Raw genomic sequence first — 56,216 nt, forward strand, 5'->3', positions numbered from 1 at the left:
CGCCCACCCCCTGGAACGCCAGCCCCCAGGACAACTACGGCAACCTCGGCCCCTACGAGGACGCCGTGCAGGGCCAGCCGATCTTCGAGGAGAACGACCCGGACGACTTCAAGGGCGTCGACATCATGCGCACCGTCCGCAGCTTCGACCCCTGCCTCCCCTGCGGCGTCCACATGTACCTCGGCAAGGGCAGGGAGCTGCAGCAGACGCACTCCCCGATGTTCGGCGCGGGAGCCGGGACGGGAGCGGGACATGGGTGACGCTCCACGGCTGACCGACGCCGACGTCGAACAGCGCCTGGCCCGCCTCGACGAACTCCTCGCCCGTGTCGAGGGCTTGGCCGGACCGTCCGCCGACGCGGCACTGGAGGCCGTACGCGGGCTGACGGAGCTGTACGGCGAAGCGCTGGCGCGGGTCCGGGATCTGGCCGGCCCCGAACTGACCGCCCGGCTGACCGACGACCAGCTCGTGGGCCATCTGCTGGTGCTGCACGAACTGCACCCCGAGCCGGCCGAGCGCCGCGTCGCGGCCGCCGTCGACCGCATCGCGAAGGTGCTGCGCGAGCGCGGCGCCGCCGTCGAACTCGTGGGCGTCGACGGGTCGGTGGCCTCCGTGCGGCTCACCACCACGGGCTGCGGCTGCTCCGCTTCCGGCATCGAGGAAGCCGTACGCGAGGCGGTGCTGGCCGCCGCGCCCGAACTCTCCGACGTACGCCGGGTACCGGACGAACCGGCCGCCGCGTTCATCCCGCTGGAGTCGCTGCTGCCCGCCGCCGCTGCTCCTGCGGCGCCCAGCTGCGCACCGACCGCGGGGACGGCATGACCTCCGGCGCCCTCGCCCGCGTCATCCGCCAGGCCGCCGACCAGCCCGGTGGCCGGGGCGAGGACGCGGAACGCTGCGACCTGTGCGCGGCCCCCGTCCCCGCCGACCAGCACCGGCACCTGCTCGACACCGCAGCGGACCAGGTGCTGTGCGCCTGCCAACCGTGCTCGCTGCTGTTCGCGCGGGACGCCGCCAGCGAGGGGCACTACCGGCTGATTCCGCGCCGGCGCCTGCGCCTGGCCCCGGTGCCGACCGCGCCGCTGGGCGTTCCGGTCGGGCTCGCCTTCTTCGTGCCGCGCGCCGACGGCGGTGTACGCGCCCACTACCCCAGTCCGGCCGGGCCGACCCGGTGGGAGCCCGACCCCGAAGCGTGGCGCGAGACCGTGGCGCACTGCCCCGAACTGGCCACCTTGGCGGCGGACGTCGAAGCGCTGCTCGTCAACACCGTCCAGGGCCGCGAACAGCACTGGATCGTCCCGGTCGACGACTGCTTCCGCATGGTCGCCGTCGTACGCCGGGAGTGGCGGGGCCTCTCCGGCGGCAGCCGGGTATGGCCCGAGGTCGACCGGTTCTTCGCCGGACTGACCGAACGCCGGGACTGAGACGGAGGCCGAGGCAACAACGCGGCACCGTGGAGAACGAGGAGCGCGAGGAGGCGCCATGGGCAGCATCCGCGTCGGGAAACCCCACGTGAAACCGGACACCCCCACCCATGTGCGAGGCATGCACCAGGGCAACAAGGGTCTCTACAACCGCCAGCCGGGCCACCACAAGGACGGCACAGCAGATGCCCGGCGTTCGACCGGCATCCACTGGAAGAAGCACAACTCCCTCATGAAGATCATGCCTAGCATCCCGCCCGGCTGAGGGGCCCGGAAAGGAAGAAGCGAGGATCTCAGGAACCGAGGAGCGGCACATGAAGCAGCGACGGCACACCGGCCCCTGCACGGCCAAGCGCATCCTGACGGGCCAGATCGCGGCGATCGGCGTACTGGTCCTGGCGATGTTCCTCCGCGAACTCCCGGGCCTCGCCCGCGAGATCCGGATCTGGCGCATGATCGGCTTCCGCACGGGCTCCCGCCACCCCCGCTGAGGCGCTGCGGGCCGGTACGGGCAGGCTGACGCGCCCCGAAGGGGCGCGGGCTGTATTCATGTGCGGCTCCACCGCGATGGGGGTCCCCCCTGTTCGAGCGAAGCCGAGAACTTGGGGGAGTGCCCAGCCACGACGACACCCGCCGCCCGCACACTGCCACAGCCCGCGGCGCTCTGGGAGGGGATCCGCGCGCTGAAGCCCGCCGCGCGGGCCACCGTCGTCGGGCAGGCGGCACCCGGCGTCGACGGTCTGCCGCTGGCGCATCCGCAGCGCTGGGAGATCGATCTGGTCACGGCTTTCCGGCACACGCACGCCTTCCCCACGTCGCTGGACCTGGCGGCCACGGGCCAGGTAGACCTCGACGGGATCCTCACCGGCCGCTTCTCGCTGTCCGATACGGCCGACGCGCTACAGGCCCCGGCGAAGGACCCGGCCCACCTCAAGGTGGTGGTCCGGCCCTCGGCGGGGTGAGTACGCCGACCGCCCTCACGTCCCCGTCCACCGCGGTGCCCGCTTCCCGGCGAAGGCGCGCGGGCCCTCCCGGGCGTCGGCCGAGGCCAGCATGGTGCGGTACCGGGGCAGGCCGGTGCCGCGCATCAGGGCGTAGGCGTCCTCGACGGGGAGGTGCTCCGTCGCACGGAGCACCTCCTTCACGGCGGCCACCGCCAGGGGTGCGCCCTCGCGGAGGGTGTGTGCCAGGCGGAGGGCCCGCTCCACGGCGGTGCCGGGCTGCTCGGCGACCTGGTTGACCAGACCCCACCGGGCCGCCTCGGCCGCGTCCAGCCGCCGGCCGGTGAGCAGCAGCTCCGTCGCCACGGCGCGCGGCAGTCTGCGGGGCAGCCGCAGCACACCGCCCGAGTCGGCGATCATGCCGACCTTCACCTCGGGCAGGGCGAACTCCGCGTGCGCTTCGGCGACGATCAGGTCGGCGGCGAGGGCGAGTTCGAAGCCGCCGCCCAGTGCGAGCCCGTTCACCGCGGCGATCACCGGCTTGTCCAGGTCGAACAGCTCGGTCAGCCCCGCGAATCCGCCGGGGCCGTGGTCCGCGTCGATGGCCTCGCCTTCGGCTGCCGCCTTCAGGTCCCAGCCAGCGGAGAAGAACCGCTCCCCGGCACCGGTGACCACGGCGGCGCGCAGGGTGCCGTCGGTTCGCAGCCGGTCGAAGGCCGCGTACAGGGCGTGGCTCGTCGCGGCGTCGATGGCGTTGGCCTTCGGCCGGTCCAGCGTGATCAGCAGTACGCCGCTGTCCACGTCCAGCCGTACGGGGTCCATGGTGTTCCATACCTTTCTTCTCCGTCATTCCGGTGCGTCCGGGCGGTCCGCCCGCTGGGGGGCCAGGCGGCTGATCAGTACGTCCGCGGCGATCGCGCCCTGCCCTTCGGGCAGTACGAGCAGCGGGTTGACGTCCAGTTCGGTGACCTCGGGGTGATCCCGTACGTAGCCGGCGACGGACTGGACGGCGGCGACCGCGGCGGGTACGTCGCCGGCCGGGCGGCCCCGGAAGCCGCGCAGCAGCGGCCCGGCGCGCAGCGTGGCGAGAGCGGCTGCGATCTCCTCGTCGGTGGCGGGAAGCAGCAGTGTGGCGGTGTCCCGCACCAGTTCGACCAGTACGCCGCCCGCTCCCAGGGTCAGCGCCGGGCCGAAGGCCGGGTCGTGGTGCACGCCGACCAAGAGTTCGGCGACCGCGTCCGGCACCATCCGTTCGATCAGGAAGCTGTCGGCGAGCCCGGCCATGGCCGAGACGGCTTCCTCCACCGCTGTCTGGTCGGTCAGCCCCAGGTGCACGCCGCCCGCCTCGCTCTTGTGCGCCAGGTCGGCGGCGAGGGCCTTGGCCGCGACGGGGAAGCCGAGAGTCCGGGCGACCCGCGCGGCCTCGCGGGGTGCCGCAACGGCGCTGTCCGGTACGGGCAGGCCATATCCGGCCAGCTCCTGCTTTCCGGCGTACTCGTCCAGCAACTCGACGCGTCCGGTGCGCGGTTGCCGCACCGGCCCTGCCGGCGGCAGTGCCTGGTCCACCGTACGCCGAGCCGCGCCTATCCGGTGGGCCGCGGCGATGGCCCGTACGCCGTCGGCCAGCCCCTGGAGCGGGGCGATGCCCTGCGACAGCAGCTGCTGGGCGACAGGTTCGGGCACCCCTTCGGGCAGGGAGCCGACGACGCAGGCCGGGGCGCCGGTGCGGCGCTGTGCCGCCGCGTAGGCGTCCAGCGTGGTGGTCCAGGCGTCGGCTTCGCACCGGTCGGCGCGCGGCATGTCGAGCAGCAGGACGTTCAGGTCGCAGCCGGCGCCGAGGAGAGCGGTGAAGCACTCGCGCTGTGCGGCGAAGTCGCCCCAGATGTAGGTGTGGTAGTCGAGCGGGTTGCGGATGTGCACCTGGTCGCCCAGCACCTCGCGCAGCCGCGCCGCCGACCGCTGTGGGAGCGGCGGGAGTTCGAGCCCGTGCCGCTGCGCCGTGTCGGCCAGCAGGGCCGCCTCGCCGCCCGAGCAACTGGCCGAGGTGATCCGGGCACGTCCCGCCGGGTCCTGGCCGCCGGTCAGTGGTCCGTGGACGTGCAGCAGCTTCAGTGTCTCCACAAAGGTGCCGATCTCCGGCACCCGGGCGACTCCGGTGCGGCGGAACAGCGCTTCGCACAGCTCGTCCGGCCCGGCGAGGGAGCTGGTGTGGCTCATGGCCGTCTGCGCGCCCAGCGTCGAGGTGCCGGTCTTCAGCGCCACCACGGGCACTCCGCGCCGCAGTGCGGACAGTGCGGCGCGGGCGAGCGCGGCGGGGTCCGCGATCCCTTCGAGGTGCAGTCCGATGGCGGTCACCCGCGGGTCCTCCAGCAGCGCCTCGATCAGCTGCGGGGTGTCGGTGACCGCGCTGTTCCCGGCGGTGATCAGGTAGGCGAGCGGGAGGGCGCGGCGCTGCATGGTGAGGTTCTGGCCGATGTTGCCGCTCTGGGTGATGACGGCGACGCCGCTGTCCGTACGGGCGCCGCCGTGCTGGTCGGCCCAGAGTGCGGTGCCGTCCAGGTAGTTGAGGACGCCGAGGCAGTTGGGGCCGATCACCGGCATGTCACCGGCGGCGGTGCGCAGCGCGTCCTCCAGCGCGGCGCCGCCCGGGCCGTCCTCGGCGAAACCGGACGCGTGGCACACCGCCCCTCCCGCCCCGCGCCGGGCGAGTGCGGCGAGGACGTCCACCGTGGCCCGGGCGGGTACGGCGAGGAACGCGGCGTCCGGCGCCGCGGGGAGCTCGCCCGTGCTGAGGTGGCACGGCAGCCCTTCGATGTGGTCGCGGCGCGGGTGGACTGGCCACAGTTCGCCCTCGTAGCCGACGGCCCGGCACTGGCGTACGACGCGGGCAGCTGTCGCGCCGCCGTACACGGCGATATGGCGGGGCGCCAGCAGGCGCTTCAGTGGGTGGGCGCCTGCCGTCATCAGGCGCCCAGGGGACGCAGCAGGGAGCGGGAGATGATGTGCCGCTGGATCTCGCTGGTGCCGTCCCAGATGCGCTCGACGCGGGCGTCGCGCCAGTAGCGTTCGATGGGCAGTTCGGCCATCAGTCCCATGCCGCCGAAGGTCTGGAGCGCCTGGTCGGTGATGCGGCCCAGGGCTTCGGAGGCGTACAGCTTGGCCATGGCCGCGTCGCGGTCGGTCATGGTGCCCCCGTCCTGCTTCCAGGCGGCGCGCAGGGTCAGCAGCTCGGCGGCCTCCAGTTCGGTGGCCAGGTCCGCGAGCGGGAAGCTCACGCCCTGGAACCGGCCGACGGGCTGCCCGAACTGCTCGCGTTCGGCGGCCCAGTCGAGGGTGAGATCCAGGACGCGGCGGGCGCGGCCGACGCTGGTCGCGGCGACCTGGAGCCGGCTGGCACCAAGCCACTCCCCCATGAGCGCGAACCCGCGGCCCTCCTCGCCCAGCCGCTGCCCGGCCGGGAGCCTGACGTCGGTGAAGGTCAGCTCGCACTGGTGGTAGCCGCGGTGCGAGACGCAGCCCGAGCCGCGCCGCACCTCGACGCCGGGTGCGTCGAGGTCCACCAGGAACGCGGTGATGAGGTTCTTGGTGCCGCGCGCCGTCTCCTCGGTGCCGGTAGCGGCGAACACGATGGCGAAGTCGGCCATGTCGGCGTGTGAGATGAAGTGCTTGCTGCCGTTGAGCACGTAGCAGTCGCTGCCGCAGGCGCCGCCGTCGCCGCCGCTTTCGCGTACGGCCCGTGTCCGCATGGAGCGCACGTCGGAGCCGGCGCCCGGCTCGGTCATGGCGAGACAGTCGTGCCGCTCGCCGCGGACCGCGGGCAGCAGGTAGCGGGTGCGCTGTTCGCCCTCGCACGCCTGAAGGATGTTGCTGGGGCGGGCGACGAGCATCTGGAGGGCGAAGCTGGTCTTTCCCAGCTCCCGCTCGACGAGGGTCATGCTGACGGCGTCGAGTCCGCCACCGCCGATCTCCTCGGGCATGTTCGCCGCGTACAGGCCGGCACCGAGCGCCTTCTCGCGGATGGTGCGGGCCAGTTCCGGCGGTACGTCGTCCAGCCGCTCGACCTCGTCGGCGTGCGGGTCCAGTTCGGTCCGCACGAACTTGCCGACGGTCTCCGCGATCATGCGCTGCTCGTCGGTGAGCTCGAAGTCCATGGTTTCCCTCTCCCTCACCTGGTGGTCGGCCGGCGGACCGCCCGGCTGCGGTCGCCGGGTATGCCCATCGGCCTGCCGACCGTCTCGGGCACGGGCAGTGCGTCGTGCGCGGTCTGGATCGCGCCGAGCCGGCGCAGGAGTTCACCCGGGAGCGGGCAGGCGCGGGCCTGCCCCGTGTCGACGTGCAGCAGCATCTGTTCGGCCGTGGCGAGCAGGGTGCCGTCGGCGCCGTGCCGCGTCTCGTGGAAGAGGTGCACACGCTTGGTGTCGTGGTCGAGCAGCTGCAGCGTGAGCCTGAGCGGTTCCCCCTCAGCGGCCTCGCGCTTGTTGTGCAGATGCGTCTCGACCGTGTAGAGCGACCCGCCGTTCGCCCGGTACTCCTCGTCGATGCCGAGGTAGCGGAAGAACGCGTCGGAGTTGTCGCCGAAGACGCGCAGATAGCACGACTCGCTCATGTGCCCGTTGTAGTCCACCCATTCCGGCCGTACCGGAGTGCTGTGCAGCGCCAGCGGCGCCGGCACGGGCGCCGCGTCGTCCCACGGCCGGTGGCCCGTCCCCTCGTACGGGGTGACCACTCGTGCTGGATTCTCTGCCATCTGCCCACCCGGAGATCGCCGTCGTTGGTCGGCTGCCGCCCTGCACGGGGTAGCATAATGTGCGGTGGCGGCTCGTATTACGCGACGCTACGGGTGGCGTTTCGGGCGCGTCAAGGGGACAGCGGGCGTCCACGAGAGCCCCGCGCGGTGCGCGTAACGGCCCCCCTGCGGTGCGGGACTACGCTTCGCGGAGCGGACGGAAGAGAGCGGAGGCACGGAGATGAACGCGGCGCACGCGCCGGACGCGCTGGAAGCCCCGGACGGGCAGGACACCCCTGACGGGCAGGGCGGCGCACGGCAGGGCGGGGGCCGGGTGCAGGCCCTGGAGCGGGCCATCGCGCTGCTCAACGCCGTCTCGGCGAGCGCGCCCGAGGGCCGTCCCGTCGCCGAACTCGCCGCGGAGTGCGGACTGAACCGGGCCACGGCCTGGCGGCTGCTGGCCACCCTGGAACATCACGCGATGGTGGAGCGCGACCCGGCCGGCAACCGGTACACCATCGGATCCGCGATCAGCCGGCTGGCCTCGACCGCGGGCGTGGAGGGGCTGATCCGCCGCTCCCACGATGTGCTGGAGCGACTGTGCCGGGAAACCGGCGAGACCGCGAACCTCGCGGTGGCCCGGCGGCTGGGACTCACCTACGTCGACGAGGTGGTACCGCCCGCGGTGCTCAGCGCCCGCTGGCTCGGCCGGCAGGTGCCGATCCACGCCACCTCCGCGGGCAAGGCGCTGCTGGCCTGGCAGACGCCCGGGGAGGTCGAGGCCCTGCTCTCCGGTCCGCTGGCCGAGTACACCGAGACGACCCGCACCGACCGGGAGGCCCTGCACGCCGAACTCGCCAAGGTGCGCGCGCAGGGCTACAGCGTCAGCGTCGGCGAACTCGAACCGCAGCTGTACGGGGTCGCCGCTCCGGTACTGGACAGGGGCGACCATCCCGTCGCCGTCGTCAGCGTGTGGGGGCCACGGGACCGCGTCCCCGAATCCCGCTTCGCCGAACTGGGCGCCCGGGCCCGGCAGGCGGCCCAGGAAATCCGCGAACGCCTCACGCCCGGGGCGTGAGGCCCGGGTTACGCCCGGGGCGTGAGGCCCGGGTTACGCCTGGGGCGTGGACGCCCGGGGGTCGCGCTGTCCGTCACCGCCCCCGCTTCGGCAGCAGCTCCTCCGCGGTCGCGGTGATGGTCTCCAGGGCGCGCGTGAGGGTGGGTATCCCGCGGGCGCCGCGCCGAGTGACGGACATGATGCGACGGGCCGGGGCCGGTTCGCCGTGCAACGGGAGGCGCGCCACCGGCGCGTCCCCGCGCAGCTGGGCCAGCCGCGGTACGAGGATCACCCCGAAACCGTGGGCGACGAGCGCGGTACCGGTGTCCCACTCGTCCGCGTAATGGGCAATGTGCGGGGTGAAGCCCGCGCTCATGCAGGCGGCCAGCACCAACTGGTGGTAGGTCGTGCCGGGGTTGCCGAGGATCCACGGCTCCCGCGCAGCGTCGGCCAGCGTCACCCGCTGCTGCCGGGTGAGGGGGTGGTCACACGGAACGACCAGATCCAGCGGGTCGTCCAGCAGCGGTTGCTGGTCGAAGCGGTTGTCGGTCATGGGCGGTGAATCCGCGGTGACCACCAGCATCGCGAGATCGGCCTCATCGGAGAGCAGCAGGTCGAAGCAGCGGTCGGGTTCGGCTTCGATGATCCGGACCGTCAGCTGCGGGTGGGCGTCGCGGAGTCCGGCCGCGGCGGGTGGCAAGAGCCGGCTGGCCGCGGTGGAGAACCCGCACAGCGTGAGCCTGCCGGTGGGCTCGGTTCCCACGGCCGCCAACTCGCCCCGGGCGAGCTCCCACTGCTCCTGTAGGCGCTCCGCGTGCTGCAGCAGTACGCGGGCCGCGTTCGTCAGCCGGATGCCGCGGCCCTGCTGGACCACCAGTTCCGCGCCCACCTCGGCGGCCAGCTGGCGCAATTGGTAGGAGACGGCGGAGGGCGTGTAGTGCAGCACCCGCGCCGCGGCCGTCACGGTGCCGTGTTCGGCGACCATCTGCAGGATCCGGAGCCGAGGGTCGATCATGCAATCAGCTTGCACGGTCCGCTGCGGGATCGAGCTGAGCCGGCGTCGGCCTGGGGGTTGCCGCACTGGCGGCCACCTGCCTGCTCAGGCATCGATGACCAGATCTTCCAGGGGAGTTGAGCAGCACAGGAGGATCTTGTGCTGCGCGGCGTCCCGGGGGCTGATGCCGCCGTTGTGCCGCATGTCGACCGATCCCTTCTCCAGGGTGGTCACGCACGAGCCGCACATGCCCTGACCGCAGGCGGAAGGAAGGGTGATACCCGCGCGTGCCGCGGCCTCCAACACCGGTGTGCCGACGTCGCACTCGATAGTCGTCCCGCTGCGCGAGAGTTGCACCGCGAACTTCCCCGCCCCGCCCGAGTCCGCCGACGAGTCGGCCGAGGTAGGGGCGGGGTGCGGGGCCTCGAAGGTCTCCTGGTGGTGGCGGTCCTGCGGGTGCCCTGCCGTGCACAGCAGCCGACGAACGGCCTGCATATAGCCCGGCGGCCCGCAGCTGAACACTTCCCGGCGGCGCAGGTCGGGGGCAATCTGCCGCAGCAAGCCGAGGGTGAGACGGCCGCGGTAACCGCGCCACCGCTCCGTTTCCCCGTCGTCCTCGCAGATATGAGTGACCCGGAGACTCGGCGCGGTCGCCGCGATCAGCTCCAGCTCCTGCCGGTAGGGGATGTCGTCGGGGGTGCGGGCGCTGTGAACGAAGACCACGTCCGCCGGGGACGCCAGGTCGTACAGGGTCCTGGTCATGGACATCAGGGGCGTGATCCCGCTGCCGCCGGAGAGGAAGAGGTAGCCGGGCGACGGGTGCCGGGTCAGCGAGAACCGGCCGAACGGACCTCGGGCGCGAACCGTCCGGCCCGGAGCCAGCCGGTCGTGCAGCCAGTTCGAGACCCGCCCCCCGGGGACGCGTTTCACGGTGATCGCGGCGACGTGCGGGCGGGTCGGCGGGGAGGAGAGGGTGTAGCAGCGGCTGAGCTGCCGGCCGTCGATCTCGAAGGTGAACACGAGGTGCTGGCCCGGCTCATGGCGGAAGAGAGCGGGCTCGGCCGGTTCGAAGACGAAGGTCTTCATAGCGCGGGTGACGCTGTGGACGCTCGTGCAGACCAGCGTGTGGTCCGTCGCACCGTCCTGTTCGCGGAGCGCGGTCAGCAGCCGCAGCGCTTCAGGGGCCACCGGAAGGGTGCGCACGCCGGTCATCGCTGCAGTTCCTCGCGCAGTCGGGCGATGTACCAGGCGCAGAACGCCTCGACCTGGTATTCCGTCGGCGCGTACGGACCCGGCTCGTACGCCGGACTGGAGACGCCCTGCTGGGCGCGGGCGACGAGCCGGGCGTCCTGCTCGTTCGTCGCCGTCCAGACCCTCAGCAGCGTGTCCGGGTCGTAGTCCACGCCCTCGGTGGCGTCCTGGTGCACGAGCCAGGTGGTGCGCAGCAATGTCTTGTCCGGGGCGAGAGGGAGGACCCCGAAGGTGATCGCGTGGTCCCCGAGGACGTGGAACCAGGAGTTGGGCTGCATGTGCAGAGCCAGATGTCCGAGCCGTGGCGTGGCCAGGTCGCCGAGCAGGCGGCAGCAAGCGGCTGCGCCGTCGGGGGTGAAGGACTCCCCGGCCAGGTCGAGGGCGTCGCGCTGGATGCGGAACCCGGTGGGGCGGATGTGCAGCTCCTCGATGAGCGCGTACGGCAGATCCAGCCTCTCGTACGTCTCGCGCATCTCCGCGTCGGCCCGCAGATAGCGTTCGTGCGCCGGACGCAGCTGTGCGGGCACGTTGTCCTCGGTGTAGCCGTAGGTGGGGAAGAACGTGCGCAGCAGCTCGGGGTGCCCGTCGCAGTGGTAGCACTCCCGGTTGTTCTCCATCACGAGTTTCCAGTTGCCGTCCTCGACCAGGTCGGTGCGGGCCGCCACCTTGGCCCGGCGCAGCTGGTGCGGACGCAGGTAGGGCTCGATACGGGCGGCGACCTCGGCGAAGTCGGCCGGGGGTTCCTCGGCGAGACAGACGAACACCAGGCCGCCGACGCTGCGGACGTGTACGGTCCTGAGGCCGAAGCAGCCGGGGTCAAAGTCCGCGGGCTGCGAGGGGGCGTGCAGGAGTGTGCCGTCCGTTCCGTACGTCCACTTGTGGTAGCCGCAGACCAGGTTGCCCGTCGAACCGCCTCCCGGGTCCAGGATGCGGGCGCCTCGGTGCCGGCAGACGTTGTGGAACGCCCGGAGGGTGTCGTCGTCGCGCAGGACGATGACCGAGTAAGGCCCGATCTCCACCGTGGTGCAGTCGCCCGGCTCGGGCAGCTCGGCGTCCACGGCGACGAAGAGCCATTGGCGGGCGAAGACCGCCTCGATGTCGACGTCGAAGAACTCCCGGTCGGTGTAGAAGGGGCCTTCCAGGCTGCGTCCGGTGGCCCGTCGCGCCACCGCGTCCCGTACCCGGGCTCGGGCCTGGGGCGGTATGGCGCTTCCCAGTGGTGTCACGTTCGTCTCCTCTCGGGCTTGCTCGCGATCACATCGGCGGACACGGTCACATCGGCAAGCACAGCCGCAGCGCTTCGAGCACCGCGGCGTGGATGTTGCGGCTGGTGACGGCGTCGCCGAGCCTGAACAGCTGGTAACGGCCCCGCGGGTTGCCGGCGTCCGGCTGTGGTTCCCCGGCCAGCAGCGCGCGGTGGTCCAGCCGGCCGAGGTTGCCGGACCCGGGCAGCAGTTCCCAGTAGAGATCGGCGTTGGGCAGCGTTCCGTGCTCGACCACGACGTGATCCACGAGGCGTTCCGTCTCCTTGGCCGCGTACTCGCTGCGCAGAGTCGCGCTCAGTTGCCCGTCCTTCCTGCGGCGTACGGACAGCAGCCGGTGCGCCGGCGTGGTGCCGACCTCGTGCTCGGCGAAGATCTTCAGATAGGCGGGCGCGTTCATGCTGCCAACGTCGGGCGCGAGCGTGCGCTCCGGCGTCACGTACTCGATCACGACGCCGCCCCGGCCCGCGTTCTGACGGGCCAGCACCTCCACGGCGTCCAGGGCCGGGCAGCCACCGTTGTCGTCGTAGACCAGCACCCGTCCGCGTGGCCGCAGAGCCCCGCTGAGCACATCCCAGGTGTCGGCCACGAGGTCGGCGCCCTGCGCGAGAAAGGAGGGGTCGGGCAGTCCACCCGTGGCGACGAGGACGACGTCGGGGCGCTCCGCGAGCACGTCCTCCGCCTCGGCGAACACCCCGCACCGCAGATCGACACCGAGCACCTCGCACTCGTGGACACGCCAGTCGACGATGCCCAGGAGATCCCGTCTGCGGCTGTTCGAGGCGGCCATGCGGATCTGCCCGCCGGGCAGGTCCGCTGCCTCGTACAGCACGACGTCGTGTCCGCGTTCGCCCAGCACCCGGGCCGCTTCGAGCCCCGCGGGCCCGGCGCCGACGACCACGGCCTTCTTCCGCTCGGGCGCTCGCTCGACGGTGTGGGGCAGGCGCAGCTCTCGCCCTGTGGCGGCGTTGTGGATGCACTTGGTGTCACCGGAGTCGTAGATCGCGTCCAGGCAGTAACTGGCTCCGACACATGGCCGGATGCGGTCCTCGTCTCCGGCGGCGACTTTCGCCACGAGATGCGGATCGGCGATCTGGGCCCTGGTCATGCCAACCAGGTCGAGCATCCCTTCCCGTACGGCATGCCGCGCGGTCGCGACATCGGCGATGCGGCCGGCGTGCATCACTGGCACGTCCAGCCGGCGTCTGACCTCCGCCGTGAACTCCAGGAACGGTGCCGAGGGCGTACCCATGGACGGAATCGCCCGCGCCAGGGATGCGTCACTCTCGATCGATCCCTTGATGGTGCTGACGAAATCGATGCCGTCCTCGATATAGCACCGGGCTGCCACCAGCGCCTCGTCGAAGGTCAGTCCGTCCGGCCGGTCCTCGTCCATCATCATGCGGATACCGACCACGAATTCGGACCCGGCGGCGGACCGGATCGCGCGGATCACCCGGCGCGGAAAGGCCATACGGTTCGCGAGGGTGCCGCCGAATGCGTCGGTCCGGCGGTTTGTCGTCGGAGAGAGGAAGCTGTCGAAGAAGTGCCCGTAGGACTGGATCTCTATGCCGTCGAGACCGCCTTCCTCGCAGCGTGCGGCGGCGTCGGCGTAATCCCGCACGATGCGGTCCAGATCCCACGGCTCGGCCGCCTTGGGAAAGGCCCGGTGGGCGGGTTCCCGCAACGGGGAGGCCGACAGGACGGGCAGCCAGTCGCCCGCGTAGTTGCTGGTGCGCCGTCCCAGGTGGGTGATCTGGCACATGACCGCGGCCCCGGCAGCGTGCACATCGTCGGCCAGCCGGCGGAGCCAGGGCACCACGTCGTCGCGGTAGAGCAGCAGATTACCGAAGGACGGCGGGCTGTCGGGTGACACGACCGCCGAACCGCCGATCATCGTCAGTCCGACCCCGCCGCGAGCCTTTTCCAGGTGGTACATCCGATAGCGGTCACGGGGCAGACCTTTTTCCCCGAAAGCCGGTTCGTGTGAGGTACTGACCACCCTGTTGCGCAGGGTGAGGCTCTTTATCGAAAAGGGCTGGAGCAAGGGATCCGTCACTCGGGCAGGCATGGCGCTCCTCAGGATCCGTCGGGACAGGCAGAGGGGAATTCCGGCGCAACGGGGGGGAACACGAACTCACCCCGAGCGGTACACCCCAGCGTGGAGTCCCCCGGTCCCGCGCACAATCAAGCGAATTCGCAGGGAACCGTACGAACCGCCTGCACGATCGACAGGCGCCGCCCCACTTCCCCGCACGGCCGCCGTCTGCTAGGGCTCGCCCGGCGGGGCCTGCCTGCCCGGCATGGCTGCCGCGCTTGGAGGGGGCAACGTGCGCGGCAACGCGCGGGTGCGGGCCGCCAGCAGTGGGGCCAAGGCGTCAGCAGGCTCCGGTCTCCCTCAGCACCGCCCTGATCACGTGCCGGGCGTTGCGCGCCATCGACGGGTTGGTTCCTCGGTGGTACGGCAGCGCGATCAGGGCCTGCGAGAGGGTGCGTGCCCGGCCGCGGGCCCACGTCGCGTCGTCCACGTCGAGTGCCCGGCGGAAGGCTTCTCTCGCCTCGGGCGGCAGCAGATTCCAGGCGGGGAACAGATCGCAGGCCGGATCGCCCGTTCCCAGGCACCCGAAGTCGATCACCGAGGTCAGCCTGCCGCCCTCCACCAGCAGATTGCCCGGCATCAGGTCGGCGTGCAGCCAGACCGGCGGCGCGTCCTGGCCCGGGGCCCGCAGTGCGTCCTCCCATACGGCGGTCGCGGCATCGCAGTCGACGTCTTCCTGCGGGACACCCCGCAGTTCCTCGATCGCGGCGCGCGTCTCGGCGTTGAGCGAGGCGAGGGGTCCGCCGCGGTGGGCCACCGGCGCCCCCGGCAGGGTGATGCTCCGCATCGCCGTCACGAACCCGGCGAGATCCCGGGCCAGCAGTACAGGTTCGCGCAACGCCCCCGCCTCGGGGTTCTCCCCCGGCAGCCACCGGTACACCGACCACGGCCACGGGTACCCCTCGGCGGGTGCCCCGGCCCCGAGCAGTTCGGGGACTGCGGTGGGCAGTTGAGGGGCGAGCCGGGGCAGCCACTCCTGCTCCCTCGAGACATCCTCGGCCCCGCCCTTCGCCAACGGCAGCCGTACGGTCATGTCGTCGCCCAGCCGGTATATGGCGTTGACCGTCCCGCCGGACGGAACCCGCCGCACCGCCAGTCCGACCCACTGCGGGAACTGCCCGGCGACCAGGCGCCGCACGAGACCGTCGCCGGTGCGGTGCCGGCCGGGGTGCGGCTGCTCTGTGCTCATGAGCGCCATCCGACCGCCGTACGCAGGGCAGCGTCAAACACTTTTGCGGCCCGCCGGTCGGCGGCCGTCCTGGTCGACCCGTGTGTGCGGGGCCCTCGGGGGACTACATGACCAGGTAACCCCTCAAGTCGTCGAGGACCTTGTCGGCGGCGGTCACGCCGAGACCCAGATACCAGGTCTCGTCCTTCACGTCCTTCGCCTGCCCCTTCTTGACGGCCCGCAGGTTCTTCCACAGGGGGCTGTCCTGCGCCTTGGCCCGGTCGGTCGCCTTCGGGTCGCCGTAGGCGCCGGTGAAGATCCAGTCCGCGTCGGCCTCGTCTATCCGCTCGGAGCTGATTTCGGTTGCGAGGTCGTTGACTTGCTGGTTCTTCGGCCGGGGCAGGCCCACGTCGTGGAGGATGGTGCCGATGAACGACGCCTTCGCGTACAGCCGGATCATGCCGGGCATGTAGCGGACCATCGAGACGGTGGGCTTGTCGTCCCCGAGGTCGTCGCCGAGCTTCTCGGCCTTTTTCTCGTACGCGCCGAGCTCGGCCTTCGCCTGCTTCGTACGGTCGAGAGCCGCGGCGTTCAGCAGGAAGTTCTCCTTCCAGGTGAAGCCGGGCCTGATGGAGAAGACCGTCGGTGCGATGGCCGAGAGCTGTTTGTACTTGTCGGCGGCGCGGAGCTGGCTGCCGAGAATCAGATCGGGCTTGAGCTCGGCGATGGCCTCGAGGTTGAGATTGTTGATGGTGCCGACGCTCTTCGGGTGGCCCGCCTGCTTCTTGAGGTAGCTGGGGATGGCGTTGTCGCCCTCGGTGGGCGCGAGGCCGACCGGCTTGACCCCGAGGGAGACGGCGTTGTCGAACTCCCCGACGTCCAGCACGACCACGCGCCGGGGCGGCTTCTTGATCTGCGTCTTGCCCATGGCGTGGGTGATGGTGCGCGGGAACTGCCCCGGCTCGGCGTCCGTACCGAACGCGGCTGTCTTCTTGGCCGCGCCGGCGAAGTCCTCTCCGCCCTGCGCCACCTTCTCCTTCGACTTGCCCTTGCCGCCGGACGAGCCGCCGGAGCCGTCGGACGCGCCGCAGGCGGACAGTGCGAGCGCGAGCGCGAGGGCGACAGGGAGGGCGACGGCTGCGGCAGTGCGCTGTCTGCGGCGGCCAGGGCGTATCGACATGCGGTGCTCCGGAACTCGGGGGCTACTACTTAGGTGAACCTTACTTCGTCTCCCGGTCACTGCGGCACACGCGCTCTTCGCTGCCCCGGTCGTCACGACCACCGCCGGCCTCAGGACCGGGCCAGTGGGCTGCTGAGCCGCTGCCCTCGTTAGGGTGCGGCCGTATGACCGATCCCGCGCTGGAAGTGCTGCGCACCCGCCCGGAGCTGGCGGAACTGGCCGCGTTCCCCTTCGGCTTCGACCTGAGCCGGGCGTATCACCTCGAAGAGGTGCACCTGGCCTCGGGTGCGTCGCTGGAGCCGATCGCCGGTGACGACACGGGCGGCACGTACTTCCTGTGCGGCGGAACGGCCGTGCTGCACGCGTCCTGCGACGGGTACGCCTCGCTGGTCGCGGACAGCGTCGGTGAGGCGCTGGAGATGCTCATCAGGCTGCCATGGTGGTGCGAGGACGTCTCCGCGGAGATGAGCGAGGAGGAACTGATGGCCGCTGTCCGCGCGGCGGACGACGGGATACGGGAGGAACTGGCCCCCGAACTGGACGAGCTGGAGGCGCAGCGGACGGCGTTGCTCAGCGGTCTGGGTCTGCCGGACCGGCCCCTTGCCGAGCTCGCGGCCATGTCGGATGCCGCCACCCGGCGTACCGAACCGGACCATGTGCTGCTCAACTCCCGGGAGTTGCTGGCGTACCGGCTGGAGGAGCCCTTCCGGCAGCCGCTGCACGAGATCGTCCTCGGGCCGGGCCGGGAGGTGCTGGAGCGGATGCGCTCGGGCGATTCCGATGCTCGGTCCGGGGCCGGCGCATGGGCGGAGTCGGCCGACGACCCGGTGCTGCGCGCGGGGGTGCTGCGGGCGGCGCAGTTCGACCGCCGGGCAGGCGACCTGCCGCTGCTGCGCTTTCTGCTGGAACGCGAGTGCGCCCAGCGGACGGAGTGGTACGAGGAGCGGCGGCTGGCCGCGATGCTGGTGGCCCTGCACGGGCAGGAGCGGGACGTGCCGCTGCTGCGGTCGGCCACCGCAGGGCAGGTCACCGACAGCGCATCGGCCGTGCGTTGGGCCCACGCCCAGGAGGGGAAGCGGCACGGGCGCGAGGTGGCCGCGGAGAGCGAGTTCACCTGGATCGAACTGGCCCGCCGACAGGGGCGCGTCGAGCACGCACGGGTCGCCCTCATCCGCATGCTGGACGACACGGGCCCGGACGCGGAGCGGCTCCGCGAGCTGAGCCGGGCGCTGGAGCGTATCGGCGACCACGCCCAGGCGGCCCGCGCCCAGTCCCACCTCCTCTCGCTCCAGGACACAGCATGGGAGCGGGCCTCGGAGGCGTACGCACTGGCCAGGCTGGAGCGCGGCAAGGGCGACCTGACAGCAGCGGCGCGGGCGCTGGAGGCGGCGCGAGCCGCGGTCGGAGCCGGTGGCACCGATGGCACAGCGGGATCCGTGCCGGACGAGACGGTCTCCGAGTGGCACCGCCGGGGGCTCGGCAGGCTGATCACCGAGCAGCATCTGGAGCTGACGCTGGCCGCTGCCGGGGCAGGCGACAGTGAGCTGGCCCGGACCACGATGACGCACGCGAGGCTGCTGCTCGACACGATCGGCAAGGAGTCGGCGAAGGCGCTCAGCAAGCTGTCCACACGGGCGAAATGGGCGGTGGCCGCCCTCCCACGGGCCGGCCGCTGACGCCGCTGGACTACCCCCTCCGCCGACGCTGCCCCGCGTAGAACGTCGCCGCGGCGATCAGCGCGGTGAGACCAGTCGTGACCCCGAGAGTGATCTCCGTGGTGTTCCGCTGGTCGGGGCCGTCGGGCAGCCGCGGGTCGAGCAGACCGAGCGGATCTTTGCGGATCTCGACGCGGTCGCCCTTCTCGGCCTGCCCGAAGCAGTTCTCCTGCTGCGACACCTCGTACGTCTCGTGGTCGCCGCCCGTCTCCTCGACGGTGCAGAACATGTCCGGGCCGCGGCGGTTGTGCTGGTCGGTCACCTCGGTCACCACGGCAGCGACCGGATCGCCCACGGTCTTCATATAGACCTCGTACACCGCGGGGCCGGCGAAGAGCATCAGCGCGAAGCCGGCGAACGCCACGAGCGTCGCGGCACCCGCGCGGTGCCAGAGACCGCCGATCAGACACGCGGCGGACGCGACCACCGCCAGCATGAGCACCACGCCGAGCCAGAGCAGCCACTGGCCGATCCCCGCGCCCAGGATCATCGAGGCGGGGAGGACCACGGCCCACAGCAGCGAGCTGAGGGACTTCCGTGCCCCCGATACCGGTGGCTGCTGCCGAGACTCGAGAGCTGTGGCCATGCCGCCTGCCACTGTCGTCCTGTCCCCGCCCATGTTTTCTCTCCTGTTGCAGCCCGCCGAGGGATCGCCGCGGATACGGTAGCCACCGCCCTCACGCCGCTGCCCCACACCCCCGCTTTTCCCGCTGTTCCCGGGGCGCCGCCCACCACTGTGGTGCCGTCGGCCTGCCGGCTGCGGGGCGGTGACTGTTCGCCAGACGCCGGGATGGATCATGCAGTTCGGATGTCAGCAGCACGCCGGACAGCTTTCCGGGGCGTCCGGTGCATGGAGAGGGGCGGCAACGTATGAGGCTCTGCTTCCTGGTGGAGGAGCAATACCGCTACGACGGTATGCCCAGGGAAGTGATTCACCGGCTCAGAGCCTGGGGGCATGGTGTGGACGTGCTCCGGCCCGGCAGCTCGCTGATACGGGTCTCCGAGGACATCCGGGCGGGCAGTCACGACGCCTGGGTGCTCAAGACGGTCTCCGGCGGCCCTGGTCTGACGCTGCTGGAGGCGGCGGCCTCTGCGGGGCTGGTCACGGTCAACGACGCGCGCTCGATCCGCGGCGTCCGGGACAAGGCGCTCGCCTCGGCCGTCGGCCGGAGCCGCGGCCTGCCCGTTCCCGTCACCTACGCTGCGCCGCGGCCGGATCTGTTCGCTGAGCTGCCGGGCGCGGCGTTCCCGCTGGTCGTCAAGCCGGCCGAGGGGAGCGCGGGCAGGGGCGTGCGGCTGGTGTCGTCGCCGGAGCTGCTGCCGCAGCTGAGCGGCGAACTGGCCGGGGAGGGGGTGCTGATAGCCCAGCCGTACGTGCCCAACTCCGGCCTGGATCTGAAGGTCTACAGCGTCGGCGGTGAACTGTTCGCCACCCAGCGGTGTTCCCCGCTGCACCCCGAGCTGTCGGCCCCCGAGGAGCGTGTGCCGCTGAGCGCCGAGATCGCCGATCTGGTGGCCGAGACGGGAGACGTCTACGGGCTCGACCTGTACGGCGTGGACGTGCTGCTCGGGCCGGACGGCCCTGTGGTCGTCGACGTGAACGACTTCCCGAGCTTCCGGCAGGTGCCCGACGCGGTGACGCGGGTGGCGCACACGATCCTCGACCTGGCGCATTCCGGGCCCACCGAACCGCCTCCGCCGCCGGCTGCCGCTCCCCGGCCCGCGTCCGCCGGCTCGGCGCAGGCCGCCAGGGTTCCGGTGCAGGCCACCGCGGCGGCCGGTGACGTCCGGTGAGGGTCGCACTGATCACCTCCCGGCCCGGCCATCCGCTCCTGTCCGCCACCACCGCGCTGCTGAGTCCGCACCACCAGGTGGAGGTGATCGATCCGGAGGCCTCGGACGGCCCGGCCCCGTACGCCGAAGTGCCCGGCGGCCCGCTTGCCGACGTCCACCTGCTGAAAGCCCGCACGCCGCGCGCGATCGCGCTGGCCCGCGCTCTGGAGCACCGGGGCGGGGTGGTGCTCAACTCGGCCGCCGCGACCGAACTGTGCCAGGACCGTACGGAGATGGCCGCGCTGGCGCGCCGGGCCGGGCTGCCGTTCGCACGGACCCGCACCGTGGGCGCGCTGCGGCAACTCGCCGGGACGCGGCTTGCCCGCCCGGTCGTCGTCAAGAGCCGGCACAGCCGGCGCGGAGACCTGGTCGCCCGCGTCGACGGCGCGGAGGACCTGCGAGCTCTGTGTGCCGTGTGGGCTGCCGAGCCGGTGGTGGTCCAGCCGTTCACGGCGAACGACGGCTGGGACCGGAAGGTCTGGGTCATTGCGGGGCAGCTCTTCGCAGCGCTGCGCCGCTCGGAGCTGGCCGGCGCCGAGCGCGGTCCGGCCGTGCCGCTCGGCCCCGACGACGTTCCCGAGGGGTGGTACGAGCTGGCCCGGAAGGTCGGGTCGGTCTTCCGTCTGGACGTGTACGGCCTCGACCTCATCGAAACCGCCGACGGACCACTGATCGTGGACATCAACGCGTTTCCGGGAGCACGGGGGCAGGCGGGAGCGCCTCAGGCCCTCGCCGAACTCGTTCTGCGCAAAGGCGCCGCCGTCCAAGCCCTAGCCCAAGCCCAAGCCGCCCAAGGCGCCGCCGGCCAAGCCGCAGCCGGGCACGCCGCAGCCCCGCCAGCCACGGCCCCGTAAGCCCCTCTCACTCGCGTTTCCGGGCCGCTTCCCCCGTCCGTACGGCACCCGCGCTGGCGGCCACCACCAGGGCGATCGCGAGGCACTGCGGGAGGGAGAGCGTCTGGCCGAGGACCAGGAAGCCGGCCAGCGCAGCGATGGCCGGGGCCAGGCTCATCAGCACCGCGAAGGTGGGCGCCGGCAGCCGGCGCAGGGCCAGCAGTTCCAGGGAGTAGGGCACTCCAGAGGACAGCAGGGCCACGGCCAGCCCGAGCCCCAGCACGCCCGGCTGGAGCAGCGTCGTGCCCGCGGAGCCGATCCCGAGCGGCAGGCTCATCAGCGCGGCCACGCTCATCGCCACGGCCAGCCCTTCGAGCCGGGGAAAGCGGGCCCCGGCGCGCGCGTTGCAGACGATGTACGCGGCCCACATCGCTCCGGCCCCCAGCGCGAACCCGGCACCGGCCAGGCTGAGTTCGCCGAAGCCGCTCTGTCCGAGCAGGAAGACGCCCACGAGCGCGAGCCCGGCCCACACCAGACTCAGCGCGCGACGCGCCACGACGACGGACAGCAGCAGCGGGCCGAGGACTTCCAGGGTCACCGCGGGGCCCAGCGGAATCCGGTCTATCGCTTGGTAGAAGAGGATGTTCATGCCGCCGAGCGCGACCCCGAAGGCGACAGCGACGGCCCAGTCCGTACGGCTGTGGCCGCGCAGCCGGGGACGGGAGACGATCAGCAGCAGCACCGCCGCGATCGCCACGCGCAGAGCCACCACGCCGAGCGCGCCGGCGCGGGGGAAGAGCAGTGCGGCCACGGCGGAGCCGAACTGCACCGAGAGGGAGCCGGCCAGCACCAGTCCGATGCCGCCGAGGCTGCCGGGTCCTGCGGGTGCGGTCACCGTACGGAGCGGGGAGCGGCCGGCCGCCGCGGTGCCGGGCACTGGTGCGGACTGCGCGCCCGGCGTCGGTGTCTGTGAGGACGGGTTCGTCATGTGCCTCACGCTATGAAGTCCGCCGCGCGGCGTGAAATGCCTATTGAAGCGCGATTATGCTTCGTAGGCATGACCATGGAGCTCCGTCACCTGCGGGCCTTCCTCGCCATCGCCGAGGAGGGCACCATCACGCGCGCCGCGGCCCGGCTGCACATCGGTCAGCCCGCCCTCTCCCGTACGCTGCGCCAGCTGGAGGGCCATCTCGGCGTCCGCCTGGTCGACCGCTCCACACACCATTTGGAGCTCACCGCCGCCGGCCGCCGCTTCGGCGACAAGGCCGCCGCCGCGCTGGCCGCTGTGGAGACGGCCTTCGACCCGAACTCACTGGCGGCCCTGCCGCTGCGGCTCGGGCACCCCTGGGCCGCGCTCGGAGACCTGACCGTCCCGCTGCTGCGCCGCTGGGACGCGGAGTACCCCGAGGTGCCGCTGGAGCTGCGCCGGGTGGACGACCGTACGGCCGGGCTCACCCGGGGCAAGGTCGACGCCGCGCTGCTGCGCGGCGAGGTGACGGCACCCGGCCTGGTCACGGAGTTGCTGCTGGAGGAGGAGCGAGTGGCGGTGGTACCCGCCGACAGCAGCCTCGCGGAGCGCGGTTCCCTCACGCTCGCGGACCTCACCGAGTGGCCGATCGCGCTGAACACCGTCGCGGGCACCACGACGCTCGACCTGTGGCCCGCGGCTGTGCGTCCGACGACGACCATCGAGGTCGTCAACACGGACGAGTGGCTGACGGCCATCGCCGTGGGCCGCGCCGTGGGGATCTCGACGACGGCCACGCCCCGCCTGCACACCCACCCCACGATCGCCTACCGTCCGCTGACCGACGCCCCGCCGGTGCCGCTGTTCCTGGCCTGGCGCCGCGGCACCCCGGCCCACCCGGCGCTCCCTCAACTGCTCCGGCTGGCCCGCGAGGTGGCGACCGCGCCGAGCCCTTGATGGGGCGCCGGCCCCTTGAGGAGGGGACCGGCCGCTTCGAGGAGAGGGAACCGCCCCCGTCGGCCACTCATGATCTCTATGCTGAGGGACATGGTGGACATACCTCTTTCGGCACTGGAAGTCGCGGTCGTCCAAGCGGGCGCCCAAGTCGCGGACACCTTGCGGGACACCGCGGCGTTCGCACAGGAGATGGAACGGCTGGGCTACCACCGGATCTGGTACGCCGAGCACCACCACTCGCCCGCGATCGGCGCCTTCCCTCCCGTCGTACTGATCGCCCACGCCGCCGCTTCGACCTCGGCGATCCGCCTCGGCTCCGGCGGAGTGCTGGCCCCCAACCACGCGCCGCTGATGCTGGCGGAGCAGTTCGGCACGCTGGCCGCCCTGCACCCCGACCGCGTCGACCTGGGCATCGGCCGCGGCCCCGGCACCTTCGACGAGACCATCGCGCGGGCACTGCGCCGCGGAGCCGGTCCTACGACGGACGCGGAGTACCGGGACGACGTGTCCGCCGCCCTGTCGTTCCTGGTGGACGAGGTCGCGCTGGGCCCGCTGCCGGAGCCGTGGCTGCTGGCCTCCTCCACCGCGGGGGCCACGCTCGCCGCCGAGCTCGGCCTGCCGGTCGCCGTCGCCCATCACATCCGGCCGGACAACACCCACGCGGTCCTCGAGAGATACCGGGCGGCGTTCAGCCCGTCCCGCTGGTGCGAGCAGCCACGGGTGCTGGTGTGCGTGGAGACGGTGTGCGCCGAGACGGAGGAAGAGGCCGCCTGGCTGGCCGGGCCGATGGACGTCGTCAAGGCCGGACTCCTCAAGGGAGCCAGCGAGGTCCCCTTCCCCACGCCCGAGCAGGCGGCAGCTCACCCCTTCACCGCCGAGGAGCGGCAGGCCCTTGCGGGCTTCCGCGCCCAGCAGGCCACCGGGAGGCCGGAGACCGTCGTGCACCGGCTGGCTCAACTCGCCGACGAGACCGGGGCGGACGAGCTGATGCTGACCACGCCCGTCTACGGCCTCGGCGAGCGCGTTCGCTCCTATGAGCTCGTCAAGAAGTATGCGGAGGCCGCCGCCGCGGGCTAGAGCGGGTTCGGCGGGGCGTCTCTCCGGTGGCGGATGGATGGTTGACGACCTTCGTTCACAACTCTAATCTCCGTCTCCATACATAGACGTCATCCATATGGGGAGACGATGACCCCGACACCGAGACCGACTCCGACGCCGGCCGCGGCGTCCGGACCGCGCCGGACGCCGCGGGCCGGCTCGCTCGTCATCAGCGAGGTGCGGCTCACCCCGATCCTGGTGGCCGACCCTCCGCTGCTGAACACCCAGGGCGTGCACCAGCCGTACACCCCGCGCCTGATCATCGAGGTGGTCACTGCGGACGGCGTGACCGGAGTCGGCGAGACGTACGGGGACACCAAATACCTGGAGCTCGCGCAGCCGCTGGCGGGCAAGCTGGCCGGACACAGGATCACGGAGCTGAACGGACTCTCCGCGCTGGCCGAGGAGGTCGCGGTCAACGCGGCGCGGGTCGAGAACTCGGTGGACGTCGGCGGGCTGCGCGGCGTGCAGACGGCGGACAAGCTGCGGCTCTCGGTGGTCTCCGGCTTCGAGGTGGCCTGCCTGGACGCCTGGGGCAAGACGGCGGGTCTGCCGGTGCACGCGCTGCTGGGCGGCAAAGTGCGCGACCGCGTGGAGTACAGCGCCTATCTCTTCTACCGCTGGAAGGAGCACCCCCGCGCGGCGGGCGGCCAGGCGGACGACTGGGGCGCTGCGGCCGACCCGGCGGGCGTGGTGGCCCAGGCCGAACGCTTCGCCGAGACCTACGGCTTCACCTCTTTCAAGCTCAAGGGCGGCGTCTTCGAGCCCGACCAGGAGATCGCCGCGATCCGCGCCCTGGCCGAGCGGTTCCCGGGCCGGCCGCTGCGGCTGGACCCCAACGGCGCCTGGTCCGTGCCCACCTCGCTGCATGTGGCCACGGAGCTGCGGGGCGTTCTGGAGTATCTGGAGGACCCCACCAGCGGTACGGCCCGGATGGCCGAGGTCGCCGCGGAGGCCGGTGTTCCGCTGGCCACCAACATGTGTGTGACCACCTTCGGCGAGATCCGCGAGGCGTTCACCAAGGACGCCGTGCAGGTCGTCCTCTCCGACCACCACTACTGGGGCGGGCTGCGCAACACCCGTGAACTCGCCGCCGTCTGCCGTGCGTTCGGCGTCGGCCTGTCCATGCACTCCAACACCCACCTGGGCATCAGCCTCGCCGCGATGACCCACGTCGCGGCCACCGTGCCGAACCTCGACTACGCCTGCGACAGCCACTACCCCTGGCAGACCGAGGACGTCATCACCGAGCGGCTCGCCTTCCGCGACGGCTGCCTCGACGTCACCGACACCCCCGGGCTCGGAGTCGAGCTCGACCCCGCCAAGCTCGCGCCGCTGCACCAGCGGTGGCTGGACGACGACGGGACGATGCGGGACCGGGACGACGCCGCCGCGATGCGCGTGGCCGACCCCGGCTGGACCACGCCCCGCACCCCGCGCTGGTAGCCCCTGCCACCCCACACCCGCGCTCCGTCCCCTCCCCGGCCGTCAGCAGCCCTCGGCTGCCTTGTGGTTGCTCGAGGGGCGGCCGGGCGGCGACCGGCGCTGGTGGACCAGCAGGCTGCCCAGTTCGGTACGCCGGTGCAGTACGGCCCGTCCGGCGCGGGCCGTACTGATCAGGCCCGCGCCGCGCAGTGCGGCGGTGTGCGCCGAAGCGGTGGCGTTGCTGACGCCCAGCCGCCGGGCGAGTCCGCTGGTGGTGTGCTCGTCCGCGAGAAGAAGCAGCGCCTCCAGGCGGGTCCGGCCGAGCACTTCGGCCAGCGCGCCGTCCGAGCGGCCTGCCGCCGACACCGGAAGCGGCAGGCCGGGACCCGCCGGATATGTCACATGCAGCGGACCGCCGGGCAGGTCGGCGACGACGGGATGGCGGGTCAGGTGGAAGGTTGGCAGCAGGACCACTCCCCGCCCGCCGAGTGCGATGTCGTGCGCGCCGGGCGCTTCGAGGTGCCAGACGCCGTCCGTCAGACGGCTTCCGGGAACGAGCGCGGCGAGGGCGGCGCCGATGCCGCGTTCGGCAACGGTCGCGGCGTAACGGACGAACTCCTGGTGGTGCAGGTCCTGTACCAAGGGCCACACGGGGCGCAGCACCGTCTCGAAGGCGGTGTGCTGGGCGCGGCTCAGCAGCTGCCAAGCGTCGGCGTCGCCCCGGTGGAGGCGGTGGATCCATCTCGGGGGCGGTGACGGGTGCTTGGCGTGGACGCGCTCCAGTTCGGAACGGACCAGCTCGGGGCGGGAGGCCCGGACGGACTCCAGGCCGTCCTTCAGGTCATCGCTGAATATGTCGATGAACGCGGGAGCTTCCCCCGCCGGCACGAGGTCGGCGAACGGCGCGGCGGCCGGCGGCAGGGCATGGAAGAGCCGCCGTCTCCAGCGCCCGAGGAGCACGGCGTGGTCCCGGCCGCACAGAGTGCTCATGGCCGCGTTGAGTTCCTGGAGCGGGGCCGGACGGGACGCGAACCGGACGCGGGCGAGGTCTTCAGCGGTGAAACAGATCCGGGTCACTACTCTCCCCCACGGTGCCGCGCCATCGTTTCGGCGAGGGCCTGAACCATGGCTGCCCTCCGTGCCGGACGCCAGCATTCAGGGCATGTTCTCGTCTTCCGCTTCTTCCCGCCCCTCGTCCTTCACTGTAGACCGGCGGTCGCTCGCGGACCGGCGGCCCCTCACGGACCGGCGGTCCCTCGCCAAGTCCGCGATGGTGGGCGCAGCCGCTCTGCTGCTGCCCACCGGGGGCGGTGTGGCCCGCGCCGCTGACAGCGGCGGCTTCGCCCTCCGCCTGCCCGCACCGACCGGCCCGCACCGCCTCGGCGTCACCGTGCTGCACCTGACCGACCGCTCGCGGCGCGACCCTTGGCAGCCGGACAGCGCCCGGGAGGTGATGGTCTCGGTGCTCCACCCGGCCCACGACGTCGGCGGCTCTCCCGTCGCACCGCAGATGACGGCAGGCGCCGCCAAGAGCTTCCAGCAACTCGCTCCCCTCCTCCACCCGGGGCTGCCGCAGAGCGGGGTGGACTGGGCGGCCACCATGACCCACGCACACCCGGGCGCACCCGCGCAGCCCGTACGGCGGCCGGTGCTGCTCTACACGCCCGGTGGCGGCGATCCGCGCACCCTGGGCACCTCGGTCGCCGAGGAGTTGGCGAGCCACGGCTGGGTCGTGGTGACCGTCGACCACCCCGGCGACGCCACCGAGGTGGAGTTCCCCGACGGCTCCATCCGGCAGACCGTCTTCCGCGGAAACCCCCGGGAGGACCCGGCCCTCTTCCGCACCGTGATCGAGACCCGGGTCGCCGACACCCGGTTCGTGCTGGACCAGCTGGAAGCTCTGGCCGCCGGACGCACCGGGCTCGGGCGGACGCTGGACCTGCGACGGGTAGGCGTCTACGGCCACTCGGCAGGCGGAACGACCGCGGCCGAGGCGATGTACGAGGACCGCCGCATCCGGGCGGCGGTCAATATGGAGGGCTTCTTGGACCACCCGGACGGCGAGCTGTTCCCGGTCGCCCGGCAGCAACTCGACCGGCCACTGCTCCTGCTGGGCAGCGACGGCTTCACGGAACGGAGGGAGCTGGAGCGCTCCTGGTCGGTCGTACGGGGCGCCCACCGGCGGCAGCTCCGCGATGCCGCGCACTGGGTGTTCACGGATTACGCGTCGCTGGCACCGCAGTTGCAGAAAGCCGGACTCATGTCGGCCCAGGCGCGCACCAGTCTGGTCGGGGGCATCGCTCCCGAGCTGTCGGTGCCCACGGTGCGCGGCTGGCTGCACGCCTTCTTCGCCCGGCATCTGCGGACACCCCGGCCGGCACGGAGCTGACGGCTCCGGCACGGGGGTCACCGGGCAGGGACCTGCTCGGGTAGCTCCGCGGGGACTTGGGCCGGGGCCGGGAGGTCCTGCTCGGCCCAGATGAGTTTGCCTCCCTCCGTGTAGCGGGTGCCCCATCGGCGGCTGAGCTGGGCGACCAGGAAGAGACCACGTCCTCCCTCGTCGGTGGTCCGCGGGTGGCGCAGCCGCGGAGAGGTGCTGCTGGCGTCGGCCACCTCGCAGATGAGGACCGAGTGCCGGATCAGGCGCAGTCTGATCGGTCCGGCACCGTGCCGGATGGCGTTCGTCACCAGTTCGCTGACCATCAGCTCCGTCGTCAGCACCAGCTCCTCCAGCCCCCACTCGGCCAGCTGGCGGGCGGCCATGGACCGGGCCTTGCCGACGATGGCCGGCTCGCTGGGCAGATCCCAGGAGACGACGCGGCTCGAGGTCAGGGCGTGCGTACGGGCGATGAGCAGGGCCACGTCGTCCGACGGCGGGCTGGACAACAGGTTGTCGAGCACGGCCGTGCTCAGGCTCTCCAGCGGGAGGTCGGGCTGTGCCAGTACGGTCCGCAGGCAGCTCAGTCCCACGTCGATGTCCGCGTCGCACGCGCTCATCAGCCCGTCGGTGTACAGGGCGAGGAGGCTGCCTTCGGGCAGCTCCAGCTCGGCGGACTCGAAGGGCAGGCCCCCCAGTCCCAGCGGGGGTCCGGCGGGCAGATCGGGGAAGGTGACGGTGCCGTCCGGGTACACCACGGCGGGCGGCGGATGGCCGGCCCGCGCCATCGTGCAGCGCTGGGCCACCGGGTCGTACACCGCGTACAGGCAGGTGGCGCCCAGCACGGTGATCGCGCTCGCCTCCGGCCGGTACTCCTCCTCCGTGAGGCGCATGACGAGGTCGTCGAGGTGGGCGAGCAGTTCGTCGGGCGGCAGCTCCATGTCGGCGAGCGTGTGCACCGCGGTACGGAGCCTGCCCATGGTGGCCGCCGCGTTGATGCCGTGGCCCACCACGTCACCGACGATGAGGGCGACTCTTGCCCCGGAGAGCGGAATCACGTCGAACCAGTCGCCGCCGACGCCGTCGTGCGCGCCGGAGGGGAGATAGCGGGACGCCACCTCGATGGCCGTCCCGCCCCGGAGGGCGTGCGGGAGCAGGCTGCGCTGGAGGGTGAGCGCCGCGGTGTGCTCGCGGGTGTAGCGGCGGGCGTTGTCCACGCACAGCGCCGCCCTGGAGACCAGGTCCTCGGCCAGCAGCAGATCGTCTTCCTCGAACGAGGTCGGATACCGCCAGCGAACGAACGACGCGACGCCCATGATGGTGCCGCGCGCCCGCACCGGGACGGCGATCAGGGAGTGCATGCCGAACTGGCGGATCTTCTCGACTCTGGCGGGGTCGTCCTCCAGCCAGCGGCTGCTGCGATCGCCCAACTTCCGGTCCAGCAGCGCCTCCCCGGTCCGGAACGCGCGGACGAAGGGCGCGTACTTGTCGAAGGTGACCTGCTCCCCCCGCTGCACGACGGACTCCGGGGTACCCTCGCTGACCGACCGCAGCCCCGAGCGCCGGAAGACGGGAAGGGCGCCGACCGGACCCGGCACGGGCTCCTCGCCGCGCACCACCGATTCCACCAGGTCGACCGTGACGAAGTCGGCGAAGCCCGGTACGGCGACATCGGCCAGTTCCTGCGCGGTGTGTTCCACATCGAGTGTGCTGCCGATACGGGTACCGGCTTCGTTGATCAGCGTGAGGCGTTCGCGTGCCCGCCACCTCTCGGTGACGTCCATGACCATGTAGCACAGCCCCATGACGTTGTCGTCCGCATCGTCCAGGCGGAAGAAAGAGGTGGAGTAGGCGTGCTCGCGCTGCGGGTCGGCCAGCGTCCATCCCCGGTACTCGTAGTCGATCACCGGGTTGCCCGTCGCCAGCACCTGCCGCATCTGCGCCTCGAGCGCGTCGGTGTCCAGGCCGGGGAGGGTGTCCGCCAGCCGGCGCCCCAGCCGCTCCTCGCGCGGGACGCCGCCGCGGCGCTCGAGCGCGTCGTTGATCCACACATACCGCAGGTCCGGACTGAGGACGGCCATGGCCAGCGGCGACCGGGTCAGAAACGCTTCGAGCACCGAGCCGCCCAGCACCCACGAGGGTGCCTTCCCCAGGTCGACTGCGGTCACCAGCCAGGAGTCCCGGCCGTGTTCGTCGGAGAGCGGGCAGGCGCGCAGACCCACCTCGACCGGTCGGCCGCTGCGGTGCCGCAGCGTCGCCAGCCCCGACCAGCCGCCCTGCGCGCGGCTCTGCTCCCCCACAGTCGCCGCCCGGGACACGTCCTCGGGCGACGTCAGCAGATCCTCGGCGGACCGGCCCACCACCTCGGCCGCGCGGTAACCGACGAGAGTCTCGGCAGCCGGGGTCCACGCCGTAATAGTGCCCCGGGCATCGAGCACCGCCATACCCGGGTCTGCCTCGTCCAGCGGCCGGAGAGGTTCGCTGGGAATCCCTTCGGAAGAAACCATGAACCGCCGCCCTTCTGGCGGGTTTCTTTCCCTTCTTCAGTCTACGTGCCACCCCATTCCCGCGCCGTGCGCTTCCCCGGCCACCGGAACGACCAGCTCTTCGATTGCCGAGCGCGACTTTGCGACCACATTTCGTGAGGGAATCATCCGGAGCGGGGCATGCTGAACGCATTCGTCGCCGGTCGCCGCAGCGGTGATTACGAAATGCTGTGAATCGCGGCGGAGAGTGGGCGAAGTCCCCCGGTTGCGCCGGTGTCCCGAGCCGTTTTACTGAGAACAGGCGCACTGAGCCGAGCGCGCAAGCGCACAGGCCCGCACGCCCATGCGTGCCGCTGGTGTCTGCGCCGGGGGGCGAACAGGCCGTAAGAACCGAGAGGATTTCCATGGCTACGTTCACGAGAATCTCGATTCCCCTTGCCGCCGCGGTACTGCTCGGCGGGACAGCCGCCGGGACCGCCGGGGCAGGGACAACCGTTTCCGCGCCCGAATCGGTGCAGTCCGAGCAGAGCAAGTCCGGGGCAACGGCGGACACGGTGAAGGTCAAGAAAGGGAAGTACGGAAAGATACTGGTGGACGGAAAGGGCAGGACGCTCTACCTGTTCAAGAAGGACAAGAAGAACAAGAGCAACTGCCACGGTGGCTGCGCCAGCGCATGGCCGCCCATGACCGTGGACAAAAAGGCGCAGGCAGGCAAGGGGGTCAAGAAGTCCGAACTGTCCACGACGGACAGAGGAAACGGCAAGAAGCAGGTCACCTACCACGGTCACCCGCTCTACCGGTTCGCGCAGGACGAGAAACCCGGGCAGACCGAGGGCGAGGGCCTCAACCAGTTCGGCGCCAAATGGTACGTCGTCGACACCAAGGGCAAGGCCGTGGTGCACAAGCCGAAGCACGGTGGCTCACCGAAGCCGAAGGACAGCCACGGAGGCTACTGAGGGCCCGGCCCCGAAGTGACATGAAAGCCCTGCCCGGGGCCGCCAACCGCGGCGCCCGGGCAGGGCCGTAACGTTGCCGCCATGATGGGGTGGGAGGGCGTACTGATCGCCGCCGCCGGCGTGTGGGCCGGCGCGATCAACACAGTGGTCGGTTCCGGCACTCTGGTGACCTTTCCGGTGCTCGTCGCGCTCGGCTACCCGCCGGTGACCGCGACGACATCGAATGCCATCGGGCTGATCACCGGCTCGGTCACCGGCGCGTACGGATACCGGCACGAGCTGGTGGGCCAGCGCAACCGGCTGCTCGGCTACGCGGTGGCATCGTTCCTCGGCGCCATCTGCGGCACCGTGCTGCTGCTGTCGCTGCCGCAGGACGCTTTCGAGGTCATCGTGCCGTGGCTGGTCGGCTTCTCGGTCCTCCTGGTCGCACTCCAGCCACTGGCCGCCAAGCGGCTCCGTGACCGGGACGGCGAGAACCGTTCGGGCCCACTGCTGTACGTCCTCGTCTTCCTCATCGGCGTATACGGCGGCTACTTCACCGCAGCGCAGGGCATCATGCTGGTCGGCGTCATGGGACTGCTGCTCGTTGATCCGCTGCAGCGGATCAACGCGTTCAAGAACACCCTGGCCGCCGTCGTGAACGTCGTGGCGGGCGTCATCTACGCCTTCGTCGCCCCGATCAGCTGGCCGGTCGTGGGCATCCTCGCCGCGAGTTCCACGGTGGGCGGGCTGCTCGGTGCGAAGGTCGGCCGCAGGCTTCCCGCGGCCGTGTTGCGGGGCACCGTGGTGGTCATCGGGGTTGCGGCGGTTGTCCGGTTGCTGATGTAGGGCTGGTCCTGCATCCTTTCCCCGCTGCGCTCGGGCAGTCTCCGCCAGGGGGCGGGATGGGCAGGCGCAGTCAGGAACGCTCCGCGTTCTTCTCCCTCTCCTGCAGCCGCTTCTGCTTCAGGCGCGCTGCTTCCCTGCGCACCTCGGCCTGCGTGGCCCGCTCCTTGAGCAGCCACTCCGGGGCGGCGCTCTTCAGCTCCTCGATCTGCTGAGTGGTGAGCGGCTCGGTGATTCCGCCGCGCGCCAGGCCCGAATTGGAGACTCCCAGCTTCGCCGCGACCACCGGACGGGGATGCGGGCCGTCGCGGCGCAGCTCCCGCAGCCACTCGGGCGGGTCGGCCTGCAGCGCCTTCAATTCGTCGCGCGAGACGACGCCCTCCCGGAACTCCGCGGGCGTGGCATCGAGGTACACACCCAGTTTCTTCGCCGCGGTCGCGGGCTTCATCGTCTGGGTGTTCTGGTGCGACGTCATGGTGTCAAGCATATCGAGCGTGTGTGCCGGTCCCGACCACGCCCGGTAGCCTGGCCACGTGACAGGCTCCGAAGCACCCCCCACGTTCCGGCTCGCGTACGTCCCGGGCGTGATCCCCACCAAGTGGGTGCGGATCTGGGAGGAGCGACTGCCCGATATCCCTCTGCATCTGGTGGCGGTCTCCGTCGCCGAGGCACCCGATCTGCTGCGCGGCGGCGGCGCCGACGCGGGGTTCGTACGGCTGCCGGTCGGCGGTACGGATCTGAGCGCCATCCCGCTCTACACCGAGACGACGGTGGTCGTGGTCCCGAAGGACCACATCGTGGCGGCGGTGGACGAGGTGACCACCGAGGACCTGGCCGACGAGATCGTGCTCCACCCCCTCGACGAGGTGCTGGACTGGGAGCGGCGTCCGGGGGTGCCCGCCAAGGAGCGGCCCGCCACGACGGCGGACGCCATCCAGCTGGTGGCGGCAGGGGTGGGACTGCTCGTCGTTCCGCAGTCGCTGGCCCGCCTGCACCACCGCAGGGACCTCACCTACCGGCCGGTCACGGACGCCCCCCAGTCGCGGGTCGCGCTGTCGTGGCCCGAGGAGAAGACCACCGACATGGTGGAGGACTTCATCGGGATCGTCCGCGGGCGGACGGTCAACAGCTCACGCGGCCGCCGCCCCGCCCCGGCCCAGCCGAAGGAGAAGCGGGCCGACGCAGGGAACGCCCGGCGGAAGTCCACAGCCCACAAGCCGGCCGGCAGAGGCAGGCGGACAGATTCCGGCGGTGGCAGGGGCGGCAAGCGCGGCAAGCCGCGCCGGAAGTCGTAGCGCGGAGCGGGCGCGCTCGCGGGGGTCGCGGCCGGAGGGCCGCTCCGGCCGCGAGCGTCTGCGCCGGACGGCTACACCACGGCGCCCGAGCCCTCCCTTCCGCGTTGCCGGGCCGTCGGCTCGCGGCGTGGTGCGGGCCGCCACTGCTCCAGTGCGACGGCCAGCGGGGTGGCCGTCAGCACGGTCGAGGCCATGCCGAACACCACCCCGGCCAGCAGCGCCACCGAGAAGTCGGTCAGCGAGTCGCCGCCCAGCAGCGCGAGGGCGACGAGGATGAACAGCGCGCCCATACCGGTGTTGACGGTGCGCGGCAGGGTGCGGAGGACCGCGGCGTCGGCCAGGTCGGGAAGCGGCGTCGTACGGTCCGAGCGGCGCATGCCCCGGAGCCGGTCGAGGACGACCACGGTGTCGTTGACCGAGTAGCCGACGACCGTGAGCAGCGCCGCGAGGAACACCCCGTCCACCGGCTTGCCGAGCCAGGCGAACAGCCCCACCACCAGCAGTACGTCCTGCACCATCGCGGCCACAGCTGCCGCCGCCAGGGTCCAGCGGAACCTGACGCTCAGATACAGCAGTTGGGCTCCCACAGCGATACTCAGCGCGAGCAGCGCCTTGTCCCGCAGCTCGCTGCCGAGGCTGGGCCCCACCAGTTCGTCCTGCTCGACGGAGACTTCGCCCCCGGCTGGCTCCAAAGCCTCCCGGATGTGCTCCCGTTCCGTGTCGGTGAGCTTTTCGGTGCGTACGGAGATCCCGCCGTCGCCCGCCTCCTGCACCACCGCGCGCGGGAAGCCCGCGTCCGCCACGGCGCTGCGTGCTGTGTCGGCGTCGACGGACCGGCTGGTGCTGTACTCCACCAGCCGGCCGCCGGTGAACTCCACGCCCAGCTCCAGCCCTCGGAGCCCGATCCCGGCCAGCGCCACCAGTACCAGTCCGGCCATGACGCTCAGCCACAGGCGGGGACGGCGCGCGAAGCGCGGCTTGCGCGCGGTCAGCCATGCCCGCAGCCGGGCGTCACCGGCCAAACCGGTGAGCGCGGGCCGACGCCGCACCCACGGGCGCCGTACCGCCCAGTCGGCGAGCACCCGCGTGATCACCATGGCGGAGATCATCGAGGCGAGGACACCCAGCGACAGCGTCACCCCGAAGCCCTTGACCGGCCCCGTGGCGAAGAAGAACAGCAGCCCGGCAGCCAGCAGGGTGGTGACGTTCGAGTCGATGACGGCGCTGTACGCCTGCTGGAACCCGGCGCGCAGCGCCCGCCGCAGATCCGGTCCGCGACCCCGTTCTCGTCCCCGTTCCCGTTCTTGCGCCCGCTCGTGCTCCCGCCCCCGTGCGCGCTCGGATTCCCGCTCCCGCCGCGGCTTGTCCGGCCGTGGGCGCGGGCGGTTGTACTCCTCGCGGGCCCGCTCGAAGACGAGGACGTTGGCGTCCACCGCCATCCCCACGGCGAGCACGAAACCGGCGAGCCCCGGCAGCGTCAGTGTCGCGCCGAGCGCGACCAGCGACGCGTACGAGATCAGTCCGTACAAGCCGAGGGCGAGCGTGGCGAGCGCCCCCAGCAGCCGGTAGACGACGGTGATGAACACCGCCGTGCACACCAGTCCGATGACGGCGGCCTGAGCACTCGCCCGGATGGCGTCCGCGCCCAGCGTGGGGCCGACCGTCTGCTGCTCGACCACGTCCACCGGCACCGGCAGCGCGCCGCCTTTGACGAGAGCCGCCAGGTCCTTGGCCTCCTCGGCGCTGAAGTTGCCGGTGATCTGGGTCGACCCGCCGGTGATGCCGGTGCGGCAGGCCACGCTGTCCTGGATACGGGGCGCGGAGACGATCCGGTCGTCCAGGACGATCGCCACCCGGCGCTGGGGAGCGTCGGCGGGTTGGCAGGCGGCCCGACCGGTCAGTGCGGCCCACTGACCGGCGGCTGAGTCCCGGAAGTCGACGGTCACGCTCCAGCCGTTGCCCTGCGCGGTGTCCAGCTGCGGCTCGGCGTCCTTCACCCCCTCACCGGTGAGGGCGGTAGGCCCCAGCCGCAGATACAGGCCCTTGGCGTCCGGATCGGGCAGGGTCCTGCCGCGCCCCTTGCCCTCTTTGCCTGCCTTGTCTTCCGTTCCTTCCTTGCCCGCCTTCCGCTGGGCGTCCTTCGCTGGTCGGCTTCCGGTCTCCTCCGCCACCGGGTGGAAGGTCAGTTGGGCGGTACGGCCGATCACCTCGGCGGCCTCCCGGGGGTCCTGCACCCCGGGCAGTTCGACGACGATGCGGTTCTCCCCCGCGCGGGAGAGCGACGGTTCGGCCACGCCGAGGGCGTCCACGCGCTGGCGGAGCACCTCCAGGGCACGATCGGTGGCGGCGCGGTCGGCGCGGACGCCGGGGCCGTCGCGGGTCTCGAGAACGATGTGGGTTCCGCCCTTGAGGTCCAGCCCCAGCCGGGCCGGGGTCGTCAGGGCGAAGAAGAGTGAGATTCCGACGACAACGAGTGCGAGCAGCGCACGCCACAGGGGCGCACGGGAACGGTGCGGGGCACCAGCGGTACGAGTACGGCGAGGCGTACGGGACAAGTCCACTCCAGGCTGAAAGGGCACCGCGCGACACACGCGGCACACATGGCAGCCGACCGCTCACTTCCGCCGCAGCCACGCATCGTGACAGCGCTGCGGAGGTACTTATGAAGCCCTTGCCCGGCACCGCCGCAGGCGCCGTACAGCGGCAACAGCTGAGAACAGCAGACCGCACAGCGGTACGACGCACGGCCCGTACAGCCCGGACAGCAGGGCGGCTCGTACGGACGGCGTGGAAAGGAGTCGGCCGACTCGGTCAGACGTCGAGCGGCGCGCTGGGCGGGCCCCGGCTGGTGCGTGGGTCGTAGGCGGAGCGCGGCGGCGCGCGCTCCTGCGGCGGGCCGTCGGCGAACCGGCCTACGAGCGGTTCGGAGGCTGTCCCCGGCGCGGCAGTCGGCACGGCCGGAGGGTGAACGGGATGGCCGGGCAGCAGTGCCTCATGCGGCGCCGTCGCGGTGGCGCCGTGTACGGCGGTCTTCCGCCGTACGTCGGGCCGGGAGCCGGTGAGGCGGGCCTCCCCGCTGTGGTGTGCTCCCCGGTCCGCCGTCACAATGACGGACGAAGGCGCGCTCGCCTGCACCGGAGCAGCTGCCGCACCGATGCCTGCCACAAGCAGCAGAGCGCCCCAGAGGAAAGTGAGGAACGCGGACGCGGAACGGCGCGAGGGCACACCCACCGAGCGCGGCTGCATGCTCCCTCCCTTCCCCGTCGAAACGCCAGGCCAGTGCGCGCCAGTCTACGCAGACGCCCCTCGCACACCAGCCGTGCAGTTCCCCGCGCCCCTTCGGGGCGGGGTGCTCGTCACCAGGGGGCGTAGTAGTGCCCCGTGGTGGCGCGCCACAGTGCGGAGAAGGCGGCCTTGGGCCGGTCGTTGTAGTCGTCGTCCGGGAGGTTGCCGAGCAGGTCCAGCACGGCGCTGAGGTGCCCGCAGTCGGCGGCCTGCGCGATGAGCTCTTCGGTTGGCCTCTCGCGTTTGGCGCGTGGCGTCCTGAGCAGCTCGGCGTGGGCCGCGGCCAGGGCTGCGACGTCTTCGTCGGTCGGTGTCGGCGGCAGCGGCCTCCGCGGTGCGCCGTCGGCGATCGCCTGGGCCCGTTCGTAGCTCTCGTCGGGTATGTACCACGAGTCGGAGAGCCACGAGCGGAGCAGATCGGGTCTGCCGAGCTCGACCAGCGCCTGGATCATGCCCGACGGCCGGTTCCTGGGCGGGACGCACGCTTCCATGAACTCTTCGGCCAGGTCGAGCCGGCCGGTGCTCAGCAGATGGAGCAACCAGGGCTCGCAGCGGAGGCTGTGGGGACCGTTGATCCGGCGGTCCTCCTCGGGCAGCGTCCACAGCGACCGCGCTTCGTCCACGCGCCCGCACTCGGTGAGTGCCCAGATGACCGCGAGGCGGTTCTGCCAGGCGTTGGTCTCCGGCTCGATCGCCTCCCGTGCGCGGGTGAACCACGTGTCGGCGGCGGCCGTGTCTCCGAGGGCGTGGTGTGCCCCCGCCACCGCGGAGGCGACGCGGGCGACGTTATGAGCGTTGAGCACCGCCTCGACGTCCGATTCGGCGAAGTCGAAAGCCGTGCGGGCCTGGCGGGTGAGTCCCGCGCCGGCCAGGACCATGGCGACCTCGGCGGACGCCGCGACGCGCTCGTCGGCGTCGCGGATCGCCTCCAGCAGTTCCGCCGCCCCCTCCGGCTCACCTCGCCGGGCCCGCAGCCGTGCCGCGTGCCGGAGGCTCTCGTCCACGGCGAAGTTCCAGCCGCTGCCCAGCGAGGAGACGGAGTCCTTTGCCGCCGAGAACAGGTCGTCCAGCGTCGCGGTGTCGGGCGGTGGCCACGCCCCTTCCTCCAGGGCCTCGGCATTCCCCTTCGCGGCGTGCTCGGCGCCGGCGGCCGCGCTCCTCTCGACATACCTTCGGACGAAAAAGCCCAGGCCGTCCTCCCCCAGCCGTTCGGCGGCGGTCCGCGCGTCCGGTACGACATCGAGCCCGCCCCACCGCACCGGCCAGGCGAAACGCCGGTCGACCGACCAGGTCAGCACCGCCTCCAGCGCCTCCCTGCGGTCCGGCGGCGCGATGACGACGCCTTCCTCGAACGCCGCACACCACGTCTCCGCATCGAGCGCGAAATCGACGTTCCCCTCCTCGCATGCGTAGTCGTCCTCGAAGATGCGAGGGCCTGGCGGTTCGAGAAGGAAGGTGAACTCGGACAGCACTTCCCCGGTGTCGGGCCGCTGGAAAGTCACCCCGGTCGGGCCGACGGAAATGCGCACTCCGCCCGACTCGTCGGCCACTTGGGCTGCGTCCCCGATAGCGGCCTCCGGCTCGTCGTCCTCCGGCTCCTCATCCTCCGTCGCCCAGCTGACGTGTCTGCTGAGCAGGTCGACGACCAGGTTCCGTCGGTGCCGGTGGTCGTACACATACAGCCGGCTGCCGTCTTGCGACCAGTCGGCCCCGCTCTCCAGCCACAGCTCGTCGCCCTTCTCCCAGAAGTCCTCCGGGAACGTCTCGCCCAGCAGATACGGGTGCGAGGGCGAGGCGTAGCCGGGCAGCCAGAACAGACTGCCCGCCTCCAGCGGAACGACGCAGCCCTGGATGGCTCCCGAGCACCCGGTACCGATGAACGCGCTCCGGCCGTCAGGTGCCAGCGCCCATTCGGGCGGCCGGTTGCCGCCGTCCGTCACCGACGCGCTGGCCAGCGGACGGGTGTACGTGGCGCCGCCGAAGGGATCGAAAACGCCTACCTCGTTGGTGTTGTAGGCGAGTCCTACGCGGGTGCTGTCGGCCGACCACTGGATGACGTCATCGTGGCCGGGCCAGCCGACGCCGCCCTGGATATGGTCCAGGACGTTGACGCAGCGGCCGGTGGGAACCTCCCAGATCTGCAACGCCCCACCACGGTGGTAGTCGTCGCCGACCCAGCTTCCGGTGGCCAGATAGCGCCCGCACGGGCTCAGAGCGTACGACTCGATCTCCGTGATGTGGCCGTACGGATGCTGCAGCCGGGTGCCGTCCAGGGCGCGGATCCGGTCGGTGGCGAAGCGGTGGGCCTCGGTGACCCCGTGCGTGCGCTCGAGCTCCAACAGCCGGTCCCGGAGTGGCAGCAGGTCCCGCCCGGTCACGAAGGCGGACCAGTCGGCCTGCTGGAGAAGGCCGAGCAGCGTCTCCGGGCCGGTGGCCGAGGCAAGCGACGCGTGATCCGCGAAGGGCGCTGTCCCGGCGGTGGACTCGTCCGCGTCCGAGTGCTGGGTGGCGCCCTTCAGCACCGCGCGCAGCGTGTTCGTGTCGTAGACCGGGATGCCGAGCATGCTCGCCTTGCCGACCTTGGGCCCCCGCGCGTCGGGCGCGGCGAAGACCACGTCCGTCCTTCCTGAGACCGCACTCGACACCCGTGCGCCCCGCGCCTCGAGTCCGGCCTTGGCGGTCGCGCGCGACAGGCCCGGGAACCGACCCATCAACACCGCTGTCTTCCCCCGTAGTTCCATGGCCGCGATCGTAGGGCCGCCCACTGACACTCCGGCCGGTCCGGCGAGGGGTACCAGGTTGCTCCGGGCGGCCTTCTGCGGTGGAGCGTGCTGCCTCATAGTCGGAGCATGAGCGTCTCTCCGGATCATCCTCCCCGCCCGCACGACGGGACCGCCACCGCCCCACCCCGCGTCCGCTTCGGCGTCCGCGAGGCGACGGCCGCGGTGTTGACCGCCACGGTCGCCCTGTACATCGCACTGGTCGCGTTCGGGAACATCACGGACTTCGACACCAACAGACAGTTTGTACGCCACGTACTGGCGATGGACACCACCTTCCAGGACGACGATCTGATGTGGCGGGCCATCACCTCGCACGTCTGGCAGGACGCCGCCTATGTCGCGATCATCTGCTGGGAGACCCTGGCGGCGCTGGTCCTGCTGACCGCGACGTGGATGTGGCTGCGGCGCCGCAACCTGCGCCGGGCCCGGGTCCTGTCAACTGCCGGTCTGCTGATGCTGCTTCTGCTGTTCGGAGCGGGCTTCATCGCCATCGGCGGGGAGTGGTTCTCCATGTGGCAGTCCGAGAAGTGGAACGGACTCGAGGCCGCCACCCGCGTCGTCCTGCTGAGCGGACTCGCCCTGCTGACGGTGCAGTTGACGAGCGACCGCCCGGGCGAGACGGATTCCGCCTGAAACCGGCGACTGGGGAACAGCCGGCGTCGGCCGCCTCCTGACCACCGAATACCGCCGGCCGAATACCGCCGACCACTGTGCCCCGGCTGTGGCCGGGGCACAGCGCTGCCCGGCGCGCAGCGCCCGGACCAGCCGTGCGCGCCCCCTTGCGGAACTGGCGTACCGCGCTACCGTCCGTGGGAGCGCTTCCATTTGAGTAGGCCAAGTGCCGCGTCGGCTCTATGGGAGCGGTTCCATACCACCACGGGGGTTTCACGGGAGCCCGCGCGAACCCCGGGCCCTGAAGGGCGCCAAGGGTCCGCGGGACATCCCGCACCACAGCAAACCGTTGGAGGGAACAACACCCCATGAGACAGCTCGCTGAACGACCCCGGAGCGGCCGCAGCCGCGGCCGCAGCGCGGGACGGCTCGCCGGTACCGTCGCCGCGGCCCTCGCGCTCACCGTCGGCCCGCTCGGCGCGGCCGGCTTCGCACAGGAGACCGGCTCGGACGTCCAGGCCAAAGTCGACAACCCCTACGAGGGCGCGCAGTTATACGTGAACCCGGACTGGTCGGCGAAGGCCGCCGCCGAACCGGGTGGCGACGCCGTCGCGAACGAGAGCACCGGCGTGTGGCTCGACCACATCGCGGCGATCGAGGGCACATCGGACGCCATGGGCCTGCGGAAACATCTGGACACCGCGCTGCAACAGGCCGACGGCAAACCCATCGTTGTTCCGCTGGTCATCTACGACCTGCCCGGCCGGGACTGCGCGGCCCTCGCCTCCAACGGCGAACTGGGGCCGGAGGAGATCGGGCGGTACAAGAACGACTACATCGACCCGATCCGCGACATCCTGCAGGAGTACTCGTCCCGCACCAATCTGCGGGTCGTGACGACGATCGAGCCGGACTCGCTGCCGAACCTCGTCACCAACACCAGCGGGCAGCCCGGGGGCACCCCCGAGTGCGACACGATGAAGCAGAACGGCAACTACGTCGAGGGCGTCGGTTACGCCCTCGCACAGCTCGGCGCGGTCGGCAACGTCTACAACTACGTGGACGCGGGGCACCACGGCTGGCTCGGCTGGGACAGCAACCTCCAGCCGTCGGCCAATGTCATGTTCGAGGCCGCCAACGCGAGTGGAGCCACCCCCGCCGACGTGCACGGCTTCATCGTCAACACCGCCAACTACAGCGCGCTGAAGGAAGAGAACTTCTCCGTCACCGACACGGTCAACGGCCAGACAGTACGGCAGTCGGAGTGGGTGGACTGGAACCAGTACGTCGACGAGCTCGGCTTCGCGCAGGGCTTCCGCCAGGCCGCGGTCTCGGCCGGCTTCTCCTCCGACATCGGCATGCTGATCGACACTTCCCGCAACGGCTGGGGCGGCTCGGAGCGGCCCACCGGCCCCGGGCCCAACACCTCGGTCGACGCGTATGTGGACGGCGGGCGCTACGACCGGCGTATCCACGTGGGCAACTGGTGCAACCAGGCGGGCGCCGGTCTGGGCGAGCGGCCGCAAGCCTCGCCGGCCGCCGGTATCGACGCGTATGTGTGGATGAAGCCGCCGGGCGAGTCCGACGGGTCCAGCACCGAGATCCCGAACGACGAGGGCAAGGGCTTCGACCGCATGTGTGACCCCACATACCAGGGGAACGCGCGCAACGGCTACAACCCCTCCGGAGCGCTGCCGGACGCGCCGCTGTCCGGCAAGTGGTTCCCGGCCCAGTTCCAGCAGCTACTGAAGAACGCCTCCCCACCGGTTTCCTGAACCGGACGACTGCTCCGACGCCCAGCGCGCGATCACGACGGCCGGGCCCGCACTCGCGGGCCCGGCCCCTCCGTGTCGGCCGGACCGCTTCTGTGCTCGCCGGAGGGCTCCGGTGTCGGCCGGAGCGGTCCGCTCCGCTCCGGCCCGGCCGCCGCTCGGCCTGCTGTTACGCAAGATTCACGCCGATGTATTGACGGCCATTCACTCGACCCCCAGCATGAATACACCCATACAGAACCGTGGGGTGCGAGAAAGAAGGTGCAACAGATGGCCGGAGTGGTGGAGCGGCGCTCGATCGACGTCGTCCCGGACGGGGAACGGCACGGCAAGGCGTTCAGTCAGTTCACTCTCTGGCTGGGCGCCAACCTCCAGATCACCGCCGTCGTGACGGGTGCCCTCGCCGTCGTCTTCGGCGTGCAGCCGTTCTGGGCGGTGCTCGGCCTGCTGATCGGCAACCTGCTCGGCGGCGCCGTCATGGCGCTGCACTCGGCGCAGGGGCCCCGGCTCGGACTGCCGCAGATGATCTCCAGCCGGGCGCAGTTCGGGGTACGGGGCGCAGTGGTGCCGCTGGCGCTGGTCATCGTGATGTACATCGGGTTCTTCGCCAGCGGCAGCGTGCTGGCGGGCCAGGCGGTCGGTGAGCTGACCCACCTCGGCGAGACCCCCGGCATCGTGCTGTTCGCGCTCGTCACGGCGGTGGCCGCCGCTGTCGGCTACCGGGTCATCCACGCGCTGGGCAGGGTGGCGAGCCTGGTGTGCGCGCTCGCGTTCGTCTATCTGGGCTTCCGGCTGCTGGAGCGCGCGGACCTGTCCGAGCTGCTGGCCGACCGCGCCTTCTCCTTCCCGCTGTTCCTGCTGGCTGTCTCGCTGTCCGCCTCCTGGCAGCTGGCCTTCGGCCCGTACGTCGCCGACTACTCGCGCTATCTGCCGCGCTCCACCTCGGCCCGCGCCACCTTCTGGTGGACGCTGAGCGGTTCGGCGCTGGGCTCGCAGTGGTCCATGACGTTCGGTGCGCTTGCCGCGGCAGCGGCCGGGCCCGCGTTCGTGGGGCACGAGGTGAGCTATGTCGTGGGGCTGGGCGGCGCCGGGCTCATGGCGTCGTTCCTCTACTTCGTCATCGCCCTGGGCAAGCTGACCATCAACGTCCTCAACACCTACGGCGGCTTCATGTCGATGGTGACCGGGGTCAGCGGTTTCCGCGGGCAGCGGGAGCTGGGGCCGCGGGCGCGCGCCGGCTACATCGCCGCCATCATGGTCGCCGGTACGGCGGTGGCGCTGGCGGGCAAGGACAGCTTCCTGACCTCGTTCAAGGACTTCCTGCTCTTCCTGCTCACCGCGTTCACGCCCTGGTCGGCCATCAACCTGGTCGACTACTACCTCGTCGCGAAGGAACGCTACGACCTGCCGGCGCTCAGCGATCCGCAGGGGCGGTACGGCGCCTGGCGGTGGAAGGCCCTCGCCGTCTACGCCGTGGGTCTTCTCGCGCAGTTCCCCTTCCTGGCGACCCACTTCTACACCGGCCCGCTGGTGAACCCGCTGGGCGGGGCCGACATCTCCTGGCTGGTGGGACTGGCCGTCCCCGCCGCGCTCTACTGGCTGCTGGCCCGCGGCGACACAGCGCACATCCCGGAGCACACGATTCTCAGCGCACCCGCCCCGAGGGAGGCCCCGGCCACGCGGGTTCCCTCGTGACCGGGGTCGGGGTGCTCCGCGGCGCCGCTACCGGCGTTGTACGAGGCTCACCACGTGCGCGGCGAGGGTGTCCAGGACGGCGGCCGCGTCCTGGCCGTCGCCGAGGACGAGGTAGTTGAGGGTGAGGCCGTCGATCACGGAGGCCAGATAGCGCACCAGCGTCTCGGCCGGGACCAGCAGTGTGAGGCCGAGGTCCGTGCACAGCTGCTCGATGAGCGCGCGGTTGGCGGCGGCGTACTGCTCGTACTGGCGCCTGGCGAGGTACTCGAAGCCGGGCCGGCGCAGGGCGTACTGGGTGAGTTCGTAGGTGAGCATGTGCTCGTCGGGATGGGCGAGCACATGCTCCCAGTAGGTCCGGAGCGCGGCGCGGATGCTGTCGCGTACATCGGCCGTGGGCTGGATCCGTTCGGCGACCGGGGTCACCGAGTGGGCGGTGATCGTCTCCATGACGTCCTCGATCAGCGCCTGCTTCGACTCGAAGCAGTAGTGGAAGACGCTGAGCGAGACCTTGGCCTCGGCGCAGATGGAGCGCGTGGTGGCCTTCGCGACGCCGTCGCGGGTCATCACGCGGATCGCCGCCTCGACCAGCTGTCTGCGCCGTTCCGTCGACGGCAGCCGTTCCATGGTTCCTCCTTGGCTCCGGGTCACCCTATGGCGTGTCCGACGGAGGGGCCGCAGGTGCCCGTGCCCCTTCAGCGCGTCTCCGAATCCGCTACAGGTCAAGTGTCCGGGACGATTGACCTGATGACGTGGCGCCTGCATGCTGTGCCGGTCATGGGACGCGGGGCCCGCCGTACAGCGACCGCCTGAAGGAGCGCCAGATGCGAAAACGTTGGACCGGCCTCGTCACGGCAGCCTGTCTGGTGGTGACCGCGGCTCCCTCGCTCTCGGTCGCCGCCCCCGCCGCACGCGCCCCGCAGGAGCGTCCCGCCGCCGCGTCCGGCGAGGTGACCGACTACTGCCGGGGCCAGTGCCACGACGTACTGCCGCCCGGCGAGAACGGCTCGGCCACCGCCGCGCAGATCATCCTCAACAAACTCACCGGCGCCAAGCCCGGGCACAGCGACGACCAGCTGGGCAAGTACGCCGATCTGGTGGACAGTTACGCGGGCCTGACCAACGACAAGCTCAGCACCTTCTTCAACGACTCCTCCTTCGGCGTCCCGGACGGCCAGGTCGAGAGCAGAAAGCAGCCGGGTGGCCGCGACGACGTCACGATCACCCGGGACAAGTCCGGAATCCCGCACATCAAGGGCACGACCCGGTCCGGCACCGAGTACGGCGCCGGGTATGCGGCGGGCCAGGACCGGCTGTGGATGATGGACGTCTTCCGGCACATCGGGCGCGGCGAGCTCACCTCCTTCGCGGGCGGCGCTGAAGCCAACCGGCAGCTCGAGCAGCAGTTCTATCTGGGCGGCGCCTACAAGGAGAGCGAGCTGAAGGCCCAGGTGGAGCGGGTGCGCGACTCAGGGCCGCGCGGCCGGAAGGCGTACCAGGACGTCACCGCCTATCTGCAGGGGCTCAACCGGTACATAGCCGACGCCAAGAAGGGGCTGTACTTCCCCGGCGAGTACGACCTGACCGGCAACGCCGACGTGTTCACCGGCGAGGGCATCGAGCCGTTCAGGCCCACCGACCTGGTGGCCATCGGTACCGTCATCAGCGCGCTGTTCGGCTCCGGCGGCGGTAAACAGGTCGCCGCCGCGCTGGTCAAGCAGGCGGCGGAGCACAAGTACGGCAAGAAGCAGGGTGAGCAGGTCTACCAGGCGTTCCGGATGCAGAACGACCCGGAGGCCGACCTGACCCTGCACGACGGCCAGCGGTTCGACTACGCGGCGAGCCCGGAGCACCCGCGCGGGGTGGCCATGCCCGACCCGGGGTCGGTGAGCGAGCAGCAGGTCGTCTACGACCCGACCGGCTCGGCCGCCGACGGCGGGGACGGCGGACAAACGGCGAAGCGGGCGGACGGCAAGGGCGCGGGCACCGGCAGCGTCGGCGAGTCGGCGCGGGACAGGTCCGCCACCTCCGACGCCAACCTCCGGCACAAGCCCAAGTTTGCCAAGGCCAGGGGCGCGCTGTCCGGCGGCGTGCTGCCGAAGGATCTCTTCGCGCGCAAGCACGGGATGTCGAACGCGCTCGTGGTGTCAGGCAAGCACACCGACACCGGCAACCCGGTGGCCGTCTTCGGCCCGCAGACCGGCTACTTCGCGCCGCAGCTGCTGATGCTCCAGGAGATCCAGGGCCCAGGGCTGAGCGCCCGCGGCGCCGCCTTCGCCGGGCTCAACATGTATGTGCAGCTGGGCCGCGGGCAGGACTACGCCTGGAGCGCCACCTCGGCGAACCAGAACATGACCGACACCTACGCCGTCGACCTGTGCAACACCGACGGCAGCCCGGCGACGAAGGACTCCACGGCGTACATGTTCCACGGCGCCTGCACGCCGATGGAGAAGCTCGTCCGCAAGAACGCCTGGAGCCCGTCCATCGCCGACGGCACCAAGGCCGGCTCGTACAAGCTGGTCGCGCACCGCACCAATTACGGAGTCGTGCGCTATCGCGCCACCATCGACGGAAAGCCCGTCGCCTACACCACGCTGCGCTCCACCTACCACCACGAGGTCGACACGCTGCTCGGCTTCCAGATGTTCAACGACCCGGCCGCTGTGACCGGCCCCAAGAGCTTCCAGAAGGCGGCCTCCCGGATCGGCTACACCTTCAACTGGTTCTACGCCGACGCACGGCACACGGCCTACTACAACTCCGGCCTGAACCCGACGCGCAGCCCGGACGTGGACCCGAACCTGCCCATCCGGGCGAGCGAGAAGACCGAGTGGCGGGACTGGGACCCGAAGACCAACACCGTTCCCAACACGCCGTACGCGGCGCACCCGAACGACATCGACCAGGACTACTACGAATCCTGGAACAACAAGATCGCCAAGGGGTACACCGTGGCCGGCTTCGGCGACGGTCCCGTCTACCGCAGCAATCTGCTGAACGACCGGATCAAGTCCCTGATCAGCGGCGGGAAGAAGGTCTCGCGCGCCTCCCTCACCCGCGCCATGGAGGACGCCGCCGTCACCGATCTGCGCGGCGAGTCCGTGCTGCCGCTGCTGCTGAAGGTCATCGACACCGAAAAGGTCACCGATCCCGGGCAGAAGGCAGCGGTCGACAGCCTCCGCACCTGGCTGGACGACGGCGCGAAGCGCAAGGAGACCGGTCCGGGCAGCAGGTCCTACGCGCACGCCGACGCGATCCGCGTCATGGACGCCTGGTGGCCGCTGCTGGTCGAGGCCGAGTTCCGGCCCGGCCTCGGCGCCGGCCTCTACGGCGCCCTGACGCACGCGCTGCAGCTCGACGAGACCCCCTCAACCCCCGGCGACGGGGTGGCCCACAAGGGCTCGTCCTTCCAGCACGGGTGGTGGTCCTACGTACACAAGGACCTGCGCAAGGCGCTCGGCGGGAAGGTGCCGGGCTCGGCACCCCGCACCTTCTGCGGCGCCGAAGATCTCGCCCAGTGCCGTCAGACCCTGCTCAGCACGCTGGAGAAGGCCGCGCAGACCCCGGCCGGGAAGACGTACCCGGGCGACGACGTGTGCAAGGCCGGCGACCAGTGGTGCGCCGATGCCATCCAGCAGCGTCCGCTGGGCGGCATCACCCACGAACTGACCAACTGGCAGAACCGGCCGACCTATCAGCAGGTGGTGCAGTTCCCGGCACACCGCTGAGGTGACGTCCGGAATCGAGCCAACGAGGCAGGAGGGGAGCCGGGCCAGGTCCGATCGGACCTGGCCCGGCGGCTGTCTGCGCGGGCTCAACGCATGAGGCATCATTCATATGGCCCTGGGTATCATTTTCATCTATGCCAAGCCGATTGAGGGGGTGAACTGCCGTGGGTGGCCGGACGACCCGGCAACGGCGTGCGGTCCTGCGGGGGCTCGCGGACTGTCAGGACTTCGTGTCGGCGCAGGAGCTGCACACTCTGCTGGTCAGGGGCGAGGACTCGATAGGACTGACGACCGTCTATCGTGCACTGCGTGGGCTGGAGGCGGACGGCGGTGTGGATGTCGTTCGCGACGAGACCGGCGGGCGGCTCTACCGCCTGCGGCCGTCGGACGGCCACCGGCACTATCTGATCTGCCGCTGTTGCGGCCGCAGCCGGCCGGTGGACGCGGAGGTCGTCGAGCGGTGGGCCGCAAGCGTCACCGCCCAGACCGGTTACTCCGCGGTGGAGCACACCGTCGAACTCACCGGCCTGTGCGCCGACTGCGCTCCGGCCGCCGACGACCATGGAAGGGAACCCGAGCCGCCCTGCCGCTGGAAGCCCGAACACCGCACCGACGCGGACCGCCGGAGCCGAGCGTCCCTCACGCCGGGTTCCCGGTGCGCCCTTCTCACCGCCGACCAGGAGCCAGAAGCCACGTGACCGCCCCCGAAACTCGCGCCGGACGCCTCACCGGCGCCGCCCTGTGAACCGGTTGGGCTCCCGGACCGGGATCCGGGCCGCCGACCGGCCGTGCACCCTCGTGGTGTGCCGGGGCTGCTGCTGCGGCAACCCGGGCAAATACCCGCAGGCGGACCACGCCTGGCAGCTCGACCGGCTGCGCGCTGAGGCCGCCGGCTCCGGCGGGCGGTTCACCGTCCGTACGACGGACTGCCTCGGCCCCTGCGGTCAGGCCAATGTCGTCGTCGTCCAGCCCTCCACCGCCGGCCGCCTGGCCGGGGGCCGGGCAACCTGGATCGGCTTCGCGATGGGCGACGACTGCACGGACGACCTGGTGCGCTGGGCCACCGAGGGAGGGCCAGGAGTCGCCCAGCCGCCGGTGACGCTGGAACTGCAGTTCATCCCCCCACCACGGGAAGCACGCGCCCGCGCCCGGCGGTGACGCGTCTGCCTGCCCCAACTCTCTGACCGGCTTCCCCGCAAGCCCGGCAGCCCAGAGGGCGGCAGTCCGCCGAGCGGCGGCCTCCCGGCCGGCCATCCGTCCGCCCGTATCTGCCCGTTCGCACAGAAGGCTTGACGCTGGTCCAGACCTTCGGCACGGTGCTTGCCGTGAAAGCGCTCACCAACCCCCCACTTACAAGGAGCGCATCGCCATGGCTCGTACTGGCAGGACATACCGCCGACGCCGTCCGGCGCTGGTGATCGCGGCACTGACGGCCGTCGGCGCACTGGCGCTGCCCACCGCGCAGGCCGACGAGGCGCCGCCGCAGCTGCGCACACAGGAAACCGGCAAAGCCCAGGTCACCCAGGAGGTGTGGCGCGCCGACTTCGACGGTGCCGCCGGCTCGCTGCCGTCCGGGGACGACTGGATCATCGACACCGGCCACGGCTACCCCGGTGGCCCGCCCAACTGGGGCACAGGCGAGGTCCGGACGTACACCGACAAGCCGGAGAACGTGCAGCTCGACGGGGACGGGCATCTGAAGATCACCGCCCTCAAGTCGGGCGACTCGTGGACCTCGGCCCGCATCGAGACCCGGCGTACGGACTTCGCGGCGCCCGAAGGGGGCAAGCTGCGTATTTCCGGAAGCCTCAAGCTGCCCGAGGTCTCCGGGGATGGAGCGCTCGGCTATTGGCCGGCCTTCTGGACGCTGGGCGCCGACTACCGGGGCAACTACCAGAACTGGCCCGGCGTCGGCGAGTTCGACATCATGGAGAACGTGAACGGCCAGGGTGCCGCGCACGGTGTTCTGCACTGCGGGGTCAACCCAGGCGGCCCCTGCAACGAGACCCAGGGCCTCGGCAGCAGCGCCGAGTGCGGTGGCAGCTGCCAGGGCGGCTTCCACGAATTCGCCCTCGAACTCGACCGCACCGGCGCCACCGAGGAGCTTCGCTGGTATCAGGACGGTCAGCTCTTCCACACCGTACGGGAGTCCGACATGGACGCCGCCACCTGGAAGAACGCCACCGACCACGGCCACTTCATCCTGCTGAACCTGGCCATGGGAGGCGCGTTCCCGGACGGCGTCGCCGGGCACCCGACGCCCACCGGTGCCACCACGTCCGGCGGCTCACTGCTCGTCGACCACGTGGCCGTGGACGTCACCGCACCGGCTGCCCGTTAGCCTGCTGGGACGACGACCGATGCAAGGAGTCCGCATGTCCTTTCACGACGTGGAGATCGACGCGCTCACCGGCGGCCCGGCGAACCTCGCGCAGTACCGCGGCAAGGCCGTCCTCGTCGTCAACGTCGCCTCGCGGTGCGGCCTGACCCCGCAGTACACGGCTCTGGAGAAGATCCACGAGCAGTACGCGCCGCGCGGGTTCACCGTGCTGGGCGTTCCGTGCAACCAGTTCATGGGCCAGGAGCCGGGTACGGCCGAGGAGATCGCCGACTTCTGCTCGGCCACCTACGGCGTCACCTTCCCCATGACCGAGAAGACCGACGTCAACGGCGCACAGCGGCACCCGCTCTACACCGCGCTCGTCCCCACCCCGGACGCGGAGGGGCACACGGGCGACATCCGGTGGAACTTCGAGAAGTTCCTCGTCGCCCCGGACGGCACCATCACCGCCCGGTTCAGCCCCCAGACCGAACCCGACGCCCCCGAGGTGACCGCCGCGATCGAGGCCGCGCTGCCGGCCTGATGACGGGCCGTACCCTCTCGGGGTCAGTGGTGGAAGCTGGTGGCCTTCTGTTCGTCCCGTACCAAAGGGCCCGGCTGACTGCGGAGTTCGGGAAGCAGCCGGTCCAGGGAGTCGAGCAGCAGGTCGGCCAGGTCTGCCGTGAAGCCGTTGCGGCACACGACACGCAGCACGGAGAGGTCCTGCCGGTCGGGCGGGAAGGTGTAGGCGGGTACGAGCCAGCCGTGCTCACGCAGCCGGCGTGAGACGTCGAAGACGTTGAACGCGGTGACGCCCGGCGCGGTGGTGAAGGCGAATGCGGGCAGCTCGTCCCCCCGCGTGAGCAGACGGAAGTCGCCCAGGGACGCGATGCCGGCCGCCAGCGTGCCGGCCACGTCCCTGGCTGCCTGCTGGACGGCGCGGAAACCTTCCCGGCCCAGCCGGAGGAAGGTGTAGTACTGGGCCGCCACCTGCGCGCCGGGCCGGGAGAAGTTCAGCGCGTAGGTGGGCATGTCGCCGCCGAGGTAGTTGACGCGGAAGACCAGCTCCTGCGGCAGGCTCTCCGCGTCGCGCCACAGGGCCCAGCCGACCCCTGGGTACACGAGCCCGTATTTGTGCCCCGAGGTGTTGATGGAGGCGACGCGGTCCAGGCGGAAGTCCCAGACGAGGCCGGGGTCGAGGAAGGGAGCGACCATGGCCCCCGAGGCACCGTCCACATGTACCGGGATGTCCAGGCCCGTGCGTTCCTGCAAGGTGTCGAGTGCGGCGCACACCTGCTCCACCGGTTCGTAGGAGCCGTCGAAGGTGGAGCCGAGCACGCTCACGACGCCGATGGTGTTCTCGTCGCACAGCTGCGCGGCGGCCTGCGGGTCGAGGTGGAACCGCTCTCCTTCCATGGGCACCAGCCGGGGTTCCACCTCCCAGAAGTTGCAGAATTTCTCCCAGCACACCTGGACGTTGACGCCCATGACCAGGTTCGGCCGGGCGCCGGTGCGCAGCCGGTCGGCGTTGCGCCGGGACCAGCGGCGCTTGAGGGCCATGCCCGCGAGCATGCACGCCTCGCTCGACCCGGTCGTGGAGCAGCCCACGGCCCGCTGCGGGTCGGGGGCGTGCCACAGGTCGGCGAGCATCGCGACACAGCGCCGCTCCAGTTCGGCCGTCCGGGGATACTCGTCCTTGTCGATCATGTTCTTGGCGCTGCACTCGGCCATCAGGGCATCGGCCTGCGGTTCCATCCAGGTGGTGACGAAGGTGGCCAGGTTCAGCCGCGCGTTGCCGTCCAGCATCAGCTCGTCGCGCACAAGGTTGTACGTGGTGTCGGGCGGCATCGGCTCGTCGGGCAGCCGGTCCGTCGGCGGCACCGCCCGCATCCCGACCGCTGGGTCGGCCGCAGCGTGGAAGGGGTTGACGGCGAGTCTCCCGCGCTCGGCGTCCGGCTCCTGGCGCGGCGAACCACGATGGACAGCCACAGGTCTCCCTCCACACGAACAGCGACATCGACAGCGGCAGCAGCAAGGCAGCAGGTCGAGCGTAAGCGCGGCCGTCGTCTGCGGCGCTGCGGCACGACGAGCGCGTCAGGCCATGGGTGCGGAGCCGCCGCTGCCCCGCCGCAGTGTGCGGGCGCACCAGCCGATGATCAGCGCGTTCACCAGGGCACCGAGGCCGACGGCGACGAACAGCATGGAGACGTGGTCCGGCAGCACGAGCACGATCAGGCTCACCGGCGCGGTGGCGAACAGCGGTATCACTCCGGCCATGGAGGCGTCGGGCTGATCGCCGCTGCTCACCACGACCGCCCAGATCACCAGGGCAGCGCATACGGCGAGGTAGCCGCGGGCGAGAACGCTGCGGAACGCGTCACGCACGGTGCCGAGGGCGGTGCGGGTGGCGTCGGAGTCGGTCATGGGAGCGCGCTCCTCGTGTGCGGTGCTCATGAGTGGGACATTCCTTTCGGTGACGGGTCCGCCAGGCCCGGGGCCGGCGGGTTGGCCCGGGCGAGGCCCAGGTCGTACGCGAGAATCGTGGCCTGCACCCGGTCGCGCAGTCCGAGCTTGCGCAGCAGCGCGTTCACATGCGATTTGACGGTCCCGACGGTGATGCCGAGCTCGTCGGCGATCTCCGCGTTGTTCAGTCCGGAAGCCACCAGGGTGAGGACGAAGCGCTCCCGTGCGGTCAGCCGCTCCAGTGAGCCCGCGTCCTGCCCGGGCCGCGGACCGGTGGCCGGGCCGGAGGCGTAGTGGCCGATGAGTCTGCGGGTCGCGGACGGTGCCAGGACGCTCTCGCCGGCGGCCACGATCCGGATCCCGGTCAGCAGTTCGGCCGCGTGCACGTCCTTGAGCAGGAAGCCGGAGGCGCCGGCGCGCAGCGCGTCGAAGACGTAGGCGTCCAGATCGAAGGTGGTCAGCACCAGCACCCGGGGCGGGTGCTCGCGCGCGGTGAGGATGCGGGTGGCGGCGATGCCGTCGAGCCCTGGCATCCGTACGTCCATGACGACGACGTCGGGCGCGAGTTGCTCCGCCAGGCTCACCGCGGCGGCGCCGTCACCGGCCTCTCCGACGACTGTTAGGTCGGGTTCGTCGTCGATGACCGCGGCGAATCCCGCCCGGACGACGATCTGGTCGTCGACGACCAGCACCTTGACGGTCATCGGGCTTCCTCCTCGTCTCCCCCGCCCGGGACGGGCTCCGCGCGGCAGCGGGCCGGGCCGGCGGCTCCGTCGTGCTCCGCTGGGGTCAGGGGCAGGCGCAGCAGGACCGTGCCCGGCGCTTGGACCGTCATGGTGCCACCGACAGCGGCGGCCCGGGCCGCCAGCCGCTCACGGGCCGTGAGACGGGTGGCCTGCGGGACGCCGGTGGCGGTGAGGGTCAAGATGTCGTCCGCCGCGTCGAGTACGAGCTCGGCCGGTTCCTCGCCGCCGGCCTCCAGTACCGTCTCGGCAGCACGGTAGGCGGCGAGATCCACTGCGGCCGGCAGCCGCTCGGGCACCCGCTCGGTGAGCCGCACCTCGACCGGCCGGCCGGTGGCCCGCCACTGGTGGACCAGCAGGTCGAGGGCCTGCAGCGTGGGCTGCGGCCGCAGTTCGGCCCGGGCTTCCCCCTCCCTGACCGTCTCCAGCAGGGCCCGCATGGCGGCCAGCGCCGCGCGGGCCCGCTCCGCCGTCTGCCCGAGCCGCCCGGCCTCCGCCTCCCGCACGACCTCCGCCGTACGCGTCAGCACGGTGGTCTCCAACCCGGCGGTGATGCGGCGGCGTTCGGCCCACGCGTCGCGTACCGCCTCCTCCGTCCACGAGGCGAGGCGTTGGTGGTACGCGTGCTGGGCGGCATCCCGGCGCCGTCCGTACCACGTACCGGCAGCGGCGGCCGCCAGTCCGGCGGAGGCCGTCGTCGTGCCGACAACGACCCAGGTCGGCGGGGTGAAGCCGCCGTCGATGAGGACCAGAACCCCCACCGCCAAGTGGAGCGCGACGGCTCCCGCCAGAACGGCCGAACGCGGCACGGCCATGCAGGCCGCCACCAGCGCGACGGCGAACGGGCGTCCCGAGCCGGACCCGCCGGAGCCGGACCAGTCGGAGCCGGGCCTGGGGCGGGGCGGCAGTGCCGCGGAGAGACCGCCCTCCACAGGGCGGGCCGCCATCATCGCAAGCGCGACACAGCTGGGCAGCATGCTCAGCACCGGCGGCAGCACCGCGGGACCCGTGTACCCGCTCACGGACATCGCCGCGGGCCAGAGCCAGGCCAGGACGAGCAGTACGCCCAGGGCGGTCCGCGGGGCGCGGCGCAGCCACAGCAGCGCGACGGCCTGCGCGGTGGCGAGTAGCGCGAAGAGCGCTCCGGCGGAGACGGACGGGCCGGACGGTGTCGTGCTGTCGCGGATGACGAGCACCGGCAGCAGCGGCTGGAAGCACAGTGCGGCAGCCGCCACGAACTGGGCGAGGCGATAGGCGCGGGGCACCGTCGTCGGCGTGGCTGCGGTGGTGCGCCCCGGCAGCAGGGCACATACCTCCCATCCGCCGTCCGGTGTCGGGCCGGTGGTGAGCGAGCCGCCCGCCTCGCGGGCCCGGCCGCGCAGGAAGTTCTGCCCGCGCCCGCCGCCGAGTCCGGCACCGCGCGGCGTACCGGCGGCTGAGGTGCCGGGCGGCGCGTTGCGCACCACGACCTCCGTGTGCGCGTCTGTGCAGGTGCAGCGCACGGTGGTGGCGGCGCCCGAGGCGTGGCGCACCGCGTTGGTCAGCGCCTCGCGGACGATCCCGTAGGCGGCGTCGCCGACGGAGCCGTCGGGGAGGGTGTTGATGTCGCAGGTCACCGGCTGTCCCAGGGCACGGAAGCCGGCCACCAGCTCGCCCAGCCGCTCCTGCGGTGCGGGAAGGTCCTGCGGGGAGGGTGCCGGGGCTCGTACGGCGCTGAGGGCCCGGGTCACCTCGCGGCCGGTCCCGGCGGCGAACTCCAGTGCCTGTTCGGCCAGTTCGGGGCGGCGGTCGCGGAGTCCGAGTGCCGCCTCCACGGTCACGACCACCGCCGTCAGATGGTGGGCGCTGACGTCGTGCAGCTCCCGCTCCATCCGGCGCCGCTCGGCAGCCGGCAGCCGGTGGCGCTCCGTCTCGGCCCGGCGCAGGCGCCGTTCGGCGGTCCGCCGGGCGGCGCGCAGCCGCCGCGTCCGCAGCCCCGCGCCGCAGGCAGCCGCGTAGAGCAGGGCGGTCAGTACGAGGTCGAGCCCTTGGCGGTCGCCCAGTCCGTGCAGACTGAGTCCGTGCAGCATCTGCCAGGCCGCCAGCGTCGCCACGCACAGCAGCGCGGTGACGGTGTCCGTCTCGACGGCGACCGTGAAAAGGGCCAGCGCGACGCCCGCGGTACCGAGCACCGCCACCGCTCCCGCGGGCAGCGGCCCGGCGCCGACCGCGCAGGCCGCGGCGACCAGGATGAGGACGGGCACCGGGCGGGTGCGGCGGGCCGTGAGCGCGACGGTCACCAGGCCGCCGACCAGGGCCGCGGCCAGGAGCTGAGCAGCTGTCGGGGCCGCGCTGCGCACCAGTACGGCCCCTGCCCATACCGCGGCCTGGGCACCGAGCAGCAGGACCGGGAGGAACCGGTCGTCAGTTCGTTCCATGATGCGTCTCAGGCTATGGCCGTGCCCGGAGCACCGGCATCGCGCAGCAGGGCGATCCCGTTCTCCAACCAGAGATAGAGAGGGCTCAGGACGCGGCGTTCCCGGCTGGAGGAGTTCCGCTGTTGTTCCCCCTCCGTACAGATTCCCGGGTGGCCGGGACTGGCAGGATGCGTGGGTCTTCTCGCCCGGTGACCGGCGAGGCAGCGTATGGTTCCTCGCATTCACAGGGCTGGCATTGGCGACTGACAAGCTTTCAGCGGCTCCGGCGGCGGCACCGCAAGCCGCTGTCCACCAGGCGGACGCGACGCCGTCGGCACCGCCACGGCGCGAACACCGGTACGACATCGACCTGCTGCGCGTCATCTGCGCCTGCTCGGTCATCCTCGGGCACGTCGGCGGCGAGTGCATGCTCGCGGTCGGCAAGAGCGCGGAGAACGGCCGTGCGGTCTACTGGACCGGGCTGTTCCTCGACTCGGTGACCAGTTGGGCCGTTCCGATGTACTTCGCGATCGCGGGCTGGGCGGTACTGGTGGGAGCGCCGCCCCGAAGCGGTGGGACGCTGCGCAAACGCTCCCTGCGCATGATCGTTCCGGTGGGCATCTGGTCGGCTGTCTACCTCGCCTGGGGATGGTGGCGGGACACCAACGGCCGGCCGACGCCGAAGCTGGCGCTGGACGCCGTCTTCGGCACCGTCCAGCCCGCTTTCCACCTGTGGTACTTCTACGCACACGTCCCGCTGATCCTGGTCCTGGGTTTCGTGATGCTACTGAAGGCCGGAAAGCGCCCCTGGGGTGTCGTCGCGGCGCTCGTGGTGATCGCGGCAGGGCCCACGGCCTTCAGCGATCTGGCAGAGCTCACCGGGTGGGACGTACCGCGCTTCGGCTGGCAGGCGGGGACGTATTCGCTGGTCTACGCGGTGGTCGGCGCGCTGCTGCTCGGCCTGCCGGCCACCAGGCGCCGGCACCGCTGGTGGTGGCTGGCGGGCGCGGTGGTGTCCCTGGCCGCTGTGCTGTGGTCGCAGGACCGGATCCACTTCGTCATCCCCAACGCCAGCATCTTCGTGGCCGCGCTCAGCTGCTGTGTGCTGTTCGCCGCCAACGGGGTGCGGATACCGGAGCGAGTGCGTCCGGTGCTGGCCAAGGTGACGGACGCCGGGCTGGGCGCCTTCATGTTCCATGTGCTGCTGCTGAAGGCGGTCTCGCCCGCGTTCGTCTCCGCGGAACGCGGCTGGCTGGGCGCGGCCGGCGCTGCGGCCGCGCTCGCCGTCGTCACGGTGATCCCGTCCTTCGGCCTGAGCCTGCTGTGGGGCCGGCTCGGGCTGCGGCGCTACCTGGGGTAGGCCGAGCCGGCGGTCTCACCCGCTCGCGTGCGCAGTCTGCGCTGTGCGGCGCGGATGCGGCGAGCGGCCCAGCGTGCCGAGGGGCTGCGACGCAGCAGCCGGGCGCGGACCGAGGTACCGCCTCCGGGGAGCGCCAGCGCGGTCAGCCGGCGGCGTTTGAAGTAGCGTTCGGTGTCGTCGCCGAGGTGGGC

The 56,216-nt window shown here is 71.6% G+C and carries 50 protein-coding genes (1 of these 50 running past the window's edge); 26 read left to right on the forward strand and 24 right to left on the reverse strand.

Translation table 11 applies throughout. The features are described from left to right. The 6 genes from ITI46_RS04675 to ITI46_RS04700 form a co-directional block, all read left to right on the forward strand. Nucleotides 1-260, forward strand: a 260-nt coding sequence (locus ITI46_RS04675; RefSeq protein WP_209238090.1) for a nickel-dependent hydrogenase large subunit, incomplete at its 5' end; no start/stop codon positions are given. Then, nucleotides 253-822: a NifU-related iron-sulfur-binding protein gene (locus tag ITI46_RS04680; RefSeq protein WP_209238091.1), complete on the forward strand. Its 570-nt coding sequence runs from the start codon at nucleotides 253-255 to the stop codon at nucleotides 820-822. The genes ITI46_RS04675 and ITI46_RS04680, both read left to right, overlap by 8 nt. After that, nucleotides 819-1,424, forward strand: coding sequence for a DUF5947 family protein (locus ITI46_RS04685; protein WP_209238092.1), 606 nt, complete (start codon nucleotides 819-821; stop codon nucleotides 1,422-1,424). Before ITI46_RS04680 ends, ITI46_RS04685 begins: the two co-directional genes overlap by 4 nt. A gap of 58 nt (nucleotides 1,425-1,482) precedes the next feature. After that, on the forward strand, nucleotides 1,483-1,689 hold the full coding sequence (locus tag ITI46_RS04690) for a hypothetical protein (protein ID WP_209238093.1): 207 nt from the start codon (nucleotides 1,483-1,485) through the stop codon (nucleotides 1,687-1,689). A gap of 49 nt (nucleotides 1,690-1,738) precedes the next feature. Next, a complete protein-coding gene (locus tag ITI46_RS04695; RefSeq protein WP_209238094.1) occupies nucleotides 1,739-1,915 on the forward strand; it encodes a hypothetical protein in 177 nt (58 codons plus the stop codon). 111 nt (nucleotides 1,916-2,026) lie between these two features. Beyond that, nucleotides 2,027-2,386: an MDR/zinc-dependent alcohol dehydrogenase-like family protein gene (locus ITI46_RS04700; protein ID WP_209238095.1), complete on the forward strand. Its 360-nt coding sequence runs from the start codon at nucleotides 2,027-2,029 to the stop codon at nucleotides 2,384-2,386. A 15-nt stretch (nucleotides 2,387-2,401) separates the two neighbouring features. Here the strand turns inward: ITI46_RS04700 and ITI46_RS04705 are convergent, their stop codons facing one another. From ITI46_RS04705 to ITI46_RS04720, 4 genes are read right to left on the reverse strand one after another with little or no spacing between them, the layout of a single operon-like run. Further along, entirely contained in the window at nucleotides 2,402-3,187 is a 786-nt protein-coding gene (locus ITI46_RS04705; RefSeq protein ID WP_209238096.1) for an enoyl-CoA hydratase-related protein, read from the reverse strand. A gap of 24 nt (nucleotides 3,188-3,211) precedes the next feature. Continuing rightward, a complete protein-coding gene (locus ITI46_RS04710; RefSeq protein WP_209238097.1) occupies nucleotides 3,212-5,329 on the reverse strand; it encodes an acetate--CoA ligase family protein in 2,118 nt (705 codons plus the stop codon). Beyond that, entirely contained in the window at nucleotides 5,329-6,516 is a 1,188-nt protein-coding gene (locus tag ITI46_RS04715; RefSeq protein ID WP_209238098.1) for an acyl-CoA dehydrogenase family protein, read from the reverse strand. The genes ITI46_RS04710 and ITI46_RS04715 overlap by 1 nt, the downstream gene beginning before the upstream one ends. A 14-nt stretch (nucleotides 6,517-6,530) precedes the next feature. After that, the gene (locus tag ITI46_RS04720; RefSeq protein WP_209238099.1) at nucleotides 6,531-7,112 is read right to left on the reverse strand and encodes a thioesterase family protein; all 582 of its coding nucleotides are present in this window, start codon (nucleotides 7,110-7,112) and stop codon (nucleotides 6,531-6,533) included. A 220-nt stretch (nucleotides 7,113-7,332) separates the two neighbouring features. Here ITI46_RS04720 and ITI46_RS04725 point away from each other — a divergent pair, with 220 nt between their 5' ends. Next, entirely contained in the window at nucleotides 7,333-8,169 is an 837-nt protein-coding gene (locus ITI46_RS04725; RefSeq protein WP_209238100.1) for an IclR family transcriptional regulator, read from the forward strand. Nucleotides 8,170-8,242: 73 nt separating this feature from the next. Here ITI46_RS04725 and ITI46_RS04730 read toward each other — a convergent pair whose 3' ends face one another. The 6 genes from ITI46_RS04730 to ITI46_RS04755 all read right to left on the reverse strand — a co-directional run bounded on the left by ITI46_RS04730 (nucleotide 8,243) and on the right by ITI46_RS04755 (nucleotide 16,101). Then, the gene (locus ITI46_RS04730; RefSeq protein ID WP_209238101.1) at nucleotides 8,243-9,163 is read right to left on the reverse strand and encodes a LysR family transcriptional regulator; all 921 of its coding nucleotides are present in this window, start codon (nucleotides 9,161-9,163) and stop codon (nucleotides 8,243-8,245) included. Between the two features lie 84 nt (nucleotides 9,164-9,247). Further along, nucleotides 9,248-10,354, reverse strand: a complete 1,107-nt coding sequence (locus tag ITI46_RS04735) for an FAD-binding oxidoreductase (RefSeq protein ID WP_209238102.1) — start codon at nucleotides 10,352-10,354, stop codon at nucleotides 9,248-9,250. Further along, nucleotides 10,351-11,619, reverse strand: a complete 1,269-nt coding sequence (locus ITI46_RS04740) for an aromatic ring-hydroxylating oxygenase subunit alpha (RefSeq protein ID WP_307808058.1) — start codon at nucleotides 11,617-11,619, stop codon at nucleotides 10,351-10,353. Before ITI46_RS04740 ends, ITI46_RS04735 begins: the two co-directional genes overlap by 4 nt. A 46-nt stretch (nucleotides 11,620-11,665) precedes the next feature. Continuing rightward, on the reverse strand, nucleotides 11,666-13,726 hold the full coding sequence (locus ITI46_RS04745; RefSeq protein ID WP_209238103.1) for an NADH:flavin oxidoreductase: 2,061 nt from the start codon (nucleotides 13,724-13,726) through the stop codon (nucleotides 11,666-11,668). 307 nt (nucleotides 13,727-14,033) lie between these two features. Then, entirely contained in the window at nucleotides 14,034-14,942 is a 909-nt protein-coding gene (locus ITI46_RS04750) for an aminoglycoside phosphotransferase family protein (RefSeq protein WP_209238104.1), read from the reverse strand. Between the two features lie 103 nt (nucleotides 14,943-15,045). Next, nucleotides 15,046-16,101, reverse strand: a complete 1,056-nt coding sequence (locus ITI46_RS04755) for an ABC transporter substrate-binding protein (RefSeq protein ID WP_209238105.1) — start codon at nucleotides 16,099-16,101, stop codon at nucleotides 15,046-15,048. A 164-nt stretch (nucleotides 16,102-16,265) separates the two neighbouring features. Here ITI46_RS04755 and ITI46_RS04760 point away from each other — a divergent pair, with 164 nt between their 5' ends. After that, on the forward strand, nucleotides 16,266-17,777 hold the full coding sequence (locus tag ITI46_RS04760; protein WP_247745479.1) for a hypothetical protein: 1,512 nt from the start codon (nucleotides 16,266-16,268) through the stop codon (nucleotides 17,775-17,777). A gap of 10 nt (nucleotides 17,778-17,787) precedes the next feature. Here the strand turns inward: ITI46_RS04760 and ITI46_RS04765 are convergent, their stop codons facing one another. Then, complete coding sequence (locus tag ITI46_RS04765) at nucleotides 17,788-18,435, reverse strand: hypothetical protein (protein ID WP_209238106.1); 648 nt, start codon at nucleotides 18,433-18,435, stop codon at nucleotides 17,788-17,790. Nucleotides 18,436-18,686: 251 nt separating this feature from the next. Here ITI46_RS04765 and ITI46_RS04770 point away from each other — a divergent pair, with 251 nt between their 5' ends. Beyond that, nucleotides 18,687-19,610 (forward strand): ATP-grasp domain-containing protein, encoded by a 924-nt coding sequence (locus ITI46_RS04770; RefSeq protein WP_209238107.1) that lies wholly within the window; start codon nucleotides 18,687-18,689, stop codon nucleotides 19,608-19,610. After that, nucleotides 19,607-20,503 (forward strand): ATP-grasp domain-containing protein, encoded by an 897-nt coding sequence (locus ITI46_RS04775; RefSeq protein ID WP_209238108.1) that lies wholly within the window; start codon nucleotides 19,607-19,609, stop codon nucleotides 20,501-20,503. The genes ITI46_RS04770 and ITI46_RS04775 overlap by 4 nt, the downstream gene beginning before the upstream one ends. Nucleotides 20,504-20,510: 7 nt before the next feature. Here the strand turns inward: ITI46_RS04775 and ITI46_RS04780 are convergent, their stop codons facing one another. Then, nucleotides 20,511-21,470, reverse strand: a complete 960-nt coding sequence (locus tag ITI46_RS04780; protein WP_209238109.1) for an EamA family transporter — start codon at nucleotides 21,468-21,470, stop codon at nucleotides 20,511-20,513. Between the two features lie 69 nt (nucleotides 21,471-21,539). On the opposite strand from ITI46_RS04780, the gene ITI46_RS04785 reads away from it, so the two are divergent. From ITI46_RS04785 to ITI46_RS04795, 3 genes are all read left to right on the forward strand, one after another. Beyond that, a complete protein-coding gene (locus ITI46_RS04785; RefSeq protein ID WP_209238110.1) occupies nucleotides 21,540-22,406 on the forward strand; it encodes a LysR family transcriptional regulator in 867 nt (288 codons plus the stop codon). 90 nt (nucleotides 22,407-22,496) lie between these two features. Then, nucleotides 22,497-23,483 carry an LLM class flavin-dependent oxidoreductase gene (locus ITI46_RS04790; protein ID WP_209238111.1) on the forward strand — a complete coding sequence of 329 codons (987 nt, stop codon included), beginning with the start codon at nucleotides 22,497-22,499 and terminating at the stop codon, nucleotides 23,481-23,483. A 108-nt stretch (nucleotides 23,484-23,591) separates the two neighbouring features. After that, complete coding sequence (locus tag ITI46_RS04795; RefSeq protein WP_209238112.1) at nucleotides 23,592-24,950, forward strand: glucarate dehydratase family protein; 1,359 nt, start codon at nucleotides 23,592-23,594, stop codon at nucleotides 24,948-24,950. A 42-nt stretch (nucleotides 24,951-24,992) separates the two neighbouring features. On the opposite strand, the gene ITI46_RS04800 is transcribed toward ITI46_RS04795, so the two are convergent. Then, on the reverse strand, nucleotides 24,993-26,006 hold the full coding sequence (locus tag ITI46_RS04800; protein ID WP_209238113.1) for an ArsR/SmtB family transcription factor: 1,014 nt from the start codon (nucleotides 26,004-26,006) through the stop codon (nucleotides 24,993-24,995). Nucleotides 26,007-26,199: 193 nt separating this feature from the next. On the opposite strand from ITI46_RS04800, the gene ITI46_RS04805 reads away from it, so the two are divergent. Next, nucleotides 26,200-27,318 carry an alpha/beta hydrolase family protein gene (locus ITI46_RS04805; protein WP_209238143.1) on the forward strand — a complete coding sequence of 373 codons (1,119 nt, stop codon included), beginning with the start codon at nucleotides 26,200-26,202 and terminating at the stop codon, nucleotides 27,316-27,318. Between the two features lie 17 nt (nucleotides 27,319-27,335). Here ITI46_RS04805 and ITI46_RS04810 read toward each other — a convergent pair whose 3' ends face one another. After that, nucleotides 27,336-29,813: a SpoIIE family protein phosphatase gene (locus ITI46_RS04810; RefSeq protein ID WP_209238114.1), complete on the reverse strand. Its 2,478-nt coding sequence runs from the start codon at nucleotides 29,811-29,813 to the stop codon at nucleotides 27,336-27,338. 383 nt (nucleotides 29,814-30,196) lie between these two features. Between ITI46_RS04810 and ITI46_RS04815 the strand changes: the two genes are divergently transcribed. Together ITI46_RS04815 and ITI46_RS04820 are read left to right on the forward strand one after the other, a co-directional pair. Then, nucleotides 30,197-30,748 (forward strand): COG4315 family predicted lipoprotein, encoded by a 552-nt coding sequence (locus ITI46_RS04815; RefSeq protein ID WP_209238115.1) that lies wholly within the window; start codon nucleotides 30,197-30,199, stop codon nucleotides 30,746-30,748. Nucleotides 30,749-30,829: 81 nt separating this feature from the next. Further along, nucleotides 30,830-31,576 (forward strand): sulfite exporter TauE/SafE family protein, encoded by a 747-nt coding sequence (locus tag ITI46_RS04820; protein WP_209238116.1) that lies wholly within the window; start codon nucleotides 30,830-30,832, stop codon nucleotides 31,574-31,576. Nucleotides 31,577-31,646: 70 nt separating this feature from the next. Here the strand turns inward: ITI46_RS04820 and ITI46_RS04825 are convergent, their stop codons facing one another. Further along, nucleotides 31,647-32,048, reverse strand: coding sequence for a DUF5997 family protein (locus ITI46_RS04825; RefSeq protein WP_209238117.1), 402 nt, complete (start codon nucleotides 32,046-32,048; stop codon nucleotides 31,647-31,649). 58 nt (nucleotides 32,049-32,106) lie between these two features. Between ITI46_RS04825 and ITI46_RS04830 the strand changes: the two genes are divergently transcribed. Then, on the forward strand, nucleotides 32,107-32,868 hold the full coding sequence (locus ITI46_RS04830) for a LysR family substrate-binding domain-containing protein (protein ID WP_209238118.1): 762 nt from the start codon (nucleotides 32,107-32,109) through the stop codon (nucleotides 32,866-32,868). A 71-nt stretch (nucleotides 32,869-32,939) separates the two neighbouring features. Here ITI46_RS04830 and secD read toward each other — a convergent pair whose 3' ends face one another. From secD to ITI46_RS04845, 3 genes are all read right to left on the reverse strand, one after another. Beyond that, complete coding sequence (gene secD, locus ITI46_RS04835; protein WP_209238119.1) at nucleotides 32,940-35,423, reverse strand: protein translocase subunit SecD; 2,484 nt, start codon at nucleotides 35,421-35,423, stop codon at nucleotides 32,940-32,942. A 256-nt stretch (nucleotides 35,424-35,679) separates the two neighbouring features. Further along, nucleotides 35,680-36,114: a hypothetical protein gene (locus ITI46_RS04840; RefSeq protein ID WP_209238120.1), complete on the reverse strand. Its 435-nt coding sequence runs from the start codon at nucleotides 36,112-36,114 to the stop codon at nucleotides 35,680-35,682. Between the two features lie 110 nt (nucleotides 36,115-36,224). Beyond that, nucleotides 36,225-38,894, reverse strand: a complete 2,670-nt coding sequence (locus ITI46_RS04845; RefSeq protein ID WP_209238121.1) for a BRCT domain-containing protein — start codon at nucleotides 38,892-38,894, stop codon at nucleotides 36,225-36,227. A gap of 108 nt (nucleotides 38,895-39,002) precedes the next feature. Between ITI46_RS04845 and ITI46_RS04850 the strand changes: the two genes are divergently transcribed. The 3 genes from ITI46_RS04850 (at nucleotide 39,003) to ITI46_RS04860 (ending at nucleotide 43,015) form a co-directional block, all read left to right on the forward strand. Further along, nucleotides 39,003-39,569 carry a DUF2165 domain-containing protein gene (locus ITI46_RS04850; protein ID WP_209238122.1) on the forward strand — a complete coding sequence of 189 codons (567 nt, stop codon included), beginning with the start codon at nucleotides 39,003-39,005 and terminating at the stop codon, nucleotides 39,567-39,569. 347 nt (nucleotides 39,570-39,916) lie between these two features. Beyond that, complete coding sequence (locus ITI46_RS04855) at nucleotides 39,917-41,323, forward strand: glycoside hydrolase family 6 protein (protein WP_209238123.1); 1,407 nt, start codon at nucleotides 39,917-39,919, stop codon at nucleotides 41,321-41,323. A 267-nt stretch (nucleotides 41,324-41,590) separates the two neighbouring features. Further along, complete coding sequence (locus ITI46_RS04860; protein WP_209238124.1) at nucleotides 41,591-43,015, forward strand: purine-cytosine permease family protein; 1,425 nt, start codon at nucleotides 41,591-41,593, stop codon at nucleotides 43,013-43,015. 27 nt (nucleotides 43,016-43,042) lie between these two features. Here the strand turns inward: ITI46_RS04860 and ITI46_RS04865 are convergent, their stop codons facing one another. Then, nucleotides 43,043-43,639 carry a TetR/AcrR family transcriptional regulator gene (locus ITI46_RS04865; protein ID WP_209238125.1) on the reverse strand — a complete coding sequence of 199 codons (597 nt, stop codon included), beginning with the start codon at nucleotides 43,637-43,639 and terminating at the stop codon, nucleotides 43,043-43,045. A gap of 197 nt (nucleotides 43,640-43,836) precedes the next feature. On the opposite strand from ITI46_RS04865, the gene ITI46_RS04870 reads away from it, so the two are divergent. The 5 genes from ITI46_RS04870 to ITI46_RS04890 all read left to right on the forward strand — a co-directional run bounded on the left by ITI46_RS04870 (nucleotide 43,837) and on the right by ITI46_RS04890 (nucleotide 49,607). After that, the gene (locus ITI46_RS04870) at nucleotides 43,837-46,743 is read left to right on the forward strand and encodes a penicillin acylase family protein (RefSeq protein WP_209238126.1); all 2,907 of its coding nucleotides are present in this window, start codon (nucleotides 43,837-43,839) and stop codon (nucleotides 46,741-46,743) included. A gap of 164 nt (nucleotides 46,744-46,907) precedes the next feature. Next, nucleotides 46,908-47,441, forward strand: a complete 534-nt coding sequence (locus tag ITI46_RS04875; RefSeq protein ID WP_209238127.1) for a Fur family transcriptional regulator — start codon at nucleotides 46,908-46,910, stop codon at nucleotides 47,439-47,441. Between the two features lie 52 nt (nucleotides 47,442-47,493). Further along, nucleotides 47,494-47,901: a (2Fe-2S) ferredoxin domain-containing protein gene (locus ITI46_RS04880; RefSeq protein ID WP_209238128.1), complete on the forward strand. Its 408-nt coding sequence runs from the start codon at nucleotides 47,494-47,496 to the stop codon at nucleotides 47,899-47,901. Nucleotides 47,902-48,112: 211 nt separating this feature from the next. After that, nucleotides 48,113-49,084 (forward strand): glycoside hydrolase family 16 protein, encoded by a 972-nt coding sequence (locus ITI46_RS04885; protein ID WP_209238129.1) that lies wholly within the window; start codon nucleotides 48,113-48,115, stop codon nucleotides 49,082-49,084. Nucleotides 49,085-49,118: 34 nt separating this feature from the next. Next, complete coding sequence (locus ITI46_RS04890) at nucleotides 49,119-49,607, forward strand: glutathione peroxidase (protein ID WP_209238130.1); 489 nt, start codon at nucleotides 49,119-49,121, stop codon at nucleotides 49,605-49,607. Nucleotides 49,608-49,630: 23 nt separating this feature from the next. Here ITI46_RS04890 and gad read toward each other — a convergent pair whose 3' ends face one another. From gad to ITI46_RS04910, 4 genes are all read right to left on the reverse strand, one after another. Then, nucleotides 49,631-51,052, reverse strand: a complete 1,422-nt coding sequence (gene gad / locus ITI46_RS04895) for a glutamate decarboxylase (RefSeq protein ID WP_209238131.1) — start codon at nucleotides 51,050-51,052, stop codon at nucleotides 49,631-49,633. A gap of 105 nt (nucleotides 51,053-51,157) precedes the next feature. Then, a complete protein-coding gene (locus tag ITI46_RS04900; protein ID WP_247745481.1) occupies nucleotides 51,158-51,517 on the reverse strand; it encodes an SCO4225 family membrane protein in 360 nt (119 codons plus the stop codon). Continuing rightward, the gene (locus tag ITI46_RS04905) at nucleotides 51,514-52,230 is read right to left on the reverse strand and encodes a response regulator (protein ID WP_209238132.1); all 717 of its coding nucleotides are present in this window, start codon (nucleotides 52,228-52,230) and stop codon (nucleotides 51,514-51,516) included. The genes ITI46_RS04900 and ITI46_RS04905 overlap by 4 nt, the downstream gene beginning before the upstream one ends. After that, nucleotides 52,227-54,686 (reverse strand): ATP-binding protein, encoded by a 2,460-nt coding sequence (locus tag ITI46_RS04910; protein ID WP_209238133.1) that lies wholly within the window; start codon nucleotides 54,684-54,686, stop codon nucleotides 52,227-52,229. Before ITI46_RS04910 ends, ITI46_RS04905 begins: the two co-directional genes overlap by 4 nt. A 235-nt stretch (nucleotides 54,687-54,921) precedes the next feature. Between ITI46_RS04910 and ITI46_RS04915 the strand changes: the two genes are divergently transcribed. Next, a complete protein-coding gene (locus ITI46_RS04915; protein WP_209238134.1) occupies nucleotides 54,922-56,025 on the forward strand; it encodes an acyltransferase in 1,104 nt (367 codons plus the stop codon). Here the strand turns inward: ITI46_RS04915 and ITI46_RS04920 are convergent. Beyond that, on the reverse strand, nucleotides 56,013-56,216 hold the final stretch of the coding sequence (locus ITI46_RS04920; RefSeq protein WP_209238135.1) for an alpha-2,8-polysialyltransferase family protein. The gene runs 1,224 nt beyond the window's last position; only the last 204 of its 1,428 coding nucleotides appear in the window; its start codon lies beyond the right edge, outside the window — the gene reads right to left on this strand; its stop codon occupies nucleotides 56,013-56,015. The genes ITI46_RS04915 and ITI46_RS04920 overlap by 13 nt on opposite strands.

Origin of the sequence: Streptomyces oryzae (genome assembly GCF_017676365.1) — a bacterium.
Lineage (GTDB): Bacteria > Actinomycetota > Actinomycetes > Streptomycetales > Streptomycetaceae > Streptomyces > Streptomyces oryzae.

Bases quoted from the DNA above. Each gene is read 5' to 3' on its own strand.
- ITI46_RS04860 (WP_209238124.1), top strand. From the start codon at position 41,591: ATGGCCGGAGTGGTGGAGCGGCGCTCGATCGACGTCGTCCCGGACGGG.
- ITI46_RS04910 (WP_209238133.1), bottom strand. From the start codon at position 54,686: ATGGAACGAACTGACGACCGGTTCCTCCCGGTCCTGCTGCTCGGTGCC.
- ITI46_RS04720 (WP_209238099.1), bottom strand. From the start codon at position 7,112: ATGGCAGAGAATCCAGCACGAGTGGTCACCCCGTACGAGGGGACGGGC.
- ITI46_RS04865 (WP_209238125.1), bottom strand. From the start codon at position 43,639: ATGGAACGGCTGCCGTCGACGGAACGGCGCAGACAGCTGGTCGAGGCG.
- ITI46_RS04790 (WP_209238111.1), top strand. From the start codon at position 22,497: ATGGTGGACATACCTCTTTCGGCACTGGAAGTCGCGGTCGTCCAAGCG.
- ITI46_RS04825 (WP_209238117.1), bottom strand. From the start codon at position 32,048: ATGACGTCGCACCAGAACACCCAGACGATGAAGCCCGCGACCGCGGCG.
- ITI46_RS04815 (WP_209238115.1), top strand. From the start codon at position 30,197: ATGGCTACGTTCACGAGAATCTCGATTCCCCTTGCCGCCGCGGTACTG.
- ITI46_RS04820 (WP_209238116.1), top strand. From the start codon at position 30,830: ATGATGGGGTGGGAGGGCGTACTGATCGCCGCCGCCGGCGTGTGGGCC.
- ITI46_RS04900 (WP_247745481.1), bottom strand. From the start codon at position 51,517: ATGAGCACCGCACACGAGGAGCGCGCTCCCATGACCGACTCCGACGCC.
- ITI46_RS04770 (WP_209238107.1), top strand. From the start codon at position 18,687: ATGAGGCTCTGCTTCCTGGTGGAGGAGCAATACCGCTACGACGGTATG.
- ITI46_RS04890 (WP_209238130.1), top strand. From the start codon at position 49,119: ATGTCCTTTCACGACGTGGAGATCGACGCGCTCACCGGCGGCCCGGCG.
- ITI46_RS04785 (WP_209238110.1), top strand. From the start codon at position 21,540: ATGACCATGGAGCTCCGTCACCTGCGGGCCTTCCTCGCCATCGCCGAG.
- ITI46_RS04730 (WP_209238101.1), bottom strand. From the start codon at position 9,163: ATGATCGACCCTCGGCTCCGGATCCTGCAGATGGTCGCCGAACACGGC.
- ITI46_RS04845 (WP_209238121.1), bottom strand. From the start codon at position 38,894: ATGGAACTACGGGGGAAGACAGCGGTGTTGATGGGTCGGTTCCCGGGC.
- ITI46_RS04680 (WP_209238091.1), top strand. From the start codon at position 253: ATGGGTGACGCTCCACGGCTGACCGACGCCGACGTCGAACAGCGCCTG.
- ITI46_RS04795 (WP_209238112.1), top strand. From the start codon at position 23,592: ATGACCCCGACACCGAGACCGACTCCGACGCCGGCCGCGGCGTCCGGA.
- ITI46_RS04745 (WP_209238103.1), bottom strand. From the start codon at position 13,726: ATGCCTGCCCGAGTGACGGATCCCTTGCTCCAGCCCTTTTCGATAAAG.
- ITI46_RS04750 (WP_209238104.1), bottom strand. From the start codon at position 14,942: ATGAGCACAGAGCAGCCGCACCCCGGCCGGCACCGCACCGGCGACGGT.
- ITI46_RS04810 (WP_209238114.1), bottom strand. From the start codon at position 29,813: ATGGTTTCTTCCGAAGGGATTCCCAGCGAACCTCTCCGGCCGCTGGAC.
- ITI46_RS04760 (WP_247745479.1), top strand. From the start codon at position 16,266: ATGACCGATCCCGCGCTGGAAGTGCTGCGCACCCGCCCGGAGCTGGCG.
- ITI46_RS04850 (WP_209238122.1), top strand. From the start codon at position 39,003: ATGAGCGTCTCTCCGGATCATCCTCCCCGCCCGCACGACGGGACCGCC.
- ITI46_RS04725 (WP_209238100.1), top strand. From the start codon at position 7,333: ATGAACGCGGCGCACGCGCCGGACGCGCTGGAAGCCCCGGACGGGCAG.
- ITI46_RS04765 (WP_209238106.1), bottom strand. From the start codon at position 18,435: ATGGGCGGGGACAGGACGACAGTGGCAGGCGGCATGGCCACAGCTCTC.
- ITI46_RS04695 (WP_209238094.1), top strand. From the start codon at position 1,739: ATGAAGCAGCGACGGCACACCGGCCCCTGCACGGCCAAGCGCATCCTG.
- ITI46_RS04870 (WP_209238126.1), top strand. From the start codon at position 43,837: ATGCGAAAACGTTGGACCGGCCTCGTCACGGCAGCCTGTCTGGTGGTG.
- ITI46_RS04735 (WP_209238102.1), bottom strand. From the start codon at position 10,354: ATGACCGGCGTGCGCACCCTTCCGGTGGCCCCTGAAGCGCTGCGGCTG.
- ITI46_RS04705 (WP_209238096.1), bottom strand. From the start codon at position 3,187: ATGGACCCCGTACGGCTGGACGTGGACAGCGGCGTACTGCTGATCACG.
- ITI46_RS04685 (WP_209238092.1), top strand. From the start codon at position 819: ATGACCTCCGGCGCCCTCGCCCGCGTCATCCGCCAGGCCGCCGACCAG.
- ITI46_RS04715 (WP_209238098.1), bottom strand. From the start codon at position 6,516: ATGGACTTCGAGCTCACCGACGAGCAGCGCATGATCGCGGAGACCGTC.
- ITI46_RS04690 (WP_209238093.1), top strand. From the start codon at position 1,483: ATGGGCAGCATCCGCGTCGGGAAACCCCACGTGAAACCGGACACCCCC.
- ITI46_RS04780 (WP_209238109.1), bottom strand. From the start codon at position 21,470: ATGACGAACCCGTCCTCACAGACACCGACGCCGGGCGCGCAGTCCGCA.
- ITI46_RS04840 (WP_209238120.1), bottom strand. From the start codon at position 36,114: ATGCAGCCGCGCTCGGTGGGTGTGCCCTCGCGCCGTTCCGCGTCCGCG.
- ITI46_RS04805 (WP_209238143.1), top strand. From the start codon at position 26,200: ATGGTGGGCGCAGCCGCTCTGCTGCTGCCCACCGGGGGCGGTGTGGCC.
- ITI46_RS04855 (WP_209238123.1), top strand. From the start codon at position 39,917: ATGAGACAGCTCGCTGAACGACCCCGGAGCGGCCGCAGCCGCGGCCGC.
- ITI46_RS04755 (WP_209238105.1), bottom strand. From the start codon at position 16,101: ATGTCGATACGCCCTGGCCGCCGCAGACAGCGCACTGCCGCAGCCGTC.
- ITI46_RS04885 (WP_209238129.1), top strand. From the start codon at position 48,113: ATGGCTCGTACTGGCAGGACATACCGCCGACGCCGTCCGGCGCTGGTG.
- ITI46_RS04710 (WP_209238097.1), bottom strand. From the start codon at position 5,329: ATGACGGCAGGCGCCCACCCACTGAAGCGCCTGCTGGCGCCCCGCCAT.
- ITI46_RS04905 (WP_209238132.1), bottom strand. From the start codon at position 52,230: ATGACCGTCAAGGTGCTGGTCGTCGACGACCAGATCGTCGTCCGGGCG.